The sequence below is a fragment of the Phaeovulum molybdatiresistens genome, from assembly GCF_023544865.1.
Taxonomy (GTDB): domain Bacteria; phylum Pseudomonadota; class Alphaproteobacteria; order Rhodobacterales; family Rhodobacteraceae; genus Pontitalea.
On record NZ_JAMJFX010000008.1, the window covers coordinates 1 to 55,333 of the forward strand.

A 55,333-nucleotide genomic window follows, 5' to 3' on the forward strand; every position below is an offset into this window, starting at 1 on the left:
GCCAATCAAACAGGTGGGGCAGTGGCTTCGTTTTGCATTTTTCTCTTGACCACAACCACCCTGTTACGGAAGCGGCTTGCATGGGGGGCGGTTTGCGGCTTATAGGGAACGCAGCGCGGGTGTAGCTCAATGGTAGAGCCGCAGCCTTCCAAGCTGAAGACGTGGGTTCGATTCCCATCACCCGCTCCATCCCCCACACCGATACTGCGGCCCGGCTGATGGGGTGTCGCGCGCTATTTCGTCAGGATCAGTTTTCCCGCGCGCGTAATGCGCAGGGTATAGATCTGGCCGTTCAGCGTGATCGCCGCCGTCGTGCCGCCGTTTGTCAGGGCCTCGGCCGCATGGACCGGGGTCTGGGCGAGGATCGGTGTGGCGGTTGGGGCGGGGATCGCCTGGTCGAAGCGGTGCGAAATGGTCATCGGGTCGCCTCCAGCCGGTCAAGGATCAGCTCCAGCCCCTCGGCCGAGGGCGGCAGGCCCGCACAAAGCGCCTGAACGATATCGCGCAGGCCAAATTGCGGCTGTGCGCTGGATTGGTCGGCCCGGCGCGCGGCGGCGGGGCCGGGGGCTGGCGGGTGGGTCATGTCCGGTCTCCTGTCTGGGGCGGGCTGGTCCGGTTCGGACTGGCGATGGCGACAAAGGTGAGTGAAAGAATCGGAATTGTAAAGCCGATTCTTTTAATCGGATTTTTGCGCCCGCGGATGCGTTGACATTCCCGCCCGGATCGGCACGGTTCAGGCAGCGAAACGGGGGGCACGATGGCCTGGGAATTCTGGATCGATCGGGGCGGCACTTTCACCGACATCGTCGCGCGCCGGCCCGATGGCGGGCTGGTCACGGCCAAGCTGCTGTCCGAAAATCCCGAACGCTATCGCGATGCGGCGGTGCAGGGCATCCGCCAGATCCTGGGCCTGGGGCCGGGCGATCCGATCCCACCGGGTGCGATCGGCGCGGTCAAGATGGGCACGACGGTGGCCACCAATGCGCTGCTGGAACGCAAGGGCGAACGGGTGCTGCTGCTGATCACAGAAGGCTTCGGCGATCTGTTGCGCATCGGTTATCAGACCCGGCCACGGCTGTTTGACCTGCACATCCGCCGCCCCGATCTGTTATATGAACAGGTGGCCGAGGTGCCGGGCCGTCTGGATGCCGAGGGCCGCGAAATCCGCCCGCTGGATGAGGCCGCGCTACGCGCCGCGCTGCAGGATGCATATGACCGGGGCATCCGCGCGGTGGCCGTGGCCTTTTTGCACGGCTATCTGAACCCCGCGCACGAACTGCGCGCTGGCCAGATCGCGCGTGAATTGGGCTTCACGCAGATCTCGCTTAGCCATGATTGTTCGCGGCTGATCCGGCTTGTGGGGCGCGGCGATACCACGGTGGCGGATGCCTATCTGTCCCCGATCCTGCGCCGCTATGTCGATCAGGTTGCCGGTGCGCTGGATCTGGGGCGGGGCACGGGGCGGCTGTTCTTCATGCAGTCGAACGGCGGGCTGACGGATGCGGCGCGGTTTCACGGGCGCGATGCGATCCTGTCGGGGCCCGCGGGCGGGATCGTCGGCATGGTCCGCACCGCCGAAGCCGCGGGGTTCGACCGGGTGATCGGGTTCGACATGGGCGGCACCTCGACCGATGTCAGCCATTACGCCGGCCATTTTGAGCGGAGTTTCGAAACCGAGGTCGCGGGCGTGCGGCTGCGCGCGCCGATGATGGACATTCATACCGTGGCGGCGGGGGGCGGCTCGATCCTGTCGTTCCGCGATGGGCGGCTGCAGGTGGGGCCCGAAAGCGCAGGCGCCGATCCCGGGCCTGCCGCCTATCGGCGCGGCGGGCCGCTGACGGTGACGGATGCCAATGTCCTGCTGGGGCGGCTGAACCCCGACCATTTCCCGGCGGTCTTTGGCGCCGGTGGCGATCAGCCGCTGGATCTGGCGGCGGTGCGGGCGGGCTTTGCCGATCTGGCCGTGCAGGTCGCCGTTGCCACCGGGCAGGCCCAGAGGCCCGAGGCGCTGGCCGAGGGGTTTTTGCAGATCGCCGTGGCCAATATGGCCAATGCGATCAAGAAGATCAGCGTGGAACGCGGCCATGATGTCACCGGCTACACGCTGCAATGCTTTGGCGGGGCGGGTGGGCAGCATGCCTGCCGTGTGGCCGATGCGCTGGGGATGGGGCGGGTGATGCTGCATCCCTTCGCCGGGGTTCTGTCGGCCTATGGCATGGGGCTGGCCGCGCTGCGGTCTTTGCGAGAGGCGCAGGCCGATGCGCCCCTGTCCGACACCCCCGCAATGGCCGCGCAGGTCGCGGCGCTGGAGGCCGAGGCCCGCGCCGATCTGGTGGCGCAGGGCGTTGCGGCCACCGCGATCACCGTGACCGCGCGCGCGCATCTGCGCTACGACGGCTCGCACCAGCCTTTAGAGGTCGATTTCGGCCCCGCCGCCGCGATGCAGGCCGCGTTTGAGGCAGCCCATCTGGCCCGCTTCGGCTTTGCCGACCCCGCCCGCGCCGTCCGCTTTGAGATGCTGACGGTCGAGGCCGCGGGCGGCGCCGCGCCGCTGGTCCCCCCCGATCTGCCGCAGGGCGGGGCGCGGCCCGTCGCCCACGCGCCGGTGCATGTCGGTGGGGCGTGGCAGGATGTGCCCCTGTATGACCGCGCGGCGCTTGGCGCAGGCGCCGAAATCCACGGCCCCGCGATCATCCTGGAAGCCACCGGCACCACGGTGCTGGAACCGGGCTGGGCCGCGCGCGTCGATGCGCAGGCCAACCTGATCCTGGAACGGCGCGAACAGGCCCGCCGCGCGCAGGCCGCCGGAACCGCCGCCGATCCCGTCACGCTAGAGGTGATGTCCAACCTGTTCATGTCGGTCGCCGATCAGATGGGGGCGGCGCTGGCCAATACCGCCTGGTCGGTCAACATCAAGGAACGCTTCGACTTTTCCTGCGCGATCTTTGACGAAACCGGCGCGCTGGTGGCCAACGCGCCGCACGTGCCGGTGCATCTGGGTTCCATGTCCGCCGCGATCCGCGAGGTGATGCGCGTGGCCGGGCCGCAGGTGGCCGAGGGCGATGCCTATATGCTGAACTCGCCCTTCGCGGGCGGCACGCATCTGCCCGATGTGACGGTGGTCAGCCCGGTGTTTCTGGACGGCCGGCTGCGCTTCTGGCTGGGGTCGCGCGGTCATCACGCCGATATCGGCGGCCGCACGCCCGGATCCTCGCCCCCCGACAGCCGGGTGATCGAGGAGGAGGGCGTTTTGATCGACACCTTCCAGCTGGTCCGCGCCGGGCAGTTCCGCGAAGATGCGGCGCGCGCGCTTCTGGCCTCGGGGCGCTATCCGTGCCGGAACATCGACCAGAACATCGCGGATCTGAAGGCGCAGGTCGCCGCCAATGAAACCGGGCGGCGCGAATTGATCCGTGCCGCCGCCCATTGGGGCGCCGATGTGTTGGTGGCCTATGCCGGCCACGTGCAGGACAATGCCGAGGCGCTGGTGCGCGCGGTGATCGGCACCTTGCAGGATGGCGATTATACCTATCCGATGGACACCGGCGCGCAGATCCGCGTGGCGGTGCGGGTGGACCGGGCGCGCGGCGCGGCGGTGGTAGATTTCACCGGCACCTCGCCGCAGGCCGAGGGGAACTACAACGCCCCGGCGGCGATTGCCCGCGCGGTGGTGCTGTATGTCTTCCGCACGCTGGTGGGCAAGGACATTCCGTTGAATGAGGGCTGCCTGCGCCCGATCACCATCCTCCTGCCCGAAGGATCCATGCTGAACCCGCGCTATCCCGCCGCCGTGATTGCCGGCAATACCGAGGTCAGCCAGGCCGCCGCCAATGCGCTTTACGGCGCGCTGGGGGTGCTGGCCGGGTCGCAGGGCACGATGAACAATTTCGTCTGGGGCAATGCGGCGTTCCAGAACTATGAGACCATCGCGGGCGGCACCGGGGCGGGGCCGGGCTTTGCGGGCTGCGACGCGGTGCAAAGCCACATGACCAACACCCGCATGACCGACCCCGAGGTGCTGGAGCGTCGATTCCCCGTGCGGCTGGAACGCTTCGCGATCCGGCACGGATCGGGCGGCGCGGGGCGTTGGCCGGGGGGCTGCGGCGTGGACCGGGTGCTGCGGTTCCTGGAGCCGGTGACGGTCACGGTGCTGTCGTCATCCCGCATCCATCCGCCCTTTGGCGGGGCGGGGGGCGATCCGGGCGCCTTGGGCGAAAACCGCGTGATCTGGCCCGACGGGCGCGAGGAAACCCTGCGCGGCAATGACGAACGCGACCTGCCCGCAGGCGCGGCCTTCCGCATGCTGACGCCGGGCGGCGGAGGCTGGGGGCGGCCTTGAATGACAAAGGCCCGGTCGGGTGACCGGGCCTTCGCCTTGGGTTTTGATCGCTTATTGCAGCGTGGCCAGATAGGCGGCCATGTCCTCGGCGCCCTTGGGCAGCTTGAAGGTCATCTTCGACTTGGCGCCCGCATCGCCCGAGGTTTCTTTCAGCCAGGCGGTCGGGTCTTCCAGATAGTCTTCAAGGTTGTCTTCATCCCAGACCACGCCCGAGGCGCCGACGGCGACGATCGCATCGCCGTATTTGAAGCCTTCGACGGTGCCGGGCGCGCGGCCGACGACGCCCCACAGGTTCGGGCCGGTCTTGCCGCCCTTGACGATTTCATTGCCCGCATCGTCCACGATCATGTGGCAGGCCTTGCATTTCTTGAAATCGGCCTCGCCCTTGGCGGCATCGCCCGAGGCCAGCGCGGGGCCGGCAAGGGTGGCGACCGCGAAGGCGGCGATCAGGCTGCGTTTCATCATCATCTGTCTCCTTTGTTCGATGATCCGTTGTGGGGGCCAGGCGCCTAGCGGCGACCCTCGGCCGCGTCGATCAGGCCGCGCACCCAGATGGCGGCGGCCCAGGTGGCCGGAATGCCAAGCGGCACCGACCAGACCAGCGCCGTGACCGGGGCGATGGCCGGAAAACCCAAGCCCTGAAACATCAGACCCGCCAGGAACAGGTTGATCGCCACCGCCGCCGCCGTGAACGGGTAAAGCAGCAGGCCCAGCCGCCACAGGCTGCGCGGTGTGTCAGTGCGATGTTCCATCTTCGAAAGTGATCTTGTTCCAGACATTGTATTTTCCCGAAGGCTTGCGCATGGGCAGGCGCTTTACCTCCGTCAGGGTGGCGGCATCATATATAATCACTGCGCCGTCGTCTTCCCATATTGATACCAGCGCATGGCGCCCGTCGCGGGTAAATTCCGTGTGTGCGACGGTTTGCCCCGGTGCCGGGTTCAGCGTGGTGACGATCTGCAGGCTTTGCTTGTCGATGATGTGCATTTCGTCGCGATGCGGGCCGGTAAAGACATCGGCCCAGACATAGGGCGTGTTGGCGTGGCTGCGCAAAAAGAAGCCGGGGCCGTTGGTTTCGATGGTCTGGACCAGGCCCCAATCCTTCATGTCGATCACCGACAGCCGGCCCTCGGTCAGGTGCGGGGTGGCCATCACGCGCCGCCCGTCGCGTTCCCAGGTGATCCCCGATCCCAGATGCGGCATGCCCGGCAGCGGCAGGGTGGCGATTTCGCGCCCGACATCCAGGTTGACGACAACGCCGGTATCGGCCTCGCGGTTCGATCCGATCAGGTTGCGGTAATCGGGGCTGAAGAAGAAATCGTCCAGCGGTGCGGCGACCATGATCCGGCGGCGGGCGAACAGCCCCTGTTCGGCGCCAAGCGCCTCGATCATGCCGGCCTCGTTGGAATGGACGAAACCGTCGTGAAAGGGCCCGCCGTCCTGGGTCGTGGCGATTTCCCAGATCTCGGGGACGTCCTTCAGCGCCAGGACAAAGCTTTCGCGCTGCGGCGCCTGATAGACCGCCGAAACCCGGCTGGCGCGCCCGTCGCGGCCCGCGACCTCGATCACCCGCGCCACCGACAGATCGGTGGTGGACAGGATGGTCAGCGTGGCGGGCAGGTAATTTGCCACCGCCAGCCATTTGCCATCCGCGCTCATGGCGATGTTGCGGCTGTTGAGGCCCGCGCGCACGCGGCCCACCTCGGCCAGGGACCAGATGTCGTATTTCTGCACCCAGCCATCGCGCGACATGACAAAGACAAAGCGCCCGTCGGGGCTGAACTTTGGCCCGCCATGCACCGCGAAGGGGGTTTCAAAGCGGTCGAGCACCGCAAAGCTGTCGCCATCCAGAACGCTGACATGGTGATCGCCGGTTTCCACCACCAGCGTGATGTTCAGCGGGTCGCCCGAAAAGACCGGGGCGGGGGCGGGGGTGTAATCGTCGCGCAAGCTGCGCGTGTCCTCGATATCGGCTTCGGACCAACCGGGCGTAGCGTCCAGCGGCGTGCCGACATAGGCCGCCACGGCGGCGATTTCCGTGGCCGAAAGCGTGCCGCGAAAGCCCGGCATCTGCGTCATCGCGCGGCCCTCGGCGATCACCGCTTCCAGCCGGTCGCCTTTCAGCCGGCCAAGGCTTTCGGGGATCAGCGCGGGGCCGGTGCCGCCCAGCCGGGTTTCGGCGTGGCACGAGGCGCACAGATCGGCATAGATCATCGCGCCATCGGGCCCGGCCATTGCGGGTGCGGATGTGATCAGCGTGGCGCAGACGCCCGCCATCAGCGCCCGGGAGATCCGGCGGATGCCTCCGGCGGGAGTATTGGGGCCAAGAAGAAGCGGCATCGCGGGGGGGCGGGCAGGTCGGGGGTCAGACAAAGCGGTGGGCCGGGTCATGGCTTTTGCCTCGGAAGGGCGTGACGGTCAGGCGGTCGGCATCCTCGATGCCGATTTCGGAATTGCTGAGATAGCAGGCCGGGTCCTCGGCCCAGGGGTCGCCGGTCAGTTGCAGCGCGCGGATGCGGGTGTTGCCGCCGCAGACCGCCTTGAAGGCGCAGGCGCCGCAGCGGCCCTTGAGCGGGCGGGGCCGGGTCCGTAGCGTCGCCAGCATCGGATCATCGCCCGTCCAGAGCTGTGAGAAGGGCGTCGTCTTGACCGAGCCCACGGTATAATCGGACCAGTAGGTATCGGGGTGGACCTTGCCCTGGGGGTCGATATTGGCGACCCCCAGCCCCGAGGAATTGCCGCCCCAGGCCTCCAGATGGGCGCGCAGATGGGCGACCTGATCGGGGGCGAACCGCGCCGCGGCCCAATTGAGGAACCAGACCGCATCGGCATCATTGTTGCCGGTGACGATTTCCAGCGGCTGGTCGCCCGAGACGGCGGCCCAGGCGCGGTCGATCAGCAGGTCCATCGCCTGGCGGGTGCGGGTGTGGGCGGCATCCTCGCCGCGGTGCTTGTCGCCACGCCCGGCATAGACCAGGTGCGACAGGTAGAACTTGTCCACGCCTTCGGCCACGCACAGGTCCAGCATGTCGGGCAGCATATGGGCATTGTCATCGGTGATGGTGAAGCGCAGGCCCACCTTGACGCCGCGGTCCTTGCAGGCGCGCACGCCCGCCAGCGCATCGGCAAAGGCGCCCTCGACGCCGCGGAACCAGTCATTCATCGCGCCGATCCCGTCAAGCGAGATGCCGACATAGTCAAAGCCCAGTTCCGCCACGCGGTCGGCATTTTCGCCGGTGAGTTTCGTGCCGTTCGTCGACAGGCTGAGGTGACGGAAGTTCAGCGCGCGGGCATGTTCGGCCAGTTCGAAGAAGTCAAAGCGCGACAGCGGTTCGCCCCCCGAAAGGATCAGCGCGGGGATGCCGAAACCTGCCAGGTCATCCAGCACGCCCATCGCCTGATCATGCGTCAGCTCGCCCGGAAAGGGCACATCGGCCGATGTGGTATAGCAGTGCCGGCAGCGCAGGTTGCAGGTGCGCGTCAGGTTCCAGATCACCACCGGCTTGACCTTTTCGCCGGTCTGGCCAAAGCCGCGGCGCAGGCGCACCGGGCTGGGGGCCACCAGTTCGTGCATGTATTGCGTCAGGCGAAACATGGGCTAGCCTTCCGTGTTCTTCAGGCGCAGGCCGGTCTTTTTCAGGATGCGCGTGGAATAAAGGATGTCGCGGGCGCGGCAGGCCGGGCCCAGCAGATCGGCGATGATGGCGCGCTTGGCCTCGACCTCGGCGCGGTCGGTGCCGTGGATCATGGCAAACAGGTTATAGGGCCAGTCGGGCAGGGCGCGGGGGCGCAAATAGCAATGCGACACGAAGTCGAGCGCGCCGACCTGCGCCCCCAGGGTCAGCGCGCAGGCATCATCCACGTCCCACACGCTCATGCCGTTGGCGGTCATGCCAAGGGCGTAGTGGTTGGGCGCCAGCGCCACGCGCCGGATCACGCCTGCATCCTGCATCGCCCCCATCCGCGCGATCACCTCGGCCTCGGTCAGGGCCAGCCAGCGCGCGACCTCGGCATAGGGGGCGGGGGTCAGCGGCAGGCCGCCCTGCGTGGCGGCGATGATCTTGCGGTCTGTGGCGTCGATGTTCATGCGGCGACCCGGAAGCCTATGAAAAATTCGTGTTCCTTTGGGAAAAGCAGCACGGGGATGCCGGTCTCTTCCTCGATCACGCGGGCGGTGCGGGTGATGCCTTCGGGCCTTTCGCAGGCCAGCACGAACCACATGTTCAGCCGGTGACTGCGTTCATAATTATGCGCCACCTCGGGATGTGCATTGACCAAAGTCAGGACCTGGTCAAAGCGCGCGGCGGGCACGGCCATCGCGCACAGGCAAAAGGCCCCGCCCATCGCGGCGGCATCGTAGAACGGGCCAAAGCGGGTGACGGCGCCGATTTCGCGCAGCCGACCGATGCGGGCGATCAGGTCTTCCTCGGTCAGGCCCAGCTGGACGGCGACCTCGGCGAAGGGGTTGTGGCTGATCGGAAAGCCGTCCTGCAGGGTGTTCAGGATGCGCCGGTCGGTAGCATCCAGGGCTTCGGGCGGAAGGGGTGAACGTCTCATGCCGCGGTCTCCTGCAAAAGGGCGCCGGTCTGTTTGAAGCAGCGGGTGGAAAACAGCGCGTGATGGCGGGCGCCGGCCAGTTCGGGCAGGGCGGCCGCGCGGTCCAGCACCGCCAGCGCCTCGGCCCGGGATTGGCCGTGGATCATGGAAAACAGCCCATAGGGCCAGATCCCCGGCACGGTGCGCCGCTGATAGCACAGCGTGACGCCGGGCAGGGCGGCCAGCGCGGGGCCCGCGGCGGCGATGCGGTCTTCGGGCAGGTCCCAGACCACCATCGCATTGGCGGCCCAGCCGATGGCGCGGTGGCGCACGATCACGCCCACGCGGGTCAGGATGCGGGCATGGGCCAGCGCGCCGATGCGGGCGATCACGGCATCCTCGGTGCGCCCGATGCGGGCGGCCAGCGTGGCAAAGGGGCGGGGGGTCAGCGTCAGGCCCTCGGTCAGGGCCTGCAGGATCGGGCGGTCGTCGTCGCGCAGCACGTCGCGGTCGGCGGGGCGGTCCGGGGTCATCGCGGCGCGCGCGCCACGCAGCCGGAAGCCAAGGTCGATGTTGAAGGCGCGCACCAGCCGCAGATCCAGCACCCGCAGCCCGGTCGCGGCCCCGATCCGGTCCAGCATCGCGGCCAGTGCCGACGCATCGGGGGCGGTGGCGACGAACCACAGGTTCCAGTCATGTTCGCGCAGGTAGGAATGGTTCACCCCGCGTTCGGCGCCGACGATGGCCGCGACCGACTCGATCCGGTCATCGGGCACGGCCAGCGCGGCCAGCGTTGAGGCGCCCGCGGTATTGGGCCGCACCGTGGCGCCCACCCGTGCAATGGTGCCCGCCGCGCGCAGGCGGGCGAGGCGGTCGATCACCTCGGCCTCGGCCAGCCCCAGCGCCGCGCCGATGGCGGCAAAGGGCTGCGGCACCAGTGGCAAGTCGCGCTGGAATTCATCCAGCAGCCGCGCATCCAGCGGGTCCAGATGGCCAAGGGGCGTGCGGGCGGTCATCGCCTAAAGCCCCGTGCGGTGGGCGCGAGCGGTGAAGAAGATCCCCGAGGGCGCGTTTGCCGCAACCTCGCCCGTCACCGTGCGGGTGCGGGTGTCATAGATCACCACCTTGTTGTCATCGCGCAGCGATACCCAGGCCTCGGCGCCGCGGGGGGCGAATTCCATGTGCAGCACCGCCTTGCCCGGGTTCAGCGTCGCCACCACCGCATGGGTTCGCGAATCGACCACCTGCACCACATCGTTCAGCGGGGTCGAAAAGTTCACCCAGACATAGGGCGAGGCGGGCTGCGCGATGATGAAGACCGGCTGGCCATGCACCGGGGTGCGACCGACCTCCTCACGGGTGGTGCGGTCCACCCACAGCAGTTCATGCGCTCCCACCGCGGGCAGGACGAACTGCCCCTCGGTAAAGGCCCAGCCCTGCAGGTGCGGCATCTTGTAGACCGGCAGGTCATCCTCGGTCTTGCCATAGTCGCGCAGGAAGCGCTGCGGTTCGGGCGCATCATCCCACAGGTCAAAGGCGGTCACGCCCTTTTCGCCGAACAGCCCGATCAGATAGGTATGCGCATCATCGGTCAGCACCGCGTCAAAGGGGTTCTTGCCGGCATTGCCCAACAGGGTGATCGCAGGCTCGGCCCCGGAAAAATCGCCCAGGAACACCTCGCCCGTGTCCCAGACGGTCCAGGCAAAACGGCGACCGGGCACATCGACCAGACCGATGGTCTTTCCGGCGGCTGGGATGTCGGCGATCAGGTCCAGGCTGTCGGCGTCAAAGACCTTGACCCCGCCGGGTTCGTAATTCGACACCGCGATCAGCCGGCCATCATCGGAAATGGCCCCGCCGATGGAATTGCCCGCCTGCACCGTGCGCGCCACGATTTTCTGGGTCAGCATGTCGACCTTGCTAAGACCGCCGTCGCGGCCAAAGACATAGGCAAAGCGTTCGTCGGGCGAATAGGTCAGCGAGGCGTGCGACATGTCGCCCAAACCTTCCACCCGGCCGATGGCGGCGCGGTCGGACCGGTCGATCACCAGAAGCGATCCGGTGGCGCGTTCCACCACCAGCCCCAGATCGCCGGTCGCCCGGCCGATGCCGTCCTGGGCCTCGGTCGCCAGCGCGGCGGGCGCGGTGGTCAGGCTTAGCGCGACCAGAATCGGCGCCAGGATGCGCGCGGTCAGGCGGGTGTCAGCCGGGGATGAAGCGGCCGGGGGGCCGGGCAAGCGGGGCATGATCTACTCCAGTTCCTTCAGGTAATTGGCAATCCACAGCGCCTCGTCTTCGGTCAGCAGCGGGCGCCAGGGGGGCATCGCGGTGCCGGGCACCCCGTCCAGGATGATCAGCGCCAGCCCCTCGGGTTCGGCATGGGCAAGGGCGTCGGCGGTCAGCGGGCTGCCAAGGCCGCCCTTCATCGTCAGCCCGTGGCAGGACCCGCAATCCTGGATCACCATATGTTCCAGCGCCGCGGCGCGGTCGGGCGCGAGTTCGGCCCCCGCCGCAGGCAGCGCCAGACCCAGCGCCAGCACAAACGCGGCGGCCAGCCTAGGCATGGGCGGCCACCGCCATGGCCTGAAAGGCGCGCGCCGGGACCAGCGCGACATCGTCGTAAAGCGATACGACCCGGCCGATGACGAACAGCACCGGCGCCTCGGGTTCGGCCTGCGCCACGTCTGCGGCAATCCCCGACAGGGTGGACAGGATGCGCGTTTCACGCGGGGTGGTGACCGAGGCCACCGCCAGCACCGGCAGGCTTGCGGGCAGGCCATGCGCCATCAGCTGGGCGGCAATTTCGGCGATGTTGGACACGCCCATATAGACCACAAGCGTCGTTTCCGGGCAGGCCAGCGAGGCCCAGTCCAGATCCAGCCGCGCGTCGCGTGCGCGATGCCCGGTGACATAGCGCACGCCGGTGGCAAGGCCGCGATGCGTCAGCGGCACACCGGTGCTGGCCGCGCAGCCCTGCGCCGCGGTGATGCCGGGGACGTAATCGACCGCGATACCGGCCGCGCGCAGATCGGCGGCCTCTTCGCTGCCGCGCCCGAAGATCAGCGGATCGCCGCCCTTCAGGCGCGCCACCGTCAGGCCGTCGCGGGCCAGGTCTACCAGCAGGGCGTTGATCGCCTCTTGCGGGACCTTGTGGCAGCGCGGCAGCTTGCCCACGTCGATCAGCCGCCGTCCCGGCGGGATCAGGGCCATGATCTCGGGGCTGACCAGGCGGTCATAGACCACCACATCGGCGCTTTGCAAAAGCCGCAGCGCGCGCAGCGTCAGCAACTCGGGGTCGCCGGGCCCTGCGCCGATCAGAAAGACTTTGCCCAAGGTTCGGTCGCGCGACAGGTCTTTCATGGCGGTCTCCGTCGGGATGGCTTTGAAAGGGAAGGGGGTGGCGCGGGCGGGCTGGCCGCCCGCGCCGGACGTCATCAGTAGACGTCCTTCTGGGTGTTGAAGACGTTGAACTTGCCGGTCGGCGTGATCAGACGCGGGTCCTTGATCACCTGTTTCAGCTCCAGCGTCTTGTCATCGACCACGACGATCGCGCTTTCCTTGTCCTTCGCGTTCCAGACCGAGAACCAGACCTCGGTGCCTTCCTTGTTGAACTCGGGCTGCACCACGCGCGGCTGGCCATCCGCGATCCCCGCCCATTCGCCGATCGGCAGGGTGATGATCTCGGGTTCGGCATCGGCCTTCATCTCGTCGATCTTGAACACCGCCACCGAGGCCGAGATTTCGGCATCCGGGTTCAGCGTCGCATCGACATACAGGTGGTTCGAATTCGGGTGCGTCTTGATGAACAGCGACCCGCCACCCAGCGCATAGAAGCTGTCGACGATCTGCCAGGCGTTGTCGGCATGGCCTTCGGGGTCGGTACCGATCAGCGCCACCGATTCATCGCCCAGGTGCGAGGTCGCCCAGACCGGACCGAAATCGGGGTGGACAAAGTTGGCGCCCCGGCCCGGGTGCGGCGTCTGCCCGCCCGTGTCGGTGATGGCGGCCAGCTTGCCTTCCTTGGTGTCGATCACGACCAGCTTGTTGCGGGCGTTCGCAGCGGTGATGAAGTAGCGGTGCGACCCGTCCAGGCCACCGTCGTGCAGGAAGCGTTCGGCCTCGATCTCGGTGGTCTTCAGGTTCTTCAGGTCGGTATAGTCGACCAGAAGGATCTTGCCGGTTTCCTTCACGTTGACGATGAATTCCGGCCGGTAGTGGCTGGCCAGGATCGCCGCCACCCGCGGTTCGGGGTGATAGACCTGTTCGTCATAGATGTTGCCGCGGGTCGAGACGATCTTCAGCGGTTCCAGCGTGTCGCCATCCATGATCACGTATTGCGGGGGCCAGTAGGCGCCGGCGATGGCGTATTTGTCCTCATAGCCCTCGAATTTCGAGGTTTCGACCGAACGCGCCTCGGAACCGACCTTGATTTCGGCCACCGGGGCGGGCGGGTCCATCCACAGGTCGATCATCGTGACCTTGGCGTCGCGCCCGATCACCATCAGATAGCGGCCCGAGGCCGAGATCCGGCTGATGTGAACGGCATAGCCGGTCTTGATGACGGCGTGGATTTCATAGGTCGCCCCGTCGATCAGGGCAATTTCACCCGAATCGCGCAGCGTGACCGACATCAGGTTTTCAATTTCGATGTCGTTCAGCTTTTCCTTCGGGCGATCTTCGGGCGCCACGATGACCTTCCAGCTGTCCTTCATCTCGGGCATGCCGAATTCCGGGGGGGCCGGCGGTTCCAGCAGCAGATAGCGCGCCATCAGGTCGACATCGGCTTCGGACAATTCACCCGAGGTGCCCCAGTTCGGCATCCCCGCGGGCGAGCCGTAGGTGATGAAGCTGTGCAGATAGTCATAGCCGTTTTCGCGCGTCAGGTCAGGCGTCAGCGCCTTGCCGGTCGCGCCCTTGCGCAGCACGCCGTGGCAGCCCGCGCAGCGTTCGAAATAGATCTGGGTGGCGCGCTGGAATTCTTCCTGCGTCATGACCGGATCATCGGGCTTGCGGCCGGGGATCTCGACCTGAAGCTGGCCCAGCGTGGTCATCGAGGGTTCATAGGCCGCGGCCGGGCCGCTGGCGTGTTCCTTGGTCGCGTCCTGCGCGAATGCCGGGGCCGAGATCAGGGCGAGCGCCAGGGCGGCGCTGCTCATGAGCATTTGCCTGGCGTGGGAGGCTCGGGGTTTCATTGGGTTTCTCCGTTCCGCTGGTGAGGCTGACTGGACCTTGCGCTGTAACGCGAATGTGTTCCTTGACTTTCGTTAAGGCTGCGACAGCGGCGCGCAGGCAGGGTCGGGCCATCATCCCCCGGCCCCGGTTTTCCGGTCGCGCGGGGCCTGTTGCCGCCCGATGCCATCGCCCGAAAGCCCCTTCATGCGCCGTCTGCTTGCCCTTGCCCTGATCGCCTGCCTGTCCGCGTTGCCCGCCTGGCCCCAGCAGGGGGCTGGGGGCGGCTTGGGGGCGGGTCTGGGTGGCGCGCCGGCCACCGCCACCGCCCCCAGCCCCGAACAGGCGGCGGCGCTGTTCGGGCAGGCGGGCCCCGTCGTCGTGACCCGGCAAGAGGCGGGCGTGCCGGGCTGGACGGTTAGCGCGGATGGGGCCGTCATCGGCCATGTCGGATCAACCTGGGAAATCGCCGGATCGGTGGGCTATTCGGGCCGCCCGCTAGAGGTTCTGGTGGCGATCGCCCCCGATGCCACGATCGCGGGCGCGGTTCTGGTGCGCCACAATGAACCCGTGCTGACGCTGGGCATTTCGGATGCCGATATCGCCGCCTATGTCGCGGGCTTTCGCGGCTATGATCTGGCCGCCCCGCGCGAGGCGGTGGGCCTGTCGGCGCCGGGCGTGCCCGATGTGATCAGCCGCGCCACCGTGTCGACCGGGGTGATCCGCGACGGCATCCTGCGCACCGCGCGCACCCTGGCCATCGGGCGCGGGCTGATCGCGGCCTCGGGCGGGATCGACCGGCTGGGGTTTGCGCCCGCCGACTGGCCCGGGCTTGTATCCATGGGCGCCCTGACCGAGCTGCGCGTGTCGATGACGCAAGCGGCGGGCGCGCTGGCGGGCGCCAAGGTGCCGGTGCCGCCCGGGCAGGGCGATTTTCTGCGCCTGTGGACCGGGATCATCGATCCGCCGACCGTGGGGCAGAACCTGCTGGGCCAGCAGGTCTTTACCCAGGCGATCGGCGATCTGGGGCCGGGGGAAAGCGCGCTGGTGGTGATCTCATCGGGCCTACACTCGCACCGCGGCACCGATTGGCGCAAGACCGGTGTCTTCGACCGGCTGGTGCTGGTGCAGGGCGACACCCGGTATCAGCCGACCGCCGACAGCTATCAGATGGTCAAGCGCCTGCGCGCCGAGGGCGCGCCCGAGGTCAAGGAAATCAGCCTGTTCCGCCTGCCCCCCGCGATTGACCCGGCCCGTCCCTTCCGCCTTGAGGTTGCCGCGACCCGGCCCACCGCGGCGGGCGAACAGGTCGCCATGACCATGGCGGTGGATTATGCCCTGCCCGATGCCTTCCGCCTGGCCCCCCCGCCCGCGGCCGAGCCGCTGTGGCGCGCGATCTGGGCGGCCAAGCGGCTGGAAACCGTCGCTGTTGCCACCATGCTGGCGGTGCTGACGGTGATCCTGTTCGCGCAGGACTGGATTACCCGGCGGCCCGCGCTGTGGCGGCGCGGGCGGATGGTGTTTCTGGGCGTCACGCTGGTCGGGCTGGGCTGGGGGCTGAACGGGCAGCTGTCGGTGGTGCAGGTCGTGGCCTTTGTCCATTCGCTGCTGACGGGGTTCCGCTGGGAAACCTTCCTGATCGAGCCGGTGATCTTTCTGCTGTGGTCCTTTGTCGCGCTGGGCCTGCTGTTCTGGGGGCGCGGGGTCTATTGCGGCTGGCTATGCCCCTTTGGCGCGTTGCAGGAACTGTTGAACAACGCCGCCGTGCGGCTGGGCATCCGCCAGATCGCGGTGCCGCAGGCGCTGCATGAACGGCTGTGGGTGATCAAATACACCGCCTTCGTCGGCATCCTGGCGCTGTCGTTCTATTCGATGCATGACGCGCTGGTCCTGGCCGAGGTGGAACCCTTCAAGACCGCGATTTCCATGCGGATGATTCGCGCCTGGCCCTTTGTGCTGTTCGTGCTGGCGCTGCTGGGGGCGGGGCTGTTCATTGAACGCTTCTTTTGCCGCTATCTGTGCCCCTTGGGCGCGGGGCTGGCGATTCCGGCCAAGCTGAAGATCTTTGACTGGCTGAAGCGCCGCCCGCAATGCGGCCGCGAATGCCGCCTGTGCGAGACGAAATGCACCGTCGGCGCGATCGACCCGCTGGGCCGGATCAATCCCAATGAATGCGTCCTGTGCCTGCGCTGCCAGGTGATCATGAACGACGCCAATACCTGCCCGATCCTGAAACGCCGTGCCCGATCCGTGGAAGGAGCCGCGCCATGACCGCCATCAACCGCCGCCGCTTTCTGACCCTGTCGGCCTGTGCGCTGGGCAGTGCGCTGGCCGCGCCGCGCGCGCATGCTGCGCCGCCGCTGCTGTGGCAGGGCCGGGCGCTGGGCGCCGATCTGTCGATCCGTCTGGCCGGGGCTGCGCCTGCCGCATCGCGCGGGCTGATCCGCGCGATCGAGGCCGAGGCGCGCGGGATCGAGGCGCGCTTTTCGCTGTATCGCGATTCGGCGCTGACCCGGCTGAACCGCGACGGGCGCCTGGCCCATCCCGATGGCATGATCCGCGAGTTGTTCGCGCTGGCCGACCAGGTGCATCGCGCCACGCAGGGCTGTTTCGACCCGACGGTGCAGCCGCTTTATCTGGCCCATGCCACCGGCACCGACCCCGCCGCCGCGCGCGACCATCTGGGCTGGCAGCGCGTGCGCATCGGCGCCGATGACATCCGGCTGGACCCCGGCATGGCGCTGACCTTCAACGGCATTGCCCAAGGCTTTGCCGCCGACCGGATCGCGGCCTTGATGCGGGTCTGGGGGCTTTGGGATGTGCTGATCGACATGGGCGAGGTGATGGCGCTGGGCACGCGCCCGGGCGGCGGGCCCTGGCGGGCCGCGATCGCCGCGCCCGATGGCACACAGATGGCTGGCCCCGAATTGCGCGATCGCGCGCTGGCCACCTCGGCGCCGCTGGGCACGCGGATCGGGGCCGATGGCGTCCCCCACATCCTGCATCCCGCGGGCGGTGCCCCGCGCTGGGCGCTGGTGTCGGTATCCGGGCCGCGCGCGGCAGTCTGCGATGCGCTGTCCACCGCCTTTTGCCTGATGCCCGATCATCAGATCACCGAGGCCTTGGCACAGTTTCCGGGCACGCGGGTCGAACATCTGGCCTGAGATTGCGCGGTAACGGTCACTTCACGACCGCGCGATTGACTTTCGTTAAGGCCACCCCCGCCCGGGACGCGCAGAAGGGGGTGACAGTAAACTGCTCCAGGAAGGATCAGCGCGATGCGCGAAGTCATGACCAAGAGCATGGCCCGAAACATCTTCTACGGCGGGTCCTTGTTCTTCATCCTCATATTCTTGGGCCTGTCGGTCCATTCCCACTACTACATCGTCAACGTATCGACGAATCGCGAGACGCTGACCGACAGCGTCGTCGCCGGCAAGCACATCTGGGAAAAACATTCCTGCGTGAACTGCCATTCGCTTCTGGGCGAGGGCGCCTATTTCGCCCCCGAACTGGCCAATGTGATGACCCGTTGGGGCGTCCAGGATGACCCGCAGGCCGCCTTCGAGGCGCTGAAGGGCTGGATGGACGCCATGCCCACCGGCATCGAGGGCCGCCGCCAGATGCCGAACTTCAACCTGACGGATGAAGAATACCGTCAGCTGTCCGACTTCCTGCTGTGGTCGAACACGATCAACGCGCAGGGCTGGCCCCCGAATGACGCGGGCTGAGGAGACGAGATCATGAAATATCAATCGCAAAAGATCGCGCTGGCCTATTTCATCGTGGCCATGGCGCTGTTTGCCGTCCAGGTGTCGATGGGGCTGATCCTGGGCTGGATCTATGTCAGCCCGAACTTCCTGTCCGAAATCCTGCCCTTCAACGTGGGGCGCATGCTGCATACCAACAGCCTTGTCGTCTGGCTTCTGCTGGGCTTTTTCGGCGCCGCCTACTACCTGGTGCCTGAAGAATCCGAACGCGAAATCCATTCGCCGATGCTGGCCTATCTGCAGCTGGCGATCTTCGTGGTCGGCACGCTGGGCGCGGTGGTCACCTATCTGTTCAACCTCTTTGACGGCAACTTCCTGCTGGGCAATGAGGGGCGCGAGTTCCTGGAACAGCCGCGCTGGGTGAAGGTGGGGATCGTCGTCGGTGCGCTGATCTTCCTTTACAACGTCACCATGACCGTTCTGGCGGGCAAGAAAACCGCGATCACCAACATCCTGTTGCTGGGCCTGTGGCTGTTGTCGCTGCTGTTCCTGTTTGCCTTCTACAACCCGGGCAACCTGGCGCTGGACAAGCAATACTGGTGGTATGTCGTTCACCTGTGGGTCGAGGCGACCTGGGAACTGGTGATGGCCTCGATCCTGGCCTATCTGATGCTGAAGCTGACGGGGGTCGACCGTGAGGTGGTGGAAAAGTGGCTTTATGTCATCGTCGCCACGGCGCTGTTTTCCGGCATCCTGGGCACGGGGCACCACTATTACTGGATCGGCACGCCGGGGTATTGGCAGTGGATCGGCTCGATCTTCTCGACGCTTGAGGTCGTGCCCTTCTTTGGCATGATGGCCTTTGCCTTCATCATGGTCTGGAAAGGCCGCCGCGATCACCCGAACAAGGCGGCGCTGCTGTGGGCGCTGGGCTGTGCCACGCTGGCCTTCTTTGGCGCGGGTGTCTGGGGCTTCCTGCATACGCTGCACGGGGTGAACTACTATACCCACGGCACGCAGATCACCGCGGCGCATGGTCACCTGGCCTTCTTTGGTGCCTATGTCGCGCTGAACCTGGCGATCATCAGCTATGCCTTCCCGGTGCTGCGGGGGCGTGACCCCTACAACCAGGTGCTGAACATGGTGTCCTTCTGGCTGATGTCGGGCGGGATGGTGTTCATGACCTTCACCCTGACCTTCGCGGGCACGGTGCAGACCCACCTGCAGCGCGTGAATGGCGAATACTACATGGACGTGCAGGACCAGCTGTGGATCTTCTACGCGATGCGCTTCGGCTCGGGCGTGGCGGTGGTGCTGGGGGCGGTGCTGTTCATCTACGCCGTCCTTGTCCCCCGGCGTGAGATCATCGAGGCCGGTCCCGTCGAACAGGCCCGCATTGCGGCCGAACATACGGCGGCGGAGTGATGCAGATGGATGGAACCCTGAACCTGAAGGGGGCGGCGGAAGCCCCCTTCTACCTGCCCCAGGGCGATGAATGCGACGTCTTTGCCGCCGCCGCCGCCCATGACCTGCCGATCCTGCTGAAAGGCCCCACCGGTTGTGGCAAGACGCGGTTTGTGGCGCATATGGCCGCCCGCCTTGGCCGGCCGCTTTATACCGTCGCCTGCCATGATGACCTGTCGGCCGCCGACCTGATCGGGCGCTATCTGCTGAAGGGCGGGGAAACCGTCTGGGTCGATGGCCCGCTGACCCGCGCAGTGCGCGAAGGCGCGATCTGTTACCTGGATGAGGTGGTCGAGGCGCGGCGCGACGTGACCGTGGTGCTGCATCCCCTGACCGACGACCGGCGCATCCTGCCCATCGACCGCACCGGCGAGGAACTTGAGGCCGCCCCGGGCTTTTTGCTGGTGGCGTCCTACAACCCCGGCTACCAGAACATCCTGAAAACGCTGAAACCCTCGACCCGGCAGCGGTTCATCAGCCTGGAATTCACCTTCCCGAAACCCGAACACGAAATCCCGGTGGTGGCGCGTGAAAGCGGCCTGTCCGAGGATCGGGTGAAACCGCTGGTGCGCGTCGCCAACAAGCTGCGCGCGATGAAGGGGCAGGATCTGGAAGAAGGCGTGTCCACCCGCCTTGTGGTCTATGCCGCCACCCTGATCGCGGGGGGGATGCCGGTCGAACGCGCCATCCTGACCGCGATGATCGAACCGCTGACCGACGACAGCGATACCAAACGCGGGCTCCTCGATCTCGTCACCGCCGTATTCGGGTGAGGCAGGCGATGGCCGGGATCGATTTCGAGCCATGGGAACCCGAAGAAAGCGTCGGGAAACTGTGGCACGCTTTTGCCAGCCGTCTGGACGCCCCAAGCGTCCACGATGGAGCCCGGGTCGGCCTTTCCGAGGTTGGCGGACGGCTGGCAGTCCTGTTCCGGGGTCTTGGCGGCAATCCCGCCGTCGAGATCCGCCCCGTGGCCGAGGAAATCAGCCACCACCGCCTGTCCTGGCGGCGCAGCCTGGGCACATTCGCCGAAACCGTGCCGCGCGCCAGCTTTGATGGCGCGGCGCTGCGGCTTCCCGACAGCCTGGCGGTGTTTCCCGCGCGCGAAGCCAATGGCGCGCTTTATCTGTGGCTGGCCGCGGCCGCCGCCCATGCCGGGGCGCCGGTGGCGCAGGCCGATCCGCTGGCCGCCGATCTGGCCGCATTGATCGCCGCGCGCGACATGGTGGCGCGCACCTTGCACGAAGCGCCCGGGTTTCGCGGCCTTTACCGTGATCTTTGCGCAGCCCTTCTGGCGCTGCGCCCCGTGGAAAAACGCCCCGCGACCGAGGCCGCTGTCGAGGCGCTGGTGCGTGCGCAGCTGGGCGATCCCGCGCCGCTGTCCGATGCCGCGCAGGCGCTGCAGGCCCGGTTTGCGGCGGGCGATCCGGGCGAACAGCTGGCGGGCCTTGTGGCCCCGCGCGGCTATCGCCCGTTCCGGCCCGTGGCGCTTTGGCCCGATCTGCGTGACCTGGCCCGGTCCGAGGCCAATGCCGTCGAAACCCGCGACACCGAGGGCACCCCCGAGGAAGGCGAGGGCGCGCGCACCCACCGCGCGCGGCGCCGCAAGGCCGATCAGGCCGAACGCACCGACAGTTTCATCCTGCACAAGTTCGAGGCGATCCTATCCTGGGCGGAATTCATCAACCTTAACCGCCGGGTCGAGGATGATGACAATGACGATGCCAAGAAGGCCGCCGACGATCAGGACGAAATCGGGCTGGGGCAGATTTCCAAGGCCCCGTCCACGCGGCTGAAACTGCATCTGGACCTGGCGCCCGAAGATGTCGACCGCGAGGCGCTGTCGGATATCTGCACCTATCCCGAATGGGACGTGCGGTCCGGGGCCTATCTGCCGGCGCATGCCCGCGTGTTGGCCTCGACCATCGCGCCCAGCGACGAGGTCGCCGCCTTTCAGACCGATCCGGCATCGCAAAAACGCATCCAGGCCGTGCGCCGCCAGTTTGAGGCGCTGCGCCCCTCGCGCATCGCGGTTCCTGGCTTCACCGACGGGGACGAACTGGATACTGACCGCGCGGTGCGCGCGCAGGTGGAACTGATGGCGACGGGGCAGGGCGATGATCGCGTCTGGCGCCAGACCCGCGCGGAAAAACGCGATCTGGCGGTGTCGATCCTGCTGGATGTGTCGCGGTCCACGGAATCGGCGGTGCCGGGGCATGGCCACGGCGGGCGCACGGTGATCGATGTCGAACGCGAGGCGCTGGCAGCGCTGGCCTGGGGTCTGCATGCCTGCGGCGATGATTTCGCGATCCACGCCTTTTCCTCGCTGAAACGCCAGCGGGTCTTTGTGCAGACCGCCAAGGCCTTTGGCGAGCCGATGGGCGCGCAGGTCGAGGCCCGCATCGCCGCGTTGCGCCCGGGCCATTACACCCGCCTTGGCACCGCGATCCGCCATGCCGCCGCCGGATTGACCGAACAGGCGCGCAAGCGGCGGCTGTTGCTGGTGATCACCGATGGCAAGCCCAACGACCTTGACCATTACGAGGGCCGCCACGGCATCGAGGACAGCCACAAGGCGGTGCTTGAGGCGCGGCGCGCGGGCCATGCCGTCTTTGGCATCACCGTCGATCGGGACGGCAAATCGTGGTTTCCGCGCATCTTCGGGCAGGGGGGCTTTGCGCTGATCCCTGACCCCGAAAAGCTGACCCAGGCCCTGCCGCAGATCTATCGCCAACTGGTGATGGGCTGATGACACAGGTCGATCCCCCCAGCGTCTTTGATGAACTGCCCGGCGATCTGATGATCTGGGTGCTGATCGTGTCCGAGCTTTTGGTCTTTGGCGCGGGGCTGGCGGCCTTTCTGGGGGTGCGGCTGACGGATCCCGCGGGCTTTGCCGCGGCGCAGGACCATTTGCACCGCGCGGGCGCGGGGGTGAATACGATCGTTCTGGTCACCTCGGGCTGGCTGGCGGCGCTGGCGGTGGCGGCGGTGCGTGTAGGCCGCGTGGCGCGGGCGCGGGGGCTGCTGCTGGTCGCGGGGACGCTTGGTGTTGTGTTTCTGGCCGTCAAGGGCATCGAATATGCCGACAAGGCCGGGCAGGGCATCAATTTTGAATCCCATGCCTTTTTTACCTTCTACTACCTTCTGACCGGCTTTCACGCCGCCCATGTTATCGCGGGCGTGGTGATCCTGTGGCTGCTGGCGATCCGCCCCACCCCGCGCGGGGTCGAGGCGGGGGCGGCCTTCTGGCACATGGTCGATCTGGTCTGGGTGATCCTGTTCCCCGTCATCTATCTGCTGCACTGAGCCCGCCATGACCCTGACCCGCGCCTGGTTTGCCCTTCTGGCCCTGTCGGCCCTGTCCACCCTGCTGGCGATCAGCGGGCTGTCGGGGCTGGTGCTGGCGGCGGGCGTCCTGTTGTTGGCTTTTGTCAAGGCGCAGGTCATTTTGTGGCACTATCTGGAACTGGTCCACGCGCCCTTCTGGCGGCGGGGCTTTTCGATGGTGCTGGCGATCTACATGCTGATCCTGCTGGGATTGGCGGCGGCGGGGTAGCGATGGGCTGGGTGGAATATGTGCTGGCGATGGGGCTGTTTCTGGCCTCGCACCGCGTCCCGGCGATGCTGGGGCTGAAGGCGCGGGTGACGGCGGTGCTGGGCCCGCGCGGCTATGTCGTGGCCTTCAGCCTGATGTCCACCGCGCTGCTGGTCTGGGTGATCGCGGCGGCGGGGCGGGCGCCTTTCGTGCCGCTGTGGGATCATGCGATCTGGCAGCGCTGGGCCGTCAATCTGGTGATGCCGTTGGCGGTGACGCTGGCGGTCTTTGGCACCGCTGCGCCCAACCCCTTTGCCTTTGAGGGCCGGCGCACCGGCTTTGACCCCGCCCGTCCCGGCATCGCCGGGCTGACGCGCCAGCCGCTTTTATGGGCGCTGGTGCTGTGGGCGGGGGCGCATCTGTTGGCCAATGGCGATCTGGCCCATGCGATCCTGTTTGGCTTTTTCGTGGTCTTCTCGGTCCTGGGAATGCGCATGGTCGAGGCGCGGCGGCGGCGCGACATCGGCGCGGCCCGCTGGCAGGCAGTGACCGCGCGAACCAGCTTGGTGCCGCTGGCCGCGCTGATCGCGGGGCGCTGGCGGCCCCGCGGCGCGCCGCCCGTTCTGCGCCTTGTCCTGACCGTGGCGATCTGGGCCGCAGTCTGGCACCTGCATGCCCCGGTGATCGGGGTGTCGCCCGCGCCCTAGGGGCGGAAGCAGCTGGCGAAAGGTTCGGGCAGGTCGAATTCGGCCAGCGCGCGGGCGCGGCCCGCATCGGACATCTTGCGCGCGGTTTTGGCCACGATCTTCAACAGCGCCTCGGGGTCGCGGCCCGTCGCGAAGGGGTGGAAATACCAGCGCAGGAAGGTGAAGCAGATCACATCCTCCAGCATCTGGACCTTCGGGTCGCGTTTCAGCCCCTCTTTGCGCAGCAGCACGCGCACGCGGTCCTGATCCTGCGCCCGATAGCCCGCATCGGCCATCAGCCCGGCCAGCCGGTCACCATGCCGCCGGCCCTGTTCGCGCCGCCAGTCCAGATAGCCCGCGCGCCCTTCGGGGAAATCGGTGCGGGCAAGCGTCCAGCGTTCGATGTGCTGGCCGCGGGCGGCGATCTGCAACACCTCATCCGCGTCGGGACACAGGCGCGCCAGTTCCGCGCTCATCCGTTCGCCGTAAAGGGCGGCGGCGGGGCGGCCATCTTCCTGCGTGGGGTCGGCGGCATTGGCCGCGTCGATCGCCGCCAGAACCTGATCCAGCCGCCCGGTTTGTGCCACCGTCATCTGGGCCCCCGTCATCTGTATATCCGTCATCCGCGCCCCCAGGCCTGGGCCGGGTCTTCCTCGGCAAAGTCGCGCAGGGCGGCGATGTCGGAAATGGCGGCGACGTTCTGGCGGATCGCGACGCCCTGATCGCGCAGCTTGGCAAAGGCACGGCTGAGGCTTTCGGGCTTCATCCCCAGGCGGCCCGCGATCAGCACCTTGTCGTAGGGCAGCGTCACCTCGCAGGCGCCGTCCTGGCAGGGTGCCAGTTCCAGCAGGAATTCGGCCACCCGCTGCGCGCCGGTCTGGGCCTTCAGCGCCTCGACCTGGGCGACCAGGCTGTTCAGATGGGCGAAGGTCGCCGAAAGGATCGAAACGGCAATTTCGGGGCTTTCGCGGATCTGGCGCAACAGCGCGTCGGCCTCGATCCGGATCAGCCGACAGTCGGTGGCGGCTTCGGCGGCGACGGGATAGACGTCATGGCGGAAGGCCACCGCCTCGCCAAAGCTGCGGCCCCGGGTGAAGACGCCCACCACCGCCTCGGCGCCATTGGGGGCGATGCGGTACAGCTTCACCCAGCCTTCCGCCACGATATAGATGGCGCTGGCGCGTTCGCCCTGCAGGAAGATCGTGGCGCCGCGTTCGAATTCGCGCACCCGCGCGGTGGCCAGCACCGCCTCGGCCACATGGTCGGGCGCGGCGGACAATAACAGCGACTGACGCGCAAGCGCGGTATATTCCGGTTTCATCCTGTCCCTTCGACTTCCCCTGTCTTGCGGCCATATCTTGCCGCAAAGCGCGCCGCGGGGCCAGACCTGCAAATGTCGCAGCGCGGAAATAAGGATCAGTGTGACAGAATCGGGCGCGTGCGATCAGATCCGCGCGATCAGAACCATTGGCCCGGCTCCATCAGGCCCAGATCCATTAGCTGCTGGGAATGCCAATCGAAGGGCACCGAATTGTGCCAGCGGAAATCCGCGATGTCATAGGATGACCCGGGGTTCAGCTTCAGCGCCTTTGCCACCCGGAACGACGCCACCGCCGCCGTCAGGTTGTGGTGCCAGGGGCAGGCGTAGGTGTTGTATTCTTCAATGTTGAACGTGTAGTCGGGCCGCAGCACCAGCCCCGGCTGGGCACGAAACAGCGCGATGCGGTCGATCTTGCGCCGGTGCGCGGGCACATGTTCCTCAAAGCGCCAGCGCAGGCCGCCAAAGAAATCCAGCTGGCGGTCCTTGGGCTGGCCGCTGGCCGGATCGGTCCGCGCCAGCGCGAAATAGCCCGACCGGTCCAGCATCGCATCGCCCAGGCTGACCGCGTTGCGGTGCTGCGTCAGGTCGGGGGCATACAGATCGACGACATGGCACAGCATCGCATCGCGGCGTTCCTCGGCATGAAAGGCCAGCAGTTCGCGCACGTTGCGCGTCTCGCAGAAGGGGTGGAACAGATATTCGGCATTATAGCCGTAATAAAGCCAGGTGGTGGGCGCGCAGGCCGGGATCAGCGCATTGACCGCGCCGACCAGCGCATCGGGGCGGTGGACATCGTGGCGGATGCGGTGGATCTGGGCGGCCAGATCGGCGGGCAGCTGCAATTCGGGCGGGGCCAGCGCCAGAACCGCGCGAAAGCCCGCCTTCAGATGGTGGCGCAGCGTGCTTTCCGCCTCGACCAGATCCTCGATCAGGATCAGCGCGACGGGGCCCTTGGCCAGCACCGCGCGGCCCTGATCCAGAAATGCCCGCAGCGACGCGTAATCCATGGCACCCCCAACCGCACGCAACCCCAAACGCGCGCAAGATTGCGCGAGGCGGGGGCGAATGCAAGCCGGCGCGCTTGTCGGGCGGGGGTGTTTCGGGCTATCAGGCGGCGATCGCGAAAAGGATGGCCCAATGGCGGACGTGACCGAGCCCAAAAAGCTCCATATCAAGACCTATGGCTGTCAGATGAATGTCTATGACAGCGAGCGCATGGCCGAGGCGATGGGCGCGGAAGGCTATGTCCTGACCGACGACGCGGCCGAGGCCGATATGGTCCTGCTGAACACCTGCCACATCCGCGAAAAGGCCGCCGAAAAGGTCTATTCCGATCTGGGCCGCCTGCGCCCGCTGAAAAATGCCAAGCCTGATCTGAAGATCGGGGTGGCGGGCTGCGTCGCGCAGGCCGAGGGCGAAGAGATCCTGCGCCGGATGCCGCTGGTCGATCTGGTCGTCGGCTCGCAATCCTATCACCGGCTGCCCGCGATGGTGCGCGCGGTCGAGGCGGGCGAAAAGCCCGTCGACACCGATTTCCCGGCTGAAGACAAGTTCGACCACCTGCCCGAACGCCCCGCCAGCGCGCGGCCCACCGCCTTCCTGACGGTGCAGGAAGGCTGCGACAAGTTCTGCGCCTTCTGCGTTGTGCCCTACACCCGCGGGGCCGAGGTCAGCCGCCCCGTCGCCCGAATCCTGACCGAGGCGCGCAAGCTGGTCGCCAAGGGTGTCAAGGAAATCACCCTGCTGGGCCAGAATGTGAACGGCTATCACGGCGCGGGCGAGGATGGCGACTGGGGCCTTGGCCGCCTGGTGCGCGAACTGGCCCGGATCGAGGGGCTGGAACGCATCCGCTACACCACCTCGCACCCCAATGACATGAGCGACGACCTGATCGCGGCCCATGCCGAGGAAGCCAAGCTGATGCCCTATCTGCATCTGCCGGTGCAATCGGGGTCCGACCGCATCCTGAAGGCGATGAACCGCCGCCACACCGCCGAAGATTACCTGCGCCTGATCGAACGCATCCGCGCCGCGCGCCCCGACATGATGATGTCGGGCGATTTCATCGTGGGCTTCCCCGGCGAAACCGATGCCGATTTTGAGGCAACGATGGATCTGGTGCGCGCGGTGAATTACGGCATGGCCTACAGCTTCAAATATTCCGCCCGGCCCGGCACGCCGGCCGCTGACCGTGACCCGGTTGCCGCCGAAATCGCCGATGAACGCCTGCAGCGGCTGCAGGCGCTGATCACCCAGCAGCAGCGCGCGGCGCAAGCGGCGATGGTCGGGCGTGAGGTGGGCGTTCTGTTCGAAAAGCCCGGCCGCCTGCCGGGCCAGTGGGTCGGCAAGTCCGACTATCTGCACGCCGTCCACGTCAAGGCCGAGGGGCTGGCGCCCGGAACGCTGGCGCAGGTGCGCATCACCGCCAGCGCGCCCAATTCGTTGGCCGGTGAACTGATCACGGGCTGACCCCGGGGCGGGTTTCTTGTCATTTCGGTGAAATTACGCCCGCCGCACACGCAACTGTGAACCAATGCTTGCGTAGAATTCCAAGCGGGGGCACCATATCTGCGGCAACCTTGCTTTGGGAGATGCTTTTGGGCTTTAGCGCGATCACCCCCCCGCCTCGTTCCCAGGATGCGCATGAAACGCTGCTGGAATTCCCTGACAATCGGCTTCTGATCGAGCTTTGCGGCGAATTCGACCGCAATCTGGCGCAGATCGAGCACAAGCTGTCGGTTCACATCCTGCGACGCGGCAACCAGCTGGCGGTGGTCGGCACGCCCGAGGCACAGACACAGGCGGGCGCCGTTCTGGGCCAGCTTTACGGGCGGCTGGAACAGGGCCGTGCGGTCAATGCCGAGGAAATCGACGCCGCGATCCGCATGGGCGATCTGGGCCAGGATGCCGTGCCGCTGGACGAACAGATGGAGATGTTCGCCGCCGGTCACTATGAAATCCGCACCCGCAAGAAGCAGGTCGAACCCCGGACGGATGCGCAAAAAGCCTATGTGAAGCATCTGTTCGAACACGAACTGGCCTTTGGCATCGGGCCTGCGGGCACCGGCAAGACCTATCTGGCGGTGGCCGTGGGCGTGACCATGCTGATCGGCGGGCATGTCGACAAGATCATCCTGTCGCGCCCCGCCGTCGAGGCGGGCGAGCGTCTGGGCTTTCTGCCCGGCGACATGAAAGAAAAGGTCGATCCCTACATGCAGCCGCTGTATGATGCGCTGAACGACTTTCTGCCCGCCAAGCAGCTGGCCAAGCTGATGGAGGAAAAGCGCATCGAGATCGCGCCGCTGGCCTTCATGCGCGGGCGCACGCTGGCCAATGCCTTTGTTGTGCTGGATGAGGCGCAGAACGCCACCACCATGCAGATGAAGATGTTCCTGACCCGTCTGGGGCAGGGCAGCCGCATGGTCATCACCGGCGATCGCAGCCAGGTTGACCTGCCGCGCGGCGTGGCCTCGGGGCTGGCCGATGGCGAACGCATCCTGACCGGGGTGAAGGGCGTCAGCTTCAACTACTTCACCGCCGCCGATGTGGTGCGCCATCCCCTTGTCGCGCGCATCATCGCGGCCTATGACCGCGCCGATGGAGATGCTGGTTGACACATTGATCGAGGCGCCCGGCTGGGACGGGATCGACCTTGCCGGGCTGGGCGAACGCGCGGGGCGCGCGGTTCTGGCCGATCTGGGGCTGGATGCGGCGGGCTTTGAAATCTGCCTGATGGGCTGTGATGACGCGCGCATCGCGGAATTGAACGCCGATTTTCGTGGCAAGCCGCAGCCCACCAACGTGCTGTCCTGGCCGTCCGAGGAACGCGGGGCCGCGGTTGATGGTGATGCGCCCGACCGCCCCGAACCCGGCATGGCGATGATGCCCGAATCGCTTGGCGACATCGCGATCGCCTTTGAAACCTGCGCGCGCGAGGCCGCCGAACAGGGTAAGGATTTCGAAAGCCATGTGATGCACCTTCTGGTGCATGGCACCTTGCATTTGCTGGGATATGATCACATCCGCGACGGCGATGCCGCCTTGATGGAGGCCGCCGAAATCCGCATCCTTGACCGGATGGGGATCGCGAACCCATATGACTAAGGCCGCGCAACGCGGTTCTGATTTGGAAAGGACTGATGGCACAATCTGTTGACGGCTCTGCCGCCGCTGCTGCCGAGCCGCCCTCGGGCAGCGATGAGGCAGACAGTTCGCCTGAACCCGGCGCATCGCGCGGGTTCTTTGGCCGTATTCTTGACGCGCTAAGCCCATCCGAAGGCGATGGGGCCACACTGCCCCCCGCCGCGCCCACCGCGCCGGTCTTGCCGGGCCTGGGCAATCTGCGCCGCATGCGCGTGGGCGATGTCGCCATCCCCAAGGTGGAAATCGTGGCGGTCCCCGTCACCATCACCCGCGACGAACTGGTCGAGGTGTTCCGCGCGCAGGGCTTTTCGCGCCTGCCGGTGTTCAAGGACACGCTGGATACGCCGCTGGGCCTGATCCACCTGAAGGATCTGGCGCTGGAACATGGTTTTGGCGCCGCGGGGACGGGCCGGTTTTCGGTGCGCAAGATGCTGCGCCCGCTGCTTTACGTGCCGCCCTCGATGCCGATCGGGGTGCTGCTGCAGAAGATGCAGGCGCAGCGCACGCATATGGCGCTGGTGATCGACGAATATGGCGGGGTCGACGGGCTGGTCACGCTTGAAGACCTGATCGAACAGGTCATCGGCGAGATCGAGGATGAACATGATGAGGCCGAGGGCGGTTTCTGGGCCCAGGAAAAGCCCGGCCAATATCTGGTGCAGGCCCGCGCGCCGCTGGATGATTTCGAGGCCGAGATCGGCATGAAGCTGGCCGATGCCGAACAGGATGAGGAAATCGATTCGCTGGGCGGTCTGGTCTTCATGCAGATCGGTCGCGTGCCCGCGCGCGGCGAGGTGATCGTGGCCGCCAATGGCGTCGAATTCGAAATCGTCGATGCCGACCCGCGCCGGATCAAGCGGCTTCGGGTGCGGCTGCCGGGCGTGGCGCCGGCGGAATGATCGCGGGGCTGAGCCGCTGGTTGCGCGCCCCGGCGCGGCCTGACGCGCGGGCGCTGGGCCTTGCGGCGGCTTTGGGCGCGGGCGTGGCCGCGGGGCAGGCGCCGCTGGGCTGGTGGTTCGTGGCGCTGCCGGCGCTGGCGGGGCTGATCGCCTGGATTTTACGCGCACCTTCGGTCGCGCAGGCGGCCTGGGCGGGCTGGGCCGCGGGCTTTGGCTACGCGCTGGCCGCCATGTTCTGGATCGTGGAACCCTTTCTGGTGGACCCTTGGGTGCATGGCTGGATGGCGCCCTTCGCGCTGGTGCTGATGGCGGCGGGGATGGGTCTGTTCTGGGCGCTGGGCACGGGGCTGGGCGCGGCGCTGGCGCAGAGGCCGGTGGCGCGCGCGCTGGGGGTTGCGGCGGGGCTGGCGCTGTCGGATCTGCTGCGCAGCTATCTGTTCACGGGCTTTCCCTGGGTTCTGCTGGGCCATGTCTGGGTCGGCACCCCGGTGGCGCAGGCGGCGGCGGTTGTGGGGCCGGTGGGCTTGTCGCTGGTGACGACACTGCTGGCGGCGGGGCTGGCGCTGGCCTGGCCCGGCGCGGGGCCGCGGCGGACAGGGGGCGGGCGCGCGGCCTTGCGGCGGCTGGGGCCATCCGCGCTGGCGCTTGTGGCGCTGGCGGGGCTCTGGGCGGGGGGGGCGGCGCGTCTGGCCACGCCCGAGCCTGCCCGCGATACCCCGATCCGGCTGCGGCTGGTGCAGCCCAATGCGCCGCAGCATCTGAAATGGCATCCCGATTACCGACTGGATTACTTCTACCGCCATCTTGACCTGACCGCCGCGCCCGCAGATGCGCCCACCGATCTGGTGATCTGGCCCGAAACGGCGGTGCCTTTCCTGCTGGATCGCCCGGGCGACGGGCTGGCGATGATCGCCGAGGCCGCGGGCGGTGTGCCGGTGGCGCTTGGCGTGCAGCGCGCCGAGGGCCTGCGCTATTTCAACAGCCTGGCGGTGATCGGCGCCGATGCGCAGCCCGGCGCGGTCTATGACAAGTTCCACCTGGTGCCCTTTGGCGAATATATCCCCTTTGGCGATGCGCTGGCGCGTCTGGGCCTGCGGGCCTTTGCCGCGCAAGAGGGCAATGGCTATACCCCCGGGCCGGGCGCGCGGGTGCTGGATCTGGGCCCCTTGGGCCGGGTGCAGCCGCTGATCTGCTATGAGGCGGTCTTTCCCCAGGATCTGCGCGCGGCGCCCGAACGGCCCGACTGGCTGATGCAGGTCACCAATGACGCCTGGTTCGGCAATCTGTCCGGGCCCTGGCAGCATCTGGCGCAGGCGCGGCTGCGCGCGATCGAGACGGGCCTGCCGTTGGCGCGCGCGGCCAATACCGGCGTGTCGGCGGTGATCGACGGGCGCGGGCGGGTGGTGGCGGCGCTGGGGCTGGATCAGGCGGGCGTGGTCGATGCCGATCTGCCCGCGGCCCTGCCGGTCACGCCCTATTGGATCTGGGGCGACGGGCCGGTGGCGGGTGCGATCCTGGCACTGATCGCCGGGCTTGCGCTGCACGGACGCAGGGCGCGACGGCCAAAAGCCATTGACCCGCGCGGGGGCGCAGTCTAGGCAGGCGAAACGAACCGTCACAACGGCTTCCTGGCGTGGCGGGGATCATATCAATGGAGCACTTCCCGATGACACGACAGAATTACATCTTCACCTCCGAGTCCGTCTCGGAGGGGCATCCCGACAAGGTCTGCGACCGGATTTCCGATGCGGTGCTGGACGCGCTGCTGACCGAGGAGCCCAATGCCCGCGTCGCCTGCGAAACCTTTGCCACGACAAACCGTGTCATCGTCGGCGGCGAGGTCGGGCTGTCCAGCGCGGCGGCGCTGGATGTCTTCATGGGCCGGGTCGAGGGGATCGTGCGCGATTGCGTGCGCGACATCGGCTACGAACAGGACGAATTCCACTGGAACACGCTGAACGTGCAGAACTTTCTGCACCGCCAGTCGGCGCATATCGCGCAGGGCGTCGACAAGGACGGGGCGGGCGATCAGGGCATCATGTTCGGCTATGCCACCGATGAGACGCCCGAGCTGATGCCCGCGCCGATCCAGTATGCCCATGCGATCCTACGCCGCCTGGCCGAGGTGCGCAAATCCGGCGAACAGCCGACGCTGCGCCCCGATGCGAAATCCCAGCTGTCGGTGCGCTATGAAGGCGGTCGCCCGGTCGGCGTCAGCTCGATCGTGCTGTCCACCCAGCATGCCGATGCCCGCCAGACCAGCGCCGATATCCGCGCCATCGTGGAACCCTATATCCGCGAGATCCTGCCCGAGGGCTGGATCACCGACCAGACCGAATGGTGGGTCAACCCCACAGGCACCTTCGTGATTGGCGGGCCGGATGGCGATGCGGGGCTGACCGGGCGCAAGATCATCGTGGATACCTATGGCGGCGCCGCGCCGCACGGGGGCGGAGCGTTTTCCGGCAAGGACCCGACCAAGGTGGACCGCTCGGCCGCCTATGCGGCGCGCTATCTGGCCAAGAACGTGGTCGCGGCGGGGCTGGCACGCAAATGCGTGATCCAGCTGTCCTATGCGATCGGCGTGGCCAAGCCGCTGTCGATCTATGCCGATACGCAAGGTACGGGCCTGGTGCCCGATGCCGAGATTGAGCGGGTCGTGGCGCAATGCATGGACCTGACGCCGCGCGGTATTCGCACGCATCTGGACCTGTGCCGCCCGATCTATGCCCGCACCGCGGCCTATGGCCATTTCGGCCGCGCGCCCGAGGCCGATGGCGGTTTCAGCTGGGAACGCACCGATCTGACCGAGGCGCTGAAAAAGGCGCTGTGATCGCATCGCGGCAGGGCTTGGCCCGGCGGACGGGGCGCGCCGATCAGGGCGCGCCCTTTTGCGTTGCTGGCGGTGCCGGGGCCTGCCCGGTCGCGCGCGGGTGGTGCGGATGCCTCCGGCGGAGGTATTTGGGGCAAGATGAAAGGGCCGCCGCGCCGGGCCTGTCGGCGGCTTGGCCTTGACCTTGGGTCGGCAGGGGCGCTAGAGCCCGCGGCCATGAGCGAGAACACCCCCAAACCCGAGACCGGGCCCGATGCCGGCCCCGAATGGCGCAATTTCTATGGGCGCCGGTCGGGCAAGACCATGCGCCCCAGCCAGAAGGCCTATCTGTCCGAGGATCTGGAGACGCTGCGCCCGCGCGGCATTTCGCGCGAGGAAAACCCCGCGCGTGAGATCATCGATCCGGCCACGATCTTTGGCAACGACCATCCGGTCTGGCTGGAGGTGGGTTTTGGCGGGGGCGAGCATCTGGTGCATATGGCTGCGCGCTATCCGGGCATCAACATCATCGGCTGCGAGCCCTTCATCAACGGCGTGGCGATGCTGTTGGGCAAGATCCGCGCGGCGGGGGTGACGAACCTGGCGGTGCATCCGGGCGATGCGCGCGATCTGATGGATGTGTTGCCCGAGGGGTGCATCGAAAAGGCCTTTCTGAACTATCCCGACCCTTGGCCCAAGCGCCGCCACCACCGGCGCCGGTTCGTGACGCAGGATCATCTGGTGCCGCTGGCGCGCTGCCTTGCCCCGGGGGCCGAGTTCCGCGTGGCGACCGATATCCCGAGCTACATGGAGCAGGCGCTACAGGAAGTGCCGAAGGCGGGCTTCGCGCTGGTGGCGCATTCCGGCGCGCCCTGGGACGACTGGATTTCCACGCGCTACGAACAAAAGGCCCTGCGTGAAGGCCGCGTGCCCGATTACGCGACCTTTGTCCGGATCGGCGCCCAAGGGTGATTTACGCCCCCCAAGCCTTGGGCTAACACGGGGACGAGCAAGAGGGAGGCACCCATGTCCGGCCACGGCGATCCGATTCCGATGATGTCCCGCAAGGGCGGGCCGCTGCGCGGCGTGGCCGAGGTGCCGGGCGACAAGTCGATCTCGCACCGCGCGCTGATCCTGGGGGCGCTGTCGGTGGGCGAGACGCGGATCACCGGCCTTCTGGAAGGCCAGGATGTGCTGGACACCGCCAAGGCGATGCGCGCCTTCGGGGCCGAGGTGACGCGGCTGGCCCCCGGCGAATGGGTCGTGCAGGGCGTGGGCGTGGGCGGCTTTGCCGAACCCGCCGATGTCATTGATTGCGGCAATTCGGGCACGGGCGTGCGGCTGATCATGGGCTGTATGGCAACCTCGGCGATCAGCGCGACCTTTACGGGCGATGCATCGTTGCGCAAGCGGCCGATGGGGCGGGTGACCGATCCGCTGGCACTGTTCGGGGCGCGGGCCCATGGGCGCGCGGGCGGGCGGCTGCCGATGACCGTGGTCGGCGCGGCGGACCCGGTGCCGGTGCGCTACACGGTGCCGATGCCCTCGGCGCAGGTGAAATCGGCGGTGCTGCTGGCGGGGCTGAACGCGCCCGGCCAGACCGTGGTGATCGAGAAGGAAGCGACGCGCGATCATACCGAGCGCATGCTGCGTGGCTTTGGCGCGGAACTGAGCGTTGAGGAGACGCCCGAGGGCCGTGTCATCACGCTGCAGGGCCAGCCCGAATTGCGCGGGCAGGCGGTGGCGGTGCCGCGCGATCCGTCCTCGGCGGCCTTCCCGGTCTGCGCGGCGCTGCTGGTGCCGGGGTCGGACATCCTTGTGCCCGGCGTAAGCCAGAACCCCACGCGCAACGGCCTGTTCACGACGTTGGTGGACATGGGCGCAGACATCACCTTTGAAAACCCGCGCGAAGAGGGCGGCGAGCCGGTGGCCGACCTGCGTGTGCGCCATTCGGCGCTGAAGGGGATCGAGGTTCCGGCCGAACGTGCGGCCTCGATGATCGACGAATATCCGGTGCTGGCGGTGGTTGCCGCCTGCGCCAGCGGCACCACGGTGATGCGCGGGATCAAGGAGCTGCGCGTGAAGGAAAGCGACCGGATCGACGCGATGGCGCGCGGGCTTGAGGCTTGCGGCGTGCGCGTGGAAGAGGATCAGGACACGCTGATCGTTCACGGGCTTGGCCCGGATGGTGTGCCGGGCGGGGCGACCTGCGCCACCCATATCGACCACCGCATCGCCATGAGCTTCCTGGTGCTGGGGCTGGTGTCGCAGCAGCCGATCGCGGTCGATGACGGCTCGCCGATCGCGACCTCGTTCCCGACGTTCGATGGCCTGATGGCGGGGCTGGGCGCCACGATCGAACGGCGCGCCTGAGGCAGGGTGCGGATGCCTCCGGCGGAGGTATTTGGGGCAAGATGAAAATGCTGCTTCTTCTTGGCAAAAATACTCAGGATGCAGCGGCGGCCTGAAGCGCGGGGGCGGGGATGAGGTTCACGGTAGCCATCGACGGGCCGGCGGCGGCGGGCAAGGGAACGATCAGCCGGGCGCTGGCCGCGCGGTTCGGGTTTGCGCATCTGGATACGGGGCTGCTGTATCGCGCGGTCGGCGCGCTTGTGGCTGAGGGCGCCGATCCGGTCGCGGCGGCGCGGGGGCTTTCGGCGGCGGATCTGGCGCGCGCGGATCTGCGCAGTCTGGCCGCGGGCGAGGCGGCCTCAAAGGTTGCGGTGATGCCCGAGGTGCGTGCGGCGCTTGTGGACTTTCAGCGCCGCTTTGCCCGGGGCCAGGGCGGCGCGGTGCTGGACGGGCGCGACATCGGCACGGTGATCTGCCCCGAGGCCGAGGTGAAGCTGTTCGTGACCGCCAGCGCGTCGGTGCGGGCGCATCGCCGCTGGCTGGAGGTTGGCGGGGATGAGGCCGAGGTGCTGGCCCAGGTCATCGCGCGCGACCGGCGCGACAGTGAACGCGCCACCGCGCCGATGCGGCCCGCCGGGGATGCCGTGGTGATCGACACCTCGGAGATGGGGATCGACGAGGCGGTCGAGCATGCGGCCGCGGTGATCCGCCAAAAGCTGCCGCAGGCGGGCTGAAACCGGGGCTTGCGCGATTCCATGCTTGCCGGATCGGGGATTCGTCCCTATACGGACCCGGTCCCAAGGGCCCGGCTTTGCCGTGGCCCGCTTGTGGCATTGCAACGAAAGACCGGCGGAGCCAACCGCATGGCCTGTGAAACACACGAAAAGGAAACTGTGACGCATGTGCGCTAAAGCGACTATGGAAGAATTCGAGGCCCTTCTGAACGAGAGCCTGGAAATCGACACCCCGAACGAAGGTTCGGTGGTCAAGGGCAAGGTCATCGCCATCGAGGCGGGCCAGGCCATCATCGACGTCGGCTACAAGATGGAAGGCCGCGTCGATCTGAAAGAATTCGCCAATCCCGGCGAGGCCCCCGCGATCGCCGTGGGCGATGAGGTCGAGGTTTACCTGGACCGCGTCGAAAACGCGCGTGGCGAGGCTGTCATCAGCCGTGAGAAGGCCCGCCGTGAGGAAGCCTGGGACCGTCTGGAAAAAGCCTATGCCAGCGAAGAGCGCGTCGATGGCGCCATCTTCGGCCGCGTCAAGGGTGGCTTCACCGTCGATCTGGGCGGCGCCGTGGCCTTCCTGCCGGGCAGCCAGGTTGACGTGCGCCCCGTGCGCGATGCAGGCCCCCTGATGGGTCTGAAGCAGCCGTTCCAGATCCTGAAGATGGACCGTCGCCGCGGCAACATCGTGGTGTCGCGCCGCGCGATCCTGGAAGAAAGCCGCGCCGAACAGCGCGCCGAAGTCATCGGCAACCTCACCGAGGGTCAGGTTGTGGACGGCGTGGTCAAGAACATCACCGAATACGGTGCCTTCGTTGACCTGGGCGGCGTTGACGGCCTGCTGCACGTCACAGACATGGCCTGGCGCCGCGTCAACCACCCGTCCGAGATCCTGTCGATCGGCGAGACCGTCAAGGTCCAGGTCGTCAAGATCAACAAGGAAACCCACCGTATCAGCCTGGGCATGAAGCAGCTGCAGAACGATCCGTGGGATTCGGTGGAACGGTCCTACCCGATCGGTTCGGTCCACAAGGGCCGCGTGACCAACATCACCGATTACGGCGCGTTCGTCGAACTGGAAGCCGGTGTCGAGGGTCTGGTTCACGTCAGCGAAATGTCCTGGACCAAGAAGAACGTGCACCCCGGCAAGATCGTTTCGACCTCGCAAGAGGTTGACGTCATGGTGCTGGAAATCGATCCCGCCAAGCGCCGCGTGTCGCTGGGTCTCAAGCAGACCATGCGCAACCCGTGGGAAGTGTTCTCGGAAACCCATCCGGTCGGCACCGTCATCGAGGGTGAAGTCAAGAACATCACCGAATTCGGTCTGTTCATCGGCCTGGAAAACGACATCGACGGCATGGTTCACCTGTCCGACCTGTCGTGGGAACAGCGTGGCGAAGACGCGATCCAGAACTACCGCAAGGGCGATGTGGTCAAGGCCGTCGTCACCGAGGTGGATGTCGAGAAGGAACGCATCTCGCTGTCGATCAAGTCGCTGGATGCCGACAACTTCTCGGATGCGGTTGATGGCGTGAAGCGGGGTTCGGTCATCACCGTGGCCGTGACCGCGATCGAGGATGGCGGCATCGAGGTCGAATACAACGGCATGAAGTCCTTCATCCGTCGCTCCGACCTGTCGCGTGACCGTGCCGACCAGCGCCCCGAGCGTTTCCAGGTTGGCGACAAGGTCGACGTGCGCGTGACCAATGTCGACTCCAAGACCCGCCGTCTGGGCCTGTCGATCAAGGCGCGCGAGATCGCCGAAGAGAAAGAGGCCGTGGAACAGTACGGTTCGTCCGACTCGGGTGCCTCGCTGGGCGATATCCTGGGCGCCGCGCTGAAAGGCTCGGGCGACCGCTAAGCCTGTGGGGCCGCCCCTGCGGCGGCCCTGACCCTTTGACGGCCCCGCCCCCGTGGCGGGGCCGTTTTCGTTGCCCCGATTCGCGCCCCCGGCGCGCTTTGCCGCCCTCAGCGCCCGCGCGCTATGCGCAAAAACCCCTTCCCCCTGCGAAGGAGTGGCGGAAATCCGCTTTATTCCAAGCCTTTGCTGTTTGTGCCGCGCGATTTTCTGCCTATAGTCGGGCAGATAACGCCCGGGGGGTTCGCCCGGGGGACTCTGGGGGGATTTGCCACATGATCCGATCCGAACTGATCGCCAAGATCGCCGAAGAAAACCCGCATCTGTTCCAGCGCGACGTCGAGAAGATCGTGAACACGATCTTTGAGGAAATCGTCGAGGCGATGGCCCGGGGCGACCGGGTGGAGCTGCGCGGCTTCGGGGCGTTCTCGGTCAAAAAACGTGACGCGCGCACGGGCCGCAACCCGCGCACCGGCGACACGGTCGAGGTAGAGGAAAAGCACGTTCCCTTCTTCAAGACCGGCAAGCTGCTGCGTGACCGGCTGAACGGCGAGGACAGCTGATGATCCGCGCCCTGCGCTACCTGTTCCTGGCCGCGCTTGCGGTGGTGATGATCGCGCTGGCGCTGTCGAATCGCGCGCCGGTGGAATTGCGCGCCCTGCCGCCCGAAGCCGGTGCCTTCCTGGGCGTCGACTGGGCGGTGCAGGTTCCGCTGTTCCTGGTGATTCTGGGCGGGGTGCTGTTGGGGCTGTTGATCGGCTTTGTCTGGGAATGGATGCGCGAACACCGCCTGCGGGCCGAAGCCGCCCAGACCCGGCGCGAGGCGGAACGCCTGTCGCGTGAGGTGAAGAAGCTGCGCCAGGATACGCAGGGCCCGCAGGATGATGTGCTGGCGCTACTGGATAATTCGGCGCGCAAGGCCTAGATCGGGGCCATGACCATCCGTGTGAAAATCTGCGGGCTGACCGAGCCTTCTGCCGTGGCCGCCGCTGTCGCGGCCGGGGCGGCCTATCTGGGCTTTGTGTTTTTCCCGAAATCGCCGCGCAACCTGGCCATCGCGCAGGCCCGCGCGCTGGCGCTTGATGTGCCGATGGGCGTGGCCAAGGTGGCGCTGGTTGTCGATGCCGATGATGCCACGATCGCGGCGATCCTGGATCAGGTTCCGATCGACATGCTGCAACTGCATGGCCACGAAAGCCCCGATCGCGTGGCGCAGGTGCGCGCCCGCTTCGGGCTGCCGGTGATGAAGGCGGTGGGCATTGCCGAACCCGCCGATCTGGACCGGCTGCCCGCCTATGAGGCGGTGGCCGATCAGATCCTGGTCGATGCCAAGGCCCCCAAGGGCGCGGCGCTGCCCGGCGGCAACGGTCTGGCCTTTGATTGGCGGCTGATCGCGGGGCGCAAATGGGACAAGCCCTGGATGCTGGCGGGCGGGCTGACGCCCGACAACGTTGCCGCGGCGGTGCGGCTGACGGGGGCGCGGCAGGTGGATGTGTCCTCGGGCGTGGAAAGCGCGCCGGGGGTCAAGGATGGCGCGCTGATCCGGGCGTTCGTCGCGGCGGCCTCGGCATGATCCGCTGGCGCGCGGCGGTTGCGGACGATGTGCCCGCGGTGGTGGCGCTGCTGGCCGATGACGTGCTGGGTAAGGCGCGCGAGGGCACGGATCTGGCCACCTATCAGGCCGCCTTTGCCGCGATGCAGGCCGAGGGCGCCAATCACCTGATCGTGGCCGAGGATGTGGCGGGCCGGATCGTGGCGACCTATCAGATCACCTTCATCTCGGGGCTGTCGCTGCGCGCGGCGCGCCGGGCGCAGCTGGAATCGGTTCGGGTGGCAGGCGATCTGCGCGGGCAGGGCGTCGGGGCCGCGCTGATCGCCGATGCCGAGGCCCGCGCCCGCGCCGCCGGGTGCCGGCTGCTGCAGTTGACCACCAACAAGGCCCGTGCCCGCGCGCAGGAATTCTACGCGCAGCTTGGCTTTACCCCGAGCCATATTGGCTTTAAACGCGAGTTGGACTGACAGGGGACCAGCATGGCCGAAGATCTTATCAATTCCTTCAAGACCGGGCCGGATGAGAACGGCCGCTTCGGCATTTTCGGCGGGCGGTTCGTGTCCGAAACGCTGATGCCGCTGATCCTGGAGCTTGAGGCGCAGTATGAACACGCCAAGACCGATGCCAGCTTCTGGGCGCAGATGGACGATCTGTGGAAACATTACGTCGGCCGCCCCAGCCCGCTGTATTATGCCGAGCGTCTGACCGAACATCTGGGCGGGGCCAAGATCTACCTCAAGCGTGATGAGCTGAACCACACCGGCGCGCACAAGATCAACAACGTGCTGGGCCAGATCCTGCTGGCGATGCGGATGGGCAAGACGCGCATCATCGCGGAAACCGGCGCGGGTCAGCATGGCGTGGCGACCGCCACCGTTTGCGCGCGGTTCGGGTTGAAATGCGTGGTCTACATGGGCGCGACCGATGTGGAACGCCAGGCGCCCAACGTGTTCCGGATGCGCCTGCTGGGGGCCGAGGTGGTGCCGGTGACCTCGGGGCGCGGCACGCTGAAGGATGCGATGAACGACGCGCTGCGGGACTGGGTGACCAATGTGCGCGACACCTTCTATTGCATCGGCACGGTCGCGGGGCCGCATCCTTACCCCGCGATGGTGCGCGATTTCCAGTCGATCATCGGCAAGGAAACCCGCGAACAGATCATGGAACGCGAAGGCCGCCTGCCCGATACGATCATCGCTGCGATCGGCGGCGGGTCGAACGCGATGGGCCTGTTCTATCCCTTCCTGGACGACACATCCGTGCGCATCATCGGCGTTGAGGCCGGGGGCAAGGGCGTCAACGAAAAGATGGAACATTGCGCAAGCCTGACCGGCGGGCGCCCGGGTGTTCTGCATGGCAACCGCACCTATCTGCTGCAGGATGACGATGGCCAGATCCTGGAAGGCCATTCGATTTCCGCGGGCCTCGACTATCCCGGGATCGGGCCGGAACATGCCTGGCTGCATGATATGGGCCGCGCCGAATATGTCTCCATCACCGATACCGAGGCGCTGGAGGCTTTTCAGCTGTGCTGTGCGCTGGAAGGGATCATCCCCGCGCTGGAACCCAGCCATGCGCTGGCCCATGTGATCAAGATCGCGCCCGTCCTGCCCAAGGATCACCTGCTGGTGATGAACATGTGTGGCCGCGGCGACAAGGACATCTTCACCGTCGCCCGTCATCTTGGCTTTGACATGAAGGCCTAAGCGCAGCTTTGGCCCCCCGACGGGCGCGCCTTTGCGCCCGTCACGCCCCGGCGCCGGGCAATAACCGCGCCAGCCCCGCGACCAGCGCCGCATCGCCATCGCCCGCCACCGCGGCCACGCCCTGCGCGGCCAGCGCGGCGGCGTAAAGCCCTGGCCAGTCGCCCCTTCCCAGCACCCGCACCGGCTGGCCCAGCCACCACGGCCGGGTCGCCGCCAGCGCGGCGCCGATCAGGCTGCCTGTCTGGGTGGCGGCGGATGCCTCGGGCGCGCCCAAGTGGCGCAGCATCCGTTCGGGGCGCGACAGGCTGTCGGACAGGGCGGTCAGGAAATCCGGGTCATCGGGGGCGGGCGGGGTCAGGCCAAAGGCCGTGGCCAGCGTGGCATCGGCGGTGGCAACTGCGCTGACGACTTCGCCCGCGCTGATCTGCGCCCAGATGCAGCGCGGCCCCGGCAGGCAGATCACCCCGTCAAAGCCCGGCGCGGCGGCCAGCACCCCGCCGATCCGTGCGGCGGCGGCGGCGGGCAGGGTCAGGGGCGGATTGGCCTGCACCAGCCCCGGCAGATGGATGACACCGGCGGCATCGGGGCGCGGCAGGTCCGGGGCTTGGGGCAGGGGCGGGCAGGGCAGGGCGCGCGACGCCGGATGGTTCAGCCCCGCCGCCACCACCGGCAGCACCCCTTGGCCCGGGCCGCCGCGCCAGTCTGCAAGGCGCGCCGGGGCCTCGGCCATCGGGGCCTGCCAGCGTGCCCGGATCTGGCCCGTCGCATCCACGCCAAAGGCGCGCAGGCCTGCGGCCTCTGCCTCCAGTGCGATCCAGGAAATTGTGCTGTTCATGGCGCCGCCCCGTTTTGCCCGGTCTGGCGGCGCAGAAAGCACGCTTTCGCCCGGCGATCAACCGATCGCGCGGATCAGTTTTGGGCCAGACAGTCCAGCAGGGTCTGTGCCATGTCGCCCAGCAGCCGGTCATAAAGCGCCGGGCCCGGGTCCAGCAGGCTGCCCGCGGGGTCAAGCGTACCGCCCAGCCGAACCTCGGTGCCCTCAACCACGATGGCCAGCTGCTTGGGGTCGTGCTGCGCCTCGGGGAAGGCACAAACAACGCCCTGCGCGTCCAGGCGGTCGCGCAGATCGGCCAGATGCCGGGCACCCGGCGCGGTGGCATCGCCAAGGTTGACCGAACCGGCGACGTTCAGCCCGTAATGGCTTGCGAAATAACCGTAAGCGTCGTGAAAGACGATGAAGGGCGCATCGCGCACCGGGGCCAGATCGGCGGCAAGCCGGGCATCCAGCGCCGCGATCCGCGCGCTTGCGGCGTCGGCATTGGCGCTGTAGCGCGCGGCATTTTCCGGATCGGCGGCCGACAGTTCCGCCGCGATCACCGCCAGCCAGGCGTGGGCATTGGCCGGGTCAAGCCAGGCGTGGGGGTCAAGCCCGTCGTGGGCGTGATCGGCGTGATCCTCGGCGCCGTGTTCCTCGGTGTCATGCGCCTCGGCATCATGGTCGTCGTGGTCGTCATGCCCGCCGTGATCATGGGCCGCAGCATCGCCGAAATCGCGGCGGAAGGTGGTCTCGGCCTCCAGCAGGGCAACGGTGCGGGTGTCGGCGGCCAGCCCGTCCAGCGCGCGGTCAAGCCAGGGGGTCATGCGCGCGCCCACCCAGAAGACCAGGCCCGCATCCTGCAGCGCGCGCGCATCGGCGGGGCGCATCTGATAGTTATGGGCATTCGCGCCCCGATCCAGCAGCAATGTGGGCGTGCCCAGATCGCCCATCACATCGGCCACCAGCGCATGCACGGGCGGGATGTCCGTCACGACAGCGGGGGGCGCAGCCAGAGCGGGCAGGGCGGCAAAGCCAAGCGGCGCAAGCGCCAGAAGGGGAAGGCGGGACATGGGAACTCCGTTACGGCTTGTAGGTTCGGCGGGCGTTATTTATGTTATAGCGTAACAGGTCAAGAGAAATGTGATAAGATAACCAAATGCAGGATATCCCCCCGCAGCCAGACCCGCAGCCCGATCCGGCCACGCTGGCCTTTGCCCGCCATGACCACAGCCATTGTGCGGGCGACACGCTGGCCCGGGCCGAGGCAGTGGCCGCCGAACGCGGCGCGCGGCTGACCCCGGTGCGGCGGCGCGCGCTGGAAATCCTGCTGGAAGCGCATCGCGCCATGGGCGCCTATGAGGTGCTGGACCGGCTGGCCGCCGATGGCTTTGGCCATCAGCCGCCCGTGGCCTATCGCGCGCTGGAATTTCTGGTGGAACATGGGCTGGCCCATCGCATCCGGCGGCTGAACGCCTTTGCCGCCTGCATGCACCCCGGCCAGGACCATGCCCCGGTCTTCCTGATCTGCCGGGCCTGCGACAGCGTGGCCGAGGCCGCGGGCGAACCTGTGCGCGCCGCGCTGGATACGGCGGCGGCGGCGGTCGGGTTCACGGTTGAGCGCGCCAATATCGAGGCATTGGGCCTGTGCCCCGCCTGCACCCAGGGGGCCGCGGCATGAGCCTGATCGAAGCGCGGGGCCTGGGGGTGCGTCACGGCGGCGCGGCGGTGCTGCAGGGGGTGAATTTTGCCATCGACCGGGGTGAAATCGTGACCGTGGTCGGGCCCAATGGCTCGGGCAAATCGACGCTGATCCGGGCGCTGATCGGCCTGCAACCGCTGGCCGAGGGCCGGGTGACGCGCGCGCCGGGGCTGCGGATCGGCTATGTGCCACAGCGGCTGCATCTGGATGCCAGCCTGCCGATGACGGTGCGCCGCTTTCTGTCGTTGCCGCGCCGGGTCAGCGATGCCGCCGCGCGCGAGGCGTTGGCGCGGACCGGCGTGGCGGGGCTGGAGACGCGGCAGATGGCGGGGCTTTCGGGCGGGCAGTTTCAGCGCGTGATGCTGGCCCGCGCGCTGTTGGCCCGGCCCGATATCCTGATTCTGGATGAGGCGACGCAAGGCCTGGACCAGCCCGGCACCGCGGCCTTCTATCGCCTGATCGAAGAGGTGCGGGCCGACACCGGCGCCGCCGTGCTGATGGTCAGCCACGATTTGCATGTGGTCATGTCGGCCTCGGACCGGGTGATCTGTCTGAACGGGCATATCTGCTGCGAGGGCACGCCGCGGGTCGTATCCGCCGCGCCGGAATATCGCGCGCTGTTCGGGCTGGGCACGGGCGGGGCCTTTGCGCTGTATCGGCACGACCATGACCACGATCACGACCATGACGCGGGCCACGGCCATGATCCGGCCCACCCGCATCAGGCCCATCCGCATTCCCACGGCAACACCTGCGCGGGGCACGATCATGCTTGACGATTTTCTGACCCGCGCCGCGCTGGCGGGGCTTGGCCTGACGCTGGCGACCGGCCCCCTGGGGGCGCTGGTTGTGTGGCGGCGCATGGCCTATTTCGGCGATGCCACGGCCCATGCCGCGATCCTGGGGGTGGCGATTTCCTTTGGCTTTGGCCTGTCGGTCTATGCCGGCACGTTGGCGGTGGCGCTGGGCATGGCGATCACGGTGGCCACGCTGGCCGGGCGGGGCCATGCGATGGATACGACGCTGGGGGTGCTGGCGCATTCGGCGCTGGCGCTGGGGCTGGTCGCGGCCTCGTTCCAGTCGGGCCTGCGGGTGGACCTGAGCGCCTGGCTGTTTGGGGATATCCTGGCGGTCAGCCGCGCCGATCTGGCGGTGGTGGCGGGGGGCGCGGTGGCGGTGCTGGCGCTGCTGGTCTGGCGCTGGCAGGGGCTGTTGACCGCCACGGTGAATGAGGAACTGGCCCAGGCCGCCGGGCTGAACCCGCGGCACGAACGCCTGGCGCTGACCCTGGCGCTGGCGCTGGTGGTGGCGGTGTCGATCAAGATTGTCGGGGCGCTGCTGATCTCGGCGCTGCTGATCATTCCGGCGGCGGCGGCGCGCGGGGTGGCGCGCACGCCCGAACAGATGGCGGTGGCGGCCACATTGGCGGGGGCGGTGTCGGTTCTGGCAGGGCTGGGCGCATCCATGCGGTTCGGCACACCCGCGGGGCCGTCGATCGTGACGGCGGCCGCGGCGCTGTTTTTGCTGTCGCTGCCGCTGCGCGGACGGGTGGGCGGCTGAACGCCCGCCTTACCGCCCGACGCTGGTATAGGCGATAAAGCCCGCCTTGGCGGCATCGGCCTGATTATAGATGTTGCGCAGGTCCGCCATCCGCGCCACCGTCATCTTGCGGGCCAGTTTCGCCAGATCCAGCGCGCGGAATTCGTTCCATTCCGTCAGGATCACCACGCAATCGGCGTTATGGGCGGCCTTGTAGGCATCATCGGCCCAATGCACGCCGGGCAGCAGCGCCTCGCCCTCGGCTTTGCCTTGCGGATCGACGACGCGCACCTTGGCGCCGGCCCCCACCAGCGCGGGCACGATCGTCAGCGCGGGGGCATCGCGCATGTCGTCGGTATTGGGCTTGAACGTCACCCCCAGCACCGCCACCGTCTTGCCATTGACCGAGCCCTCGCACAGATCGACCACCTTGTCGATCATCCGCCGCTTCACCTCATCATTGACCTTGATGACGGTTTCCACGATCTGCATGGGCACGGCATGATCCTGGCCCATCCGGGCCAATGCCTTGGTATCCTTGGGGAAACAGGATCCGCCATAGCCGGGCCCGGCATGCAGGAACTTGTTGCCGATGCGCCCGTCCAGGCCCATGCCGCGCGACACCTCCTTGATATTCGCGCCCACCCGTTCGCACAGCTGCGCGATTTCGTTGATGAAGGTGATCTTGGTCGCCAGAAAGGCGTTGGCGGCGTATTTGATCAGCTCGGCCGTTTCCAGATCGGTATAAAGGATCGGGAATTCCCGCAGGAACAGCGGGCGATAGATCTCGCCCATCACCGCCCGTGCGCGATCCGAGGTGACGCCGACGACGATCCGGTCGGGGCGCATGAAATCGTCGATCGCCGCGCCCTCGCGCAGGAATTCGGGGTTCGAGGCCACGTCGAATTCCGCATCGGGCCGCACCCGGCGGATCGTGTCGGCCACCATCTGGTTGGTGCCCACCGGCACGGTCGATTTCGTCACGACCACGGTGTAATGGGTCATGGTGCGGGCGATTTCCTCGGCCGCGGCGGTGACATAGGTCAGATCGGCATGGCCGTCGCCGCGCCGGGTGGGCGTGCCCACGGCGATAAAGACCGCGTCGGCACCGTCCAGCGCCGCCGCCAGATCCTGCGTGAACGACAGCCGACCGGCGGCCACGTTCTTGGCCATCAGCTGATCCAGACCCGGTTCAAAGATCGGGACCTCGCCGCGCAGCAGCATGTCGATCTTGCGCGGGTCCTTGTCGACGCAGACCACCTCATGGCCGAAATCGGACAGGCACACCCCCGAGACAAGCCCGACATATCCGGTTCCGATCATTGCGATTTTCATGTGCCAGTCCCCAAGCCGATTGCGCGGGAACATTCGCCCGCGCCCCCTGTCGTGTCAACTGATGGGGCGCGCGTCGGGGGGGCAAATGGGGCAGGGGTGTGGCGGCTGTCGCCGGCACGGGTTAGGGTCGGGCGGGGAATCTGGCTATTCTGCAACAGTTGTATGCGCTGCGGTGCAGCGCACCCGGATTTTTCTTTGCAACCCAGCACATCTGTGCAACTGTCAAACGTGATGCTGTCGGCGTCGGCGGCTCTCTACAGTAATGACGGAGAATATCATGAAAAAAATCGCTACTCTCGCGCTGGCCCTCGGCCTGACCGCTTCGACCGCTTTCGCCGGCGGCTACTCGGCTCCCGTCGTGGAAGCTGAACCGGTTGTTGTCGAGGAATCGTCCTCGTCGAACCCGGGCCTGATCGTTCCGGCGCTGCTGCTGCTGGGCGTCATCGCCGCGGCTTCGTCGGATTCCTGATCCGACCGATCCGCAAGGATTTGGGATGGCCGGAGAGCTTGGCTCTCCGGTCATTTCATTTTGGCGGGCTGCATCGACCGGTGTCGGCTGACCAATGGGATGCGCCTTGCGAAAATGCCAAGGCCCGCCGCGATGCGACGGGCCTGTGGCGTGAAAGGGGCCGGGTGTCAAAGGGTCAGGGGCGCAGGGTCTGGATCGTGACATGGCCCAGCTGCGGGCCGATCCATTGCCGCGACAGCACGATATAGCCAGCGCCGTTGACGACATAGTTGTTGTCAAAGCGCAGACCTGAGCCGGTGCAGGCTTCCTTGACCTGTTGCCCGTTATGCGGCGTTCCGGCGATTTCGAAGGCCTGATTTGCGCCCAGGGTAACCGTGCAGCGCAGCGGCAGCGGGCGTTCGATCCCCTCGCCATCCAGATAGCGGTGCAGTTTGTCGGCGCTGCCCGCGCGCCGACCGCGCACCAGCGCCGTGACCGCGGCCAGTTCGGATGACATAAGGTCGTGGCCCAGCCCCCGGGTGCCCGCCAGCATCCCGTCGCGCAGGATCAGGCCCTGCTGGTTCGGCGTCATGTAGCTGCGCATCGCGCCATTCTGCCCGCTCAGGCCCAGAACGGTGGTCAGGCCCTGCGCCTCCAGCGTGGCCAGAATCAGTGGCCCGCGATTGGACGCCAGCGCAGACCGCGCCATCGCCTCGGTATCGACGGGGGCGGCCTTGGTCTTGCCAGGCATCAGCGTGGCGACCACGCCGCGCACCACGCCGCCCGCGATCTGCGCCTTTTCGGTCTGGCCCGTATCGCTGCCGCAGCCCGCGACCAGCGCCAGCCCCGCCGCCAGAAACGCCGCACGTGCCCCGATCATCGCCAGAACCTCCCCCAGCCGTCATAGAGATCGCCCGTGTGGTTGCCGCGCACGGTTTCATACAGCCGGCCGTCCACCTCCAGGCGGGCGCCGCCGTCGCGCGTCAGCGGGCGGATCGTCGTCTTGACCTTGTTGACCGAGGGCTTGCCCGTCGTCCAGGCCACCGGTATCGAGACGCGGATGCCCTTGTCGAATGACCCTTCGCCGAATTCTTCCTCGGACATGTCGGTGAAGGTGGCGAATGCCCCCACGCTCCAGCCATTGGCGAATTCGCGGTCGATGGTGATGGTGGCGCCCCAATCCTCGTTCAGATAGCGGCCCACGTCCAGCTGGCCGGTAAAGCCCTTGCCGATGTCGTAATAGGCCGAGGCATGGCCAGTCAGCACCTCATAGTCGTGAAAGCCGAAATGCTGCTTGAAATCGCGCTGGCGGACGTAATTCGCCTCAAGGCCCAGGGCCAGGCGGCTGTCCACCGGCTTCCACAGCAATTCACCCGACACGCCGCCATACATCCGTTCCAGCAGGCCCACGGTGACGCGGCTATACAGGTTTTCGCCCGGCCGCGCATACCAGCCCATGGTCAGGTTCTGGATCGCCAGATCGCCGTTCTTCTGGTATTCGACCAGATCAGAGCGCACATGCGTGCAGCGCGGCGGGTCCAGCACGGTGCAGCCATCGTCGGTCCAGGCGGTGGAATCAGATACGCGGGTGCTGTCATCCAGATTGCCAAAGGCCTTTTGGCGCACCGTCCCCGACAGGATGAACCCCGGGGCAAATTCGTATTTCGCCGACAGCGACACGCCCACATCCATGCGGAACGGATCGTCGGGGTCAAAGATCGAGGCTTCGGCATAGGGCGTCAGCGCCCATTGGAAGCGCGGGAACAGATCTTCGGTCGGGCGCAGCCCCTGCGCGGGAGTGGCGGCGGCATCGGTGATGCTGGCGCGGCGCAGGATTTCATTCGCGTTGCGGTTTTCCAGCGCCTCAAGATCGCTGCGGCGGAAGGTGACCGAGGACACCGGCATCCCGCGCTGCACCGAGGTGATCACGATCGTCTCGACCGAGGGGGGCAGCGCCCGGGTCAGCATGCGCGCGGTGTGGCCGATGGCCTGGGGCTGGGCGCCGTAGGTTTCGTTGCGCACCCGCACCTCGGCCCGCGTGGCCGACAGCGACATCGATTCCAGCACCTGCCCGTCCTTGGCCAGGCTTTCGGCCAGCACCGCCTGAACGCCGGGCAGCACCGTCGGATCGGCGGCCCAGGCCCCGGACCAGCCTTCGGGATCGGCGGCGGGCGCGGGGCGTGGGCGCACCGGCAGCGGCGCCTTTTCGATGCCGGACGGGAAGGGCGGCTTGCGCGGGTCGATGTTCAGGTTGAACTGGAACCCCACTTCCGAGCCGTAAAGATAATAGGCCGAGACGCTGGCCGTCGGGTTGATGCGGTAATCGAGCGCAAAGTTCACGCCGGATTTGCGGTCGAACCCGTCCTCGGCGACCTCGCGTTCATAGGCGTCTGACGAATATTCCGCCTTCAGCGTCAGCTGATCGGTGGCCTGCCAGGCCAGGCCAAAGAAGGGTGCGGCCTCGCCGCGGAACCATTGGTCGGTGTTGGCCTTGCCACCCTTGCCGAAATCCAGCGACGGGCGGTCGCCAAAAGGCGCGCCGATACCGCCCTCGGATCCCAGCCGGCCCCAGCCCAGGCCCGCCGTGGCCCGCAGGCGCGGGGTGATGGTTTTGGTCGCAACGACATATTCGCCCGAATAGACGCCGGTGCCGATGAAATCGCGCAGGCCCACCGCCATCGCCGGGCGCCAGCCCGACTCATCCAGGAATTGCCAGTGAACGTCGAAGGAGCGGTCGTAAAGCGCCGTGCCATCGGAAAACAGCCCCGGCACGCGCGAATAGCGAAAGGCGCCGGTGACGCGGGGCGCGATCTGGAAGGTGAAGGTGTTGCGCTGCGTGCCGCCCATGCGAAACACCGACCCGCCCAGCGTGCCATCGGGGCGCACCTCGGCGGTGGGCATGTCGATCAGCCCGGGCATGCCGAAGCTGCCCCGGCTTTCGCCGATCATCGGTTCGGCCAGCCCCGCCGGCGCCGCCGCCGTGGTCGCCAACGCCAGGGTTGCGATTTTGACTGCCGTCTTGCGCTTGCCCGCCACGCGCGTCCCTCCTGCCGTGCTTTTTAGCGTTTATACCCGTTTTTGTGCGCCTTGCGAGGGCCAATAGGCGGGCGGTTGCATTTCACGGGCAAGGGGTTGCCGATCTGCCAAGGTGCGGCGGCGGGGGATGCGGGCGGGTCGCGCTGACCCGCCCGGGCCCGTGGTCACATGCAGGCGTCAAACAGCGCGCGGGTGTTTTCGCGCGTCATCTCGACCGGGTTGCCGCCGCAGGACGGATCTTCCAGCGCCATCTCGGTCAGCTCATCCAGGCGCGCGGGATCGACCCCCATCGCGGTCAGGTTTTCCGGGATCGACAGTTCCGTGCGCAGCGCCATGATGCGCGCGCAAAAGCCATCGAACCCGCCCGCGATGCCCAGATAGGCGGCGGCGCGGGTGATGCGGTCTTCAATCGCGGGGCGGTTGAACGCCAGCACCATCGGCATCACAACGGCATTGGTGGTGCCGTGATGCGTGCCATAGACCGCGCCCACCGGGTGCGACAGCGAATGGATCGCGCCAAGCCCCTTCTGGAAGGCGACCGCCCCCATCGCGGCGGCCGACATCATATGCGCGCGGGCCTCAAGATCGGCGGGGTTGGCATAGGCGCGGGGCAGGTTTTCAAACACCAGCCGCATGCCTTCCAGCGCGATGCCCTGGCTCATCGGGTGGTAGAAGGGGCTGCAATAGGCCTCAAGGCAATGGGCGAGCGCGTCCATGCCGGTGCCCGCGGTGATGAAGGCGGGCATGCCCACCGTCAGTTCCGGGTCGCAGATCGTGACCGTGGGCAGCAGCTTGGGGTGGAAGATGATCTTCTTCTTGTGCGTGGCCGAATTGGTCAGCACGCCCGCGCGCCCGACCTCGGACCCCGTCCCGGCGGTGGTGGGCACGGCGATGATCGGGGCGATCTTGCTGGCGTCGGCCTTCGTCCACCAATCGCCGATATCCTCCAGATCCCAGACCGACAGGCTTTCGGGCTGATCGACCATCAGCGCGATCATCTTGCCCAGATCCAGCGCCGATCCGCCGCCAAAGCAGATCACCCCGTCATGCCCGCCCGCGCGATAGGCGGCGATGCCCGCGGCCATGTTGCCCTCATTCGGGTTTGGGTCGACCTCGGAAAACACTGCCCGGCCCAGGCCCGCGGCCGCCAGCTGGTCCAGCGCTGCGGCGGTGATCGGCAGGCTGGCCAGCGCGCGGTCGGTGACCAAAAGCGGGCGGGTGATGCCCGCCGCCTTGCAATGTTCGGCCAGTTCCGCAATCCGGCCCGCGCCGAATTTCACCGCCGTTGGATAGGACCAGTTCGCCCTGAGGTTCATTTTGTCACCTTCTTGAGATGGTAGGATTTCGGCCGGGTCACCGCATGGAAGCCCAGCACCGACAGGCTGCCGCCGCGCCCGGTGTCCTTGCAGCCGGTCCAGCACAGCGCCGGATCAAGGTAATCGCAGCGGTTCATGAAGATCGTGCCGGTTTCCAGCCGCGCCCCGATCGCCGCTGCGCGGTCGGCATCCTGCGTCCAAAGCGAGGCGGTCAGGCCATAGGGGCTGTCGTTCATCACGGCCACGGCCTCATCATCATTGGCGACCTTCATGATGCCGACAACGGGGCCAAAGGATTCCTCGCGCATCACGCGCATTTCGTGGTTCACATTGACCAGGATCTGCGGGGCCAGATAGGCGCCCCCGTCATCGGCGGGGAACAGCGCCGGGTCGATCAGCGCGGTCGCGCCTTCGGCCAGCGCCTCGGCGATCTGGTTGCGCACCACCTCAGCAAAGCGACGGTTGGCCATTGGGCCCAGCGTGGTTTCCGGGTCGAACGGATTGCCCAGTTTCAGCGCCTTGACCCAGGCCACGGCCTTTTCGACAAAGGCGTCATACAGGCTTTCGTGGACATAGATCCGTTCAATCCCGCAGCAGCACTGGCCCGCGTTATACATCGCGCCGTCCATCAGGCTGTCCACCGCCGCATCCAGATCGGCGTCGTCCATGACATAGCCGGGGTCCTTGCCGCCCAGTTCCAGCCCCATGCCGGTAAAGGTGCCAGCCGCCGCGCGTTCCATCGCCTGACCGCCCGCGACCGAGCCGGTGAAGTTGATGAAGTTGAAGGCGCGGGCGCGGATCAGGTCTTCGGTCACGTCATGGGTCAGCACGACGTTCTGGAACACGTCTTCGGGGATGCCTGCGGCGTGAAACGCCTCGGCCAGGCGTTCGCCCACCAGCATCGTCTGGGTGGCATGCTTCAGGATCACGGTGTTGCCCGCAATCAGCGCGGGCGCCAGCGTGTTGATCGTGGTCAGATAGGGGTAGTTCCAGGGCGCGACGATGAAGACCACGCCCACGGGTTCGCGCGCGATGCGCCGTTCGAACCGGTCCGAGGCCTCGGCCACCATCGGCGCCAGCGCATCCGCCGCGATCCCGGCCATATAATCGGTGCGGTCGTTCACGCCGCCGAATTCGCCGCCATAGCGGGTGGGGCGGCCCATCTGCCAGGCCAGTTCCTCGACGATGCGGTCCTTCATCGCGTTCAGATTGGCCACGCCCGCCTTCACCAGCGCGATGCGTTCGGCCAAGGGCCGCGCGGCCCAGGCGCCTTGCGCGGCGCGGGCGCGGGCGGCGGCGGCCTGCGCCTCGGCCAGGGTCAGGGCCTGGCGTTCGGCATAGACCCGCCCGTCCACCGGCGAGATGCATTGGATGATCTTGCTCATCTGTCCTTCCTTCGGGCGGCGCGCGCCCCTGATCTGGCGCCCTCAGGCGCGTTCAAAGCCCCGCTTGCGTTCCCAATCGGTCACGACGCGGTTGTGTTCGGACACCTCCCAGCGGGCGGCGTGCAGGTAATGGGCGACGACATCGGGGCCGAAGGCGCGCGCCAGCATGTCGCTGCCTTCCATCGCCTCGGCCGCCTCGTCAAGCGTGCGCGGGATCGAGACGGCATCGCGCGCCTGATACAGATCGCCCTTTACCGGATCGCCCGGTTCGATCATCTTCTCGATCCCTTCCAGCCCCGCGGCCAACAACGCCGCGCAGGCCAGATAGGGGTTCAGATCCGCCCCGCCGATGCGGCATTCGACGCGCACGGATTTGGTATTCTCGCCACAGACGCGGAAGCCCGCGGTGCGGTTGTCCAGGCTCCAGACCGCCTTGGTGGGGGCGAACATGCCCACGCAAAAGCGCTTGTAGCTGTTGACGAAGGGCGCAAGGAAGGCGGTGATTTCGCGCGCATGGGCCAGCTGGCCGCCCAGGAAATGGCGCATCTGCGTGGACATGCCATGCGGGGCCGCCGGATCGTGGAAGATGTTGCGCCCGTCGCGCCACAGCGACTGATGCACATGGGAAGACGATCCCGCGCGGCGGTGGTCGTATTTCGCCATGAAGGTGACCGAGGCGCCATGCTGTTGGGCAATTTCCTTAACGCCCTGCTTGATCAGGCTGTGCATGTCGGCGGTGTCCAGCGCGTCGGAATATTTGGCGTTGACCTCTTCCTGGCCGGCCTCGGCCTCGCCCTTGGAACATTCGATCGGAATGCCTGCCTCCCACAGCCCGTTGCGGATCGCGCGCATGATGGGTTCATCCCGCGCGGTGCCAAAAATCGAATAATCCACGTTGTAGCGGGCCATCGGCGTGGGGTCGGGATAGTCCATATCGAACAATTCGGGAAAGCTTTCCTCGAACAGGTAGAATTCCAGCTCGGTGGCCATCATCGGCTCAAAGCCCATCGCGCGGGCGCGTTCCACCTGGCGCATCAGCACCGATCGCGGCGCATGGGGCACGGGTTCATGGCTGTGATGGTCCAGCACGTCGCACATCACGAAGGCCGTGCCCTCCAGCCAGGGCAGCAGGCGCAGGGTCGCCATGTCGGGCTTCATCACGTAATCGCCATAGCCCGCCGCCCAAGATGTCGCCTGATAGCCCTGAACGGTGTTCATGTCCATGTCGGTGGCCAGCAGATAGTTGCAGCAATGCGTTTCCTGCCAGGCGCTTTCGACGAAATGGCGGGCGTGAAAGCGCTTGCCCTGCAGGCGGCCCTGCATGTCCACCATGGCCGCGATCACGGTGTCGATCTGGCCGCGCTGCACGGCGTCTTTCAGTTGCTCGAAGCTCAGGTTCGCGGGCATGTCCTATGTCCTGTTCCGGGGGAAGGGGCCCCCGCAGCCGGGCTGCGGGGAACCGGATGGGTTGGGCGGGGCAATGCGCCCCGGCCCCGGTGATTACGCGCCGCGATCAGGTATAGCGGTAGGGGCGGCCGGCCTTGCCCATCGCCTCGTTATAGCGCTTGATGATGTCGACGACCTTGGCCTTGACCTCGGATTCCGCGGCGATTTCATCCCAGAAGACCTTGGCGGCCTCTTCGACCTGGGCCCATTCGGCGTCGGGGATGGTGGTCAGCTGCATGTCGGAGCCTTCCACGCGCAGCTTGGCCTCGCCCGCCCAATACCAGTGCTGGCGGTAGTAATGCGACTGTTCAAAGCACACGCGCATCAGTTCCTGCAGATGCGGGGGCACCTCATTCCAGCGGTCCATATTGGCGAAGAAATGCCCGATCCAGGCGCCCGAGATGTTGTTGGTCAGGAAATAGGGCGCGACCTTGGACCAGCCGACGGTATAATCCTCGGTGATGCCGGACCAGGCGATGCCGTCCAGTTCCCCGGTCTGCATCGCGACCTCGACATCTTCCCACGGCACGGTGACGGGGACCACCCCGAACTGCGCCAGGAACCGGCCCGCGGTGGGGAAGGTGAAGACGCGCTTGCCGCGCAGGTCGGCCAGGGTGTTCACCGGTTCCTTCATCGCGAAATGGCACGGGTCCCAGGCCCCGGCCGAGATGTGCTTGACGCCGACCTTGGCATATTCCTCGGCCCAGATCTCATTCAGGCCCCAGGTATTGAACAGCGCAGGCACATCCAGCGAATAGCGCAGCGCCATCGGGAAATAGCCGCCGAAGACGGTGACTTCGGTGGGCGAGGCCATTGAATCATCATCCGATTGCACCGCGTCGATCGTGCCCGACTGCATCGCGCGGAACAGTTCGGATGTCGGCACCAGCTGGTCGGCGTAGAACAGTTCGATTTCCATCTGGCCATTGGCGATGGTGTTGAATGCCTCGATCGCGGGCTTGGCGACATGTTCACCCAGCGCCGCCCCGGCATAGGTCTGCATCCGCCACTTGATCGGGCTTTGCGCCAGAACGGCCGGCGCGGCCAGGGTCGAGGCCCCGGCGGCCAGCGCGCCGGTGGTCAGGAATTTCCGTCTGGTGGTGGTCATCGTGTCATCTCCTTGTTGGTTGCGCCCCTGTTGGGGTCTGTTGTCATCCAAGCACCGTCTGCGGCAGCCACAGCGCGATCTGGGGGAAGATCATCACAAGTATCAGCGTCAGAGCCATCACCCCCACGAAGGGGATGACCGAGCGGTAGATCACCGGCAGGTCAAAGTCCTTTGGCGCCATGGCGCGCATCAGGAACAGGTTGTAGCCGAAGGGTGGGGTAAGGTAGGCGATCTGGCAAGTGATCGTATACAGGATGCCATACCAGATCAGGTCGAACCCCAGCGCCTTGGCCAGGCCGACATAGACCGGGGCGACGATCACCAGCATGGCGGTGTCATCCAGGAACATCCCCATGACCAGGAAGCTCAGCTGCATCAGGATCAGCACCTGCCAGGG

The 55,333-nt window shown here is 67.0% G+C and carries 55 protein-coding genes, 1 tRNA gene and 1 riboswitch (1 of these 57 cut by a window edge); of the genes, 30 read left to right on the top strand and 26 right to left on the bottom strand.

The window, feature by feature from the left end; translation table 11 throughout:
• Window positions 1–115: 115 nt before the first annotated feature.
• Window positions 116–189 (top strand) — tRNA-Gly (locus MXB90_RS07410).
• Between the two features lie 44 nt (window positions 190–233).
• Here the strand turns inward: MXB90_RS07410 and hemP are convergent.
• Window positions 234–419, bottom strand: coding sequence for a hemin uptake protein HemP (hemP, locus tag MXB90_RS07415; protein ID WP_250043034.1), 186 nt, complete (start codon window positions 417–419; stop codon window positions 234–236).
• Window positions 416–583 (bottom strand): hypothetical protein, encoded by a 168-nt coding sequence (locus MXB90_RS07420; protein WP_250043036.1) that lies wholly within the window; start codon window positions 581–583, stop codon window positions 416–418. Before MXB90_RS07420 ends, hemP begins: the two co-directional genes overlap by 4 nt.
• Before the next feature lie 174 nt (window positions 584–757).
• Between MXB90_RS07420 and MXB90_RS07425 the strand changes: the two genes are divergently transcribed.
• The gene (locus tag MXB90_RS07425) at window positions 758–4,339 is read left to right on the top strand and encodes a hydantoinase B/oxoprolinase family protein (protein WP_250043038.1); all 3,582 of its coding nucleotides are present in this window, start codon (window positions 758–760) and stop codon (window positions 4,337–4,339) included.
• 51 nt (window positions 4,340–4,390) lie between these two features.
• Here MXB90_RS07425 and MXB90_RS07430 read toward each other — a convergent pair whose 3' ends face one another.
• The 11 genes from MXB90_RS07430 to MXB90_RS07480 form a co-directional block, all read right to left on the bottom strand.
• A complete protein-coding gene (locus MXB90_RS07430; RefSeq protein ID WP_250043403.1) occupies window positions 4,391–4,801 on the bottom strand; it encodes a c-type cytochrome in 411 nt (136 codons plus the stop codon).
• Window positions 4,802–4,848: 47 nt separating this feature from the next.
• Window positions 4,849–5,091, bottom strand: coding sequence for a hypothetical protein (locus MXB90_RS07435; protein ID WP_250043039.1), 243 nt, complete (start codon window positions 5,089–5,091; stop codon window positions 4,849–4,851).
• Entirely contained in the window at window positions 5,075–6,616 is a 1,542-nt protein-coding gene (locus MXB90_RS07440) for a cytochrome D1 domain-containing protein (protein ID WP_462982243.1), read from the bottom strand. Before MXB90_RS07440 ends, MXB90_RS07435 begins: the two co-directional genes overlap by 17 nt.
• Window positions 6,617–6,704: 88 nt before the next feature.
• The gene (nirJ, locus tag MXB90_RS07445; protein ID WP_250043042.1) at window positions 6,705–7,934 is read right to left on the bottom strand and encodes a heme d1 biosynthesis radical SAM protein NirJ; all 1,230 of its coding nucleotides are present in this window, start codon (window positions 7,932–7,934) and stop codon (window positions 6,705–6,707) included.
• 3 nt (window positions 7,935–7,937) lie between these two features.
• The gene (gene ahbB / locus MXB90_RS07450) at window positions 7,938–8,426 is read right to left on the bottom strand and encodes a siroheme decarboxylase subunit beta (protein WP_250043045.1); all 489 of its coding nucleotides are present in this window, start codon (window positions 8,424–8,426) and stop codon (window positions 7,938–7,940) included.
• A complete protein-coding gene (locus tag MXB90_RS07455; protein ID WP_250043050.1) occupies window positions 8,423–8,896 on the bottom strand; it encodes an Lrp/AsnC family transcriptional regulator in 474 nt (157 codons plus the stop codon). Before MXB90_RS07455 ends, ahbB (MXB90_RS07450) begins: the two co-directional genes overlap by 4 nt.
• Window positions 8,893–9,891 carry a siroheme decarboxylase subunit beta gene (gene ahbB / locus MXB90_RS07460; protein WP_250043054.1) on the bottom strand — a complete coding sequence of 333 codons (999 nt, stop codon included), beginning with the start codon at window positions 9,889–9,891 and terminating at the stop codon, window positions 8,893–8,895. The genes MXB90_RS07455 and ahbB (MXB90_RS07460) overlap by 4 nt, the downstream gene beginning before the upstream one ends.
• A 3-nt stretch (window positions 9,892–9,894) precedes the next feature.
• A complete protein-coding gene (locus tag MXB90_RS07465) occupies window positions 9,895–11,121 on the bottom strand; it encodes a cytochrome D1 domain-containing protein (protein ID WP_250043056.1) in 1,227 nt (408 codons plus the stop codon).
• Between the two features lie 3 nt (window positions 11,122–11,124).
• Entirely contained in the window at window positions 11,125–11,439 is a 315-nt protein-coding gene (locus MXB90_RS07470) for a c-type cytochrome (RefSeq protein WP_250043059.1), read from the bottom strand.
• On the bottom strand, window positions 11,432–12,235 hold the full coding sequence (gene cobA / locus MXB90_RS07475) for a uroporphyrinogen-III C-methyltransferase (RefSeq protein ID WP_250043062.1): 804 nt from the start codon (window positions 12,233–12,235) through the stop codon (window positions 11,432–11,434). The genes MXB90_RS07470 and cobA overlap by 8 nt, the downstream gene beginning before the upstream one ends.
• Window positions 12,236–12,309: 74 nt before the next feature.
• Window positions 12,310–14,037, bottom strand: coding sequence for a cytochrome D1 domain-containing protein (locus MXB90_RS07480; protein ID WP_462982239.1), 1,728 nt, complete (start codon window positions 14,035–14,037; stop codon window positions 12,310–12,312).
• A 214-nt stretch (window positions 14,038–14,251) separates the two neighbouring features.
• Between MXB90_RS07480 and MXB90_RS07485 the strand changes: the two genes are divergently transcribed.
• From MXB90_RS07485 to MXB90_RS07525, 9 genes are all read left to right on the top strand, one after another.
• Window positions 14,252–16,315, top strand: coding sequence for a NosR/NirI family protein (locus MXB90_RS07485; RefSeq protein WP_250043066.1), 2,064 nt, complete (start codon window positions 14,252–14,254; stop codon window positions 16,313–16,315).
• Window positions 16,312–17,208, top strand: coding sequence for an FAD:protein FMN transferase (locus MXB90_RS07490; protein ID WP_250043073.1), 897 nt, complete (start codon window positions 16,312–16,314; stop codon window positions 17,206–17,208). Before MXB90_RS07485 ends, MXB90_RS07490 begins: the two co-directional genes overlap by 4 nt.
• 114 nt (window positions 17,209–17,322) lie before the next feature.
• Complete coding sequence (locus MXB90_RS07495; protein WP_250043076.1) at window positions 17,323–17,775, top strand: c-type cytochrome; 453 nt, start codon at window positions 17,323–17,325, stop codon at window positions 17,773–17,775.
• A gap of 12 nt (window positions 17,776–17,787) precedes the next feature.
• Window positions 17,788–19,179, top strand: a complete 1,392-nt coding sequence (locus tag MXB90_RS07500; protein ID WP_250043079.1) for a cbb3-type cytochrome c oxidase subunit I — start codon at window positions 17,788–17,790, stop codon at window positions 19,177–19,179.
• Between the two features lie 5 nt (window positions 19,180–19,184).
• Window positions 19,185–19,991 (top strand): AAA family ATPase, encoded by an 807-nt coding sequence (locus MXB90_RS07505; RefSeq protein ID WP_462982240.1) that lies wholly within the window; start codon window positions 19,185–19,187, stop codon window positions 19,989–19,991.
• Window positions 19,992–19,999: 8 nt separating this feature from the next.
• Window positions 20,000–21,967, top strand: a complete 1,968-nt coding sequence (locus MXB90_RS07510; protein ID WP_250043087.1) for a nitric oxide reductase activation protein NorD — start codon at window positions 20,000–20,002, stop codon at window positions 21,965–21,967.
• Window positions 21,967–22,524 carry a cytochrome c oxidase subunit 3 gene (locus MXB90_RS07515; RefSeq protein WP_250043088.1) on the top strand — a complete coding sequence of 186 codons (558 nt, stop codon included), beginning with the start codon at window positions 21,967–21,969 and terminating at the stop codon, window positions 22,522–22,524. Before MXB90_RS07510 ends, MXB90_RS07515 begins: the two co-directional genes overlap by 1 nt.
• Before the next feature lie 7 nt (window positions 22,525–22,531).
• Entirely contained in the window at window positions 22,532–22,774 is a 243-nt protein-coding gene (locus MXB90_RS07520; RefSeq protein WP_250043092.1) for a cytochrome C oxidase subunit IV family protein, read from the top strand.
• A gap of 2 nt (window positions 22,775–22,776) precedes the next feature.
• Complete coding sequence (locus MXB90_RS07525; protein ID WP_250043096.1) at window positions 22,777–23,460, top strand: NnrU family protein; 684 nt, start codon at window positions 22,777–22,779, stop codon at window positions 23,458–23,460.
• On the opposite strand, the gene MXB90_RS07530 is transcribed toward MXB90_RS07525, so the two are convergent.
• From MXB90_RS07530 to MXB90_RS07540, 3 genes are all read right to left on the bottom strand, one after another.
• Window positions 23,457–24,062 carry a DUF4202 domain-containing protein gene (locus MXB90_RS07530; RefSeq protein ID WP_250043097.1) on the bottom strand — a complete coding sequence of 202 codons (606 nt, stop codon included), beginning with the start codon at window positions 24,060–24,062 and terminating at the stop codon, window positions 23,457–23,459. The genes MXB90_RS07525 and MXB90_RS07530 overlap by 4 nt on opposite strands.
• The gene (locus MXB90_RS07535; protein ID WP_250043101.1) at window positions 24,059–24,760 is read right to left on the bottom strand and encodes a Crp/Fnr family transcriptional regulator; all 702 of its coding nucleotides are present in this window, start codon (window positions 24,758–24,760) and stop codon (window positions 24,059–24,061) included. The genes MXB90_RS07530 and MXB90_RS07535 overlap by 4 nt, the downstream gene beginning before the upstream one ends.
• Before the next feature lie 137 nt (window positions 24,761–24,897).
• Complete coding sequence (locus tag MXB90_RS07540; RefSeq protein ID WP_250043104.1) at window positions 24,898–25,767, bottom strand: glycosyltransferase family 2 protein; 870 nt, start codon at window positions 25,765–25,767, stop codon at window positions 24,898–24,900.
• A gap of 139 nt (window positions 25,768–25,906) precedes the next feature.
• Between MXB90_RS07540 and miaB the strand changes: the two genes are divergently transcribed.
• The 15 genes from miaB (at window position 25,907) to trpB (ending at window position 40,807) form a co-directional block, all read left to right on the top strand.
• Window positions 25,907–27,229, top strand: coding sequence for a tRNA (N6-isopentenyl adenosine(37)-C2)-methylthiotransferase MiaB (gene miaB / locus MXB90_RS07545; protein WP_250043408.1), 1,323 nt, complete (start codon window positions 25,907–25,909; stop codon window positions 27,227–27,229).
• Window positions 27,230–27,351: 122 nt separating this feature from the next.
• Window positions 27,352–28,374: a PhoH family protein gene (locus tag MXB90_RS07550; protein ID WP_250043106.1), complete on the top strand. Its 1,023-nt coding sequence runs from the start codon at window positions 27,352–27,354 to the stop codon at window positions 28,372–28,374.
• Window positions 28,358–28,864 carry an rRNA maturation RNase YbeY gene (gene ybeY / locus MXB90_RS07555; protein WP_250043117.1) on the top strand — a complete coding sequence of 169 codons (507 nt, stop codon included), beginning with the start codon at window positions 28,358–28,360 and terminating at the stop codon, window positions 28,862–28,864. Before MXB90_RS07550 ends, ybeY begins: the two co-directional genes overlap by 17 nt.
• Window positions 28,865–28,899: 35 nt before the next feature.
• Complete coding sequence (locus MXB90_RS07560; protein WP_250043119.1) at window positions 28,900–29,802, top strand: hemolysin family protein; 903 nt, start codon at window positions 28,900–28,902, stop codon at window positions 29,800–29,802.
• Complete coding sequence (gene lnt, locus MXB90_RS07565; RefSeq protein ID WP_250043122.1) at window positions 29,799–31,400, top strand: apolipoprotein N-acyltransferase; 1,602 nt, start codon at window positions 29,799–29,801, stop codon at window positions 31,398–31,400. Before MXB90_RS07560 ends, lnt begins: the two co-directional genes overlap by 4 nt.
• 11 nt (window positions 31,401–31,411) lie before the next feature.
• A riboswitch (SAM-SAH riboswitch) is annotated at window positions 31,412–31,461 on the top strand.
• A 7-nt stretch (window positions 31,462–31,468) separates the two neighbouring features.
• On the top strand, window positions 31,469–32,635 hold the full coding sequence (gene metK, locus MXB90_RS07570) for a methionine adenosyltransferase (RefSeq protein WP_250043125.1): 1,167 nt from the start codon (window positions 31,469–31,471) through the stop codon (window positions 32,633–32,635).
• 216 nt (window positions 32,636–32,851) lie between these two features.
• Complete coding sequence (gene trmB / locus MXB90_RS07575; RefSeq protein WP_250043128.1) at window positions 32,852–33,586, top strand: tRNA (guanine(46)-N(7))-methyltransferase TrmB; 735 nt, start codon at window positions 32,852–32,854, stop codon at window positions 33,584–33,586.
• A 54-nt stretch (window positions 33,587–33,640) separates the two neighbouring features.
• Entirely contained in the window at window positions 33,641–34,987 is a 1,347-nt protein-coding gene (gene aroA / locus MXB90_RS07580) for a 3-phosphoshikimate 1-carboxyvinyltransferase (RefSeq protein ID WP_250043131.1), read from the top strand.
• 110 nt (window positions 34,988–35,097) lie between these two features.
• Window positions 35,098–35,700: a (d)CMP kinase gene (locus tag MXB90_RS07585; RefSeq protein ID WP_250043133.1), complete on the top strand. Its 603-nt coding sequence runs from the start codon at window positions 35,098–35,100 to the stop codon at window positions 35,698–35,700.
• A gap of 166 nt (window positions 35,701–35,866) precedes the next feature.
• Window positions 35,867–37,552: a 30S ribosomal protein S1 gene (gene rpsA / locus MXB90_RS07590; RefSeq protein ID WP_250043135.1), complete on the top strand. Its 1,686-nt coding sequence runs from the start codon at window positions 35,867–35,869 to the stop codon at window positions 37,550–37,552.
• A 272-nt stretch (window positions 37,553–37,824) separates the two neighbouring features.
• Window positions 37,825–38,112: an integration host factor subunit beta gene (gene ihfB, locus MXB90_RS07595; RefSeq protein WP_250043138.1), complete on the top strand. Its 288-nt coding sequence runs from the start codon at window positions 37,825–37,827 to the stop codon at window positions 38,110–38,112.
• On the top strand, window positions 38,112–38,474 hold the full coding sequence (locus tag MXB90_RS07600; RefSeq protein ID WP_284040767.1) for a lipopolysaccharide assembly protein LapA domain-containing protein: 363 nt from the start codon (window positions 38,112–38,114) through the stop codon (window positions 38,472–38,474). Before ihfB ends, MXB90_RS07600 begins: the two co-directional genes overlap by 1 nt.
• Window positions 38,475–38,483: 9 nt before the next feature.
• Window positions 38,484–39,122, top strand: coding sequence for a phosphoribosylanthranilate isomerase (locus MXB90_RS07605; protein WP_250043143.1), 639 nt, complete (start codon window positions 38,484–38,486; stop codon window positions 39,120–39,122).
• A complete protein-coding gene (locus MXB90_RS07610; RefSeq protein ID WP_250043147.1) occupies window positions 39,119–39,568 on the top strand; it encodes a GNAT family N-acetyltransferase in 450 nt (149 codons plus the stop codon). Before MXB90_RS07605 ends, MXB90_RS07610 begins: the two co-directional genes overlap by 4 nt.
• Window positions 39,569–39,580: 12 nt before the next feature.
• Complete coding sequence (gene trpB / locus MXB90_RS07615) at window positions 39,581–40,807, top strand: tryptophan synthase subunit beta (protein ID WP_250043150.1); 1,227 nt, start codon at window positions 39,581–39,583, stop codon at window positions 40,805–40,807.
• Between the two features lie 40 nt (window positions 40,808–40,847).
• On the opposite strand, the gene MXB90_RS07620 is transcribed toward trpB, so the two are convergent.
• Window positions 40,848–41,642, bottom strand: coding sequence for a 2-dehydro-3-deoxygalactonokinase (locus MXB90_RS07620; protein ID WP_250043153.1), 795 nt, complete (start codon window positions 41,640–41,642; stop codon window positions 40,848–40,850).
• Window positions 41,643–41,716: 74 nt separating this feature from the next.
• The gene (locus MXB90_RS07625) at window positions 41,717–42,694 is read right to left on the bottom strand and encodes a zinc ABC transporter substrate-binding protein (protein ID WP_250043155.1); all 978 of its coding nucleotides are present in this window, start codon (window positions 42,692–42,694) and stop codon (window positions 41,717–41,719) included.
• Window positions 42,695–42,780: 86 nt separating this feature from the next.
• Here MXB90_RS07625 and MXB90_RS07630 point away from each other — a divergent pair, with 86 nt between their 5' ends.
• The 3 genes from MXB90_RS07630 to MXB90_RS07640 are packed head-to-tail and all read left to right on the top strand — an operon-like array spanning window position 42,781 to window position 44,883.
• Window positions 42,781–43,302, top strand: coding sequence for a Fur family transcriptional regulator (locus MXB90_RS07630; protein WP_250043159.1), 522 nt, complete (start codon window positions 42,781–42,783; stop codon window positions 43,300–43,302).
• On the top strand, window positions 43,299–44,099 hold the full coding sequence (locus MXB90_RS07635; protein WP_250043163.1) for a metal ABC transporter ATP-binding protein: 801 nt from the start codon (window positions 43,299–43,301) through the stop codon (window positions 44,097–44,099). The genes MXB90_RS07630 and MXB90_RS07635 overlap by 4 nt, the downstream gene beginning before the upstream one ends.
• Window positions 44,092–44,883, top strand: a complete 792-nt coding sequence (locus MXB90_RS07640) for an iron chelate uptake ABC transporter family permease subunit (RefSeq protein WP_250043166.1) — start codon at window positions 44,092–44,094, stop codon at window positions 44,881–44,883. The genes MXB90_RS07635 and MXB90_RS07640 overlap by 8 nt, the downstream gene beginning before the upstream one ends.
• 9 nt (window positions 44,884–44,892) lie before the next feature.
• Here the strand turns inward: MXB90_RS07640 and MXB90_RS07645 are convergent, their stop codons facing one another.
• On the bottom strand, window positions 44,893–46,197 hold the full coding sequence (locus tag MXB90_RS07645; RefSeq protein WP_250043168.1) for a UDP-glucose dehydrogenase family protein: 1,305 nt from the start codon (window positions 46,195–46,197) through the stop codon (window positions 44,893–44,895).
• A gap of 277 nt (window positions 46,198–46,474) precedes the next feature.
• Here MXB90_RS07645 and MXB90_RS07650 point away from each other — a divergent pair, with 277 nt between their 5' ends.
• Window positions 46,475–46,666, top strand: coding sequence for a hypothetical protein (locus MXB90_RS07650; protein ID WP_250043171.1), 192 nt, complete (start codon window positions 46,475–46,477; stop codon window positions 46,664–46,666).
• A gap of 175 nt (window positions 46,667–46,841) precedes the next feature.
• Here MXB90_RS07650 and MXB90_RS07655 read toward each other — a convergent pair whose 3' ends face one another.
• The 7 genes from MXB90_RS07655 to MXB90_RS07685 form a co-directional block, all read right to left on the bottom strand.
• The gene (locus MXB90_RS07655; protein WP_250043173.1) at window positions 46,842–47,525 is read right to left on the bottom strand and encodes a YjbF family lipoprotein; all 684 of its coding nucleotides are present in this window, start codon (window positions 47,523–47,525) and stop codon (window positions 46,842–46,844) included.
• Window positions 47,522–49,681: a YjbH domain-containing protein gene (locus tag MXB90_RS07660; RefSeq protein WP_250043175.1), complete on the bottom strand. Its 2,160-nt coding sequence runs from the start codon at window positions 49,679–49,681 to the stop codon at window positions 47,522–47,524. Before MXB90_RS07660 ends, MXB90_RS07655 begins: the two co-directional genes overlap by 4 nt.
• Before the next feature lie 164 nt (window positions 49,682–49,845).
• Complete coding sequence (locus MXB90_RS07665) at window positions 49,846–50,997, bottom strand: iron-containing alcohol dehydrogenase (protein WP_250043176.1); 1,152 nt, start codon at window positions 50,995–50,997, stop codon at window positions 49,846–49,848.
• Entirely contained in the window at window positions 50,994–52,382 is a 1,389-nt protein-coding gene (locus MXB90_RS07670) for an aldehyde dehydrogenase family protein (protein WP_250043179.1), read from the bottom strand. Before MXB90_RS07670 ends, MXB90_RS07665 begins: the two co-directional genes overlap by 4 nt.
• Before the next feature lie 42 nt (window positions 52,383–52,424).
• The gene (locus MXB90_RS07675; protein ID WP_250043181.1) at window positions 52,425–53,789 is read right to left on the bottom strand and encodes a glutamine synthetase family protein; all 1,365 of its coding nucleotides are present in this window, start codon (window positions 53,787–53,789) and stop codon (window positions 52,425–52,427) included.
• Between the two features lie 106 nt (window positions 53,790–53,895).
• Window positions 53,896–54,936, bottom strand: a complete 1,041-nt coding sequence (locus tag MXB90_RS07680) for a TRAP transporter substrate-binding protein (protein WP_250043184.1) — start codon at window positions 54,934–54,936, stop codon at window positions 53,896–53,898.
• 43 nt (window positions 54,937–54,979) lie between these two features.
• A protein-coding gene (locus tag MXB90_RS07685) for a TRAP transporter large permease (RefSeq protein ID WP_250043186.1) crosses the window boundary here: on the bottom strand, window positions 54,980–55,333 show its final stretch. 969 nt of this gene lie beyond the right edge of the window; 354 of the gene's 1,323 nt are visible here — the last part of the coding sequence; its start codon lies beyond the right edge, outside the window; its stop codon occupies window positions 54,980–54,982.

Excerpts from the sequence above, each read along its gene's own strand:
- hemP (WP_250043034.1), bottom strand. The coding sequence starts at position 419 with ATGACCATTTCGCACCGCTTCGACCAGGCGATCCCCGCCCCAACCGCC.
- ahbB (WP_250043045.1), bottom strand. The coding sequence starts at position 8,426 with ATGAACATCGACGCCACAGACCGCAAGATCATCGCCGCCACGCAGGGC.
- MXB90_RS07425 (WP_250043038.1), top strand. The coding sequence starts at position 758 with ATGGCCTGGGAATTCTGGATCGATCGGGGCGGCACTTTCACCGACATC.
- MXB90_RS07430 (WP_250043403.1), bottom strand. The coding sequence starts at position 4,801 with ATGAAACGCAGCCTGATCGCCGCCTTCGCGGTCGCCACCCTTGCCGGC.
- MXB90_RS07470 (WP_250043059.1), bottom strand. The coding sequence starts at position 11,439 with ATGCCTAGGCTGGCCGCCGCGTTTGTGCTGGCGCTGGGTCTGGCGCTG.
- MXB90_RS07485 (WP_250043066.1), top strand. The coding sequence starts at position 14,252 with ATGCGCCGTCTGCTTGCCCTTGCCCTGATCGCCTGCCTGTCCGCGTTG.
- MXB90_RS07675 (WP_250043181.1), bottom strand. The coding sequence starts at position 53,789 with ATGCCCGCGAACCTGAGCTTCGAGCAACTGAAAGACGCCGTGCAGCGC.
- MXB90_RS07620 (WP_250043153.1), bottom strand. The coding sequence starts at position 41,642 with ATGAACAGCACAATTTCCTGGATCGCACTGGAGGCAGAGGCCGCAGGC.
- MXB90_RS07495 (WP_250043076.1), top strand. The coding sequence starts at position 17,323 with ATGCGCGAAGTCATGACCAAGAGCATGGCCCGAAACATCTTCTACGGC.
- cobA (WP_250043062.1), bottom strand. The coding sequence starts at position 12,235 with ATGAAAGACCTGTCGCGCGACCGAACCTTGGGCAAAGTCTTTCTGATC.
- trmB (WP_250043128.1), top strand. The coding sequence starts at position 32,852 with ATGAGCGAGAACACCCCCAAACCCGAGACCGGGCCCGATGCCGGCCCC.
- MXB90_RS07420 (WP_250043036.1), bottom strand. The coding sequence starts at position 583 with ATGACCCACCCGCCAGCCCCCGGCCCCGCCGCCGCGCGCCGGGCCGAC.
- MXB90_RS07465 (WP_250043056.1), bottom strand. The coding sequence starts at position 11,121 with ATGCCCCGCTTGCCCGGCCCCCCGGCCGCTTCATCCCCGGCTGACACC.
- aroA (WP_250043131.1), top strand. The coding sequence starts at position 33,641 with ATGTCCGGCCACGGCGATCCGATTCCGATGATGTCCCGCAAGGGCGGG.
- MXB90_RS07535 (WP_250043101.1), bottom strand. The coding sequence starts at position 24,760 with ATGAAACCGGAATATACCGCGCTTGCGCGTCAGTCGCTGTTATTGTCC.
- ihfB (WP_250043138.1), top strand. The coding sequence starts at position 37,825 with ATGATCCGATCCGAACTGATCGCCAAGATCGCCGAAGAAAACCCGCAT.
- MXB90_RS07670 (WP_250043179.1), bottom strand. The coding sequence starts at position 52,382 with ATGAGCAAGATCATCCAATGCATCTCGCCGGTGGACGGGCGGGTCTAT.
- MXB90_RS07605 (WP_250043143.1), top strand. The coding sequence starts at position 38,484 with ATGACCATCCGTGTGAAAATCTGCGGGCTGACCGAGCCTTCTGCCGTG.
- MXB90_RS07585 (WP_250043133.1), top strand. The coding sequence starts at position 35,098 with ATGAGGTTCACGGTAGCCATCGACGGGCCGGCGGCGGCGGGCAAGGGA.
- MXB90_RS07540 (WP_250043104.1), bottom strand. The coding sequence starts at position 25,767 with ATGGATTACGCGTCGCTGCGGGCATTTCTGGATCAGGGCCGCGCGGTG.
- MXB90_RS07635 (WP_250043163.1), top strand. The coding sequence starts at position 43,299 with ATGAGCCTGATCGAAGCGCGGGGCCTGGGGGTGCGTCACGGCGGCGCG.
- nirJ (WP_250043042.1), bottom strand. The coding sequence starts at position 7,934 with ATGTTTCGCCTGACGCAATACATGCACGAACTGGTGGCCCCCAGCCCG.
- MXB90_RS07525 (WP_250043096.1), top strand. The coding sequence starts at position 22,777 with ATGGGCTGGGTGGAATATGTGCTGGCGATGGGGCTGTTTCTGGCCTCG.
- ybeY (WP_250043117.1), top strand. The coding sequence starts at position 28,358 with ATGGAGATGCTGGTTGACACATTGATCGAGGCGCCCGGCTGGGACGGG.
- MXB90_RS07630 (WP_250043159.1), top strand. The coding sequence starts at position 42,781 with ATGCAGGATATCCCCCCGCAGCCAGACCCGCAGCCCGATCCGGCCACG.
- MXB90_RS07455 (WP_250043050.1), bottom strand. The coding sequence starts at position 8,896 with ATGAGACGTTCACCCCTTCCGCCCGAAGCCCTGGATGCTACCGACCGG.
- ahbB (WP_250043054.1), bottom strand. The coding sequence starts at position 9,891 with ATGACCGCCCGCACGCCCCTTGGCCATCTGGACCCGCTGGATGCGCGG.
- trpB (WP_250043150.1), top strand. The coding sequence starts at position 39,581 with ATGGCCGAAGATCTTATCAATTCCTTCAAGACCGGGCCGGATGAGAAC.
- MXB90_RS07600 (WP_284040767.1), top strand. The coding sequence starts at position 38,112 with ATGATCCGCGCCCTGCGCTACCTGTTCCTGGCCGCGCTTGCGGTGGTG.
- MXB90_RS07435 (WP_250043039.1), bottom strand. The coding sequence starts at position 5,091 with ATGGAACATCGCACTGACACACCGCGCAGCCTGTGGCGGCTGGGCCTG.
- MXB90_RS07645 (WP_250043168.1), bottom strand. The coding sequence starts at position 46,197 with ATGAAAATCGCAATGATCGGAACCGGATATGTCGGGCTTGTCTCGGGG.
- MXB90_RS07490 (WP_250043073.1), top strand. The coding sequence starts at position 16,312 with ATGACCGCCATCAACCGCCGCCGCTTTCTGACCCTGTCGGCCTGTGCG.
- MXB90_RS07655 (WP_250043173.1), bottom strand. The coding sequence starts at position 47,525 with ATGATCGGGGCACGTGCGGCGTTTCTGGCGGCGGGGCTGGCGCTGGTC.
- MXB90_RS07480 (WP_462982239.1), bottom strand. The coding sequence starts at position 14,037 with ATGCTCATGAGCAGCGCCGCCCTGGCGCTCGCCCTGATCTCGGCCCCG.
- MXB90_RS07665 (WP_250043176.1), bottom strand. The coding sequence starts at position 50,997 with ATGAACCTCAGGGCGAACTGGTCCTATCCAACGGCGGTGAAATTCGGC.
- metK (WP_250043125.1), top strand. The coding sequence starts at position 31,469 with ATGACACGACAGAATTACATCTTCACCTCCGAGTCCGTCTCGGAGGGG.
- MXB90_RS07640 (WP_250043166.1), top strand. The coding sequence starts at position 44,092 with ATGCTTGACGATTTTCTGACCCGCGCCGCGCTGGCGGGGCTTGGCCTG.
- MXB90_RS07440 (WP_462982243.1), bottom strand. The coding sequence starts at position 6,616 with ATGGCGGGCGTCTGCGCCACGCTGATCACATCCGCACCCGCAATGGCC.
- lnt (WP_250043122.1), top strand. The coding sequence starts at position 29,799 with ATGATCGCGGGGCTGAGCCGCTGGTTGCGCGCCCCGGCGCGGCCTGAC.
- MXB90_RS07550 (WP_250043106.1), top strand. The coding sequence starts at position 27,352 with ATGCTTTTGGGCTTTAGCGCGATCACCCCCCCGCCTCGTTCCCAGGAT.
- MXB90_RS07680 (WP_250043184.1), bottom strand. The coding sequence starts at position 54,936 with ATGACCACCACCAGACGGAAATTCCTGACCACCGGCGCGCTGGCCGCC.
- rpsA (WP_250043135.1), top strand. The coding sequence starts at position 35,867 with ATGTGCGCTAAAGCGACTATGGAAGAATTCGAGGCCCTTCTGAACGAG.
- MXB90_RS07610 (WP_250043147.1), top strand. The coding sequence starts at position 39,119 with ATGATCCGCTGGCGCGCGGCGGTTGCGGACGATGTGCCCGCGGTGGTG.
- MXB90_RS07625 (WP_250043155.1), bottom strand. The coding sequence starts at position 42,694 with ATGTCCCGCCTTCCCCTTCTGGCGCTTGCGCCGCTTGGCTTTGCCGCC.
- MXB90_RS07510 (WP_250043087.1), top strand. The coding sequence starts at position 20,000 with ATGGCCGGGATCGATTTCGAGCCATGGGAACCCGAAGAAAGCGTCGGG.
- MXB90_RS07530 (WP_250043097.1), bottom strand. The coding sequence starts at position 24,062 with ATGACGGATATACAGATGACGGGGGCCCAGATGACGGTGGCACAAACC.
- MXB90_RS07515 (WP_250043088.1), top strand. The coding sequence starts at position 21,967 with ATGACACAGGTCGATCCCCCCAGCGTCTTTGATGAACTGCCCGGCGAT.
- MXB90_RS07505 (WP_462982240.1), top strand. The coding sequence starts at position 19,185 with ATGGATGGAACCCTGAACCTGAAGGGGGCGGCGGAAGCCCCCTTCTAC.
- MXB90_RS07560 (WP_250043119.1), top strand. The coding sequence starts at position 28,900 with ATGGCACAATCTGTTGACGGCTCTGCCGCCGCTGCTGCCGAGCCGCCC.
- MXB90_RS07500 (WP_250043079.1), top strand. The coding sequence starts at position 17,788 with ATGAAATATCAATCGCAAAAGATCGCGCTGGCCTATTTCATCGTGGCC.
- MXB90_RS07650 (WP_250043171.1), top strand. The coding sequence starts at position 46,475 with ATGAAAAAAATCGCTACTCTCGCGCTGGCCCTCGGCCTGACCGCTTCG.
- MXB90_RS07520 (WP_250043092.1), top strand. The coding sequence starts at position 22,532 with ATGACCCTGACCCGCGCCTGGTTTGCCCTTCTGGCCCTGTCGGCCCTG.